This is a genomic window from Wolbachia endosymbiont (group A) of Aleiodes leptofemur, from assembly GCF_964028465.1.
In the GTDB taxonomy this organism is placed as follows: Bacteria; Pseudomonadota; Alphaproteobacteria; order Rickettsiales; family Anaplasmataceae; genus Wolbachia; species Wolbachia pipientis.
On the sequence record NZ_OZ034782.1, the window covers coordinates 977522 to 1035192 of the forward strand.

At 34.7% G+C, this 57671-nt stretch carries 51 protein-coding genes, 4 tRNA genes, 1 other RNA gene and 8 pseudogenes (2 of these 64 running past the window's edge); 37 read left to right on the forward strand and 27 right to left on the reverse strand.

The features are described 5' to 3' along the window. Positions 1-292 carry the end of an acyl-CoA carboxylase subunit beta gene (locus ABWU67_RS05260; protein WP_353281854.1) on the forward strand. 1235 nt of this gene lie to the left of the window's left edge, so 292 of the gene's 1527 nt are visible here — the last part of the coding sequence; the start codon falls outside the window, past its left edge; the stop codon is at positions 290-292. A 53-nt stretch (positions 293-345) separates the two neighbouring features. Here ABWU67_RS05260 and ABWU67_RS05265 read toward each other — a convergent pair. Continuing rightward, a tRNA-Thr gene (locus ABWU67_RS05265) sits at positions 346-418 on the reverse strand. 247 nt (positions 419-665) lie between these two features. Here ABWU67_RS05265 and mutM point away from each other — a divergent pair. Both mutM and pdxH read left to right on the forward strand, forming a co-directional pair. Next, on the forward strand, positions 666-1481 hold the full coding sequence (gene mutM / locus ABWU67_RS05270; RefSeq protein WP_010963068.1) for a bifunctional DNA-formamidopyrimidine glycosylase/DNA-(apurinic or apyrimidinic site) lyase: 816 nt from the start codon (positions 666-668) through the stop codon (positions 1479-1481). 16 nt (positions 1482-1497) lie between these two features. Next, complete coding sequence (pdxH, locus tag ABWU67_RS05275; RefSeq protein ID WP_022626142.1) at positions 1498-2091, forward strand: pyridoxamine 5'-phosphate oxidase; 594 nt, start codon at positions 1498-1500, stop codon at positions 2089-2091. 3 nt (positions 2092-2094) lie between these two features. Here pdxH and ABWU67_RS05280 read toward each other — a convergent pair. Further along, positions 2095-2171 (reverse strand) — tRNA-Met (locus ABWU67_RS05280). Between the two features lie 62 nt (positions 2172-2233). Between ABWU67_RS05280 and ABWU67_RS05285 the strand changes: the two are divergent. The 6 genes and pseudogenes from ABWU67_RS05285 to ABWU67_RS05310 form a co-directional block, all read left to right on the forward strand. Then, positions 2234-2701 (forward strand): annotated as a pseudogene (locus ABWU67_RS05285) (competence protein ComEC); the annotation flags it as partial. Between the two features lie 341 nt (positions 2702-3042). After that, positions 3043-4722, forward strand: a pseudogene (locus ABWU67_RS05290) (ComEC/Rec2 family competence protein). Between the two features lie 61 nt (positions 4723-4783). Continuing rightward, entirely contained in the window at positions 4784-6469 is a 1686-nt protein-coding gene (locus ABWU67_RS05295) for a hypothetical protein (RefSeq protein WP_353281858.1), read from the forward strand. A 71-nt stretch (positions 6470-6540) separates the two neighbouring features. Then, positions 6541-7164, forward strand: a pseudogene (locus ABWU67_RS05300) (RluA family pseudouridine synthase); the annotation flags it as partial. Positions 7165-7217: 53 nt separating this feature from the next. Then, positions 7218-7340 (forward strand): annotated as a pseudogene (locus tag ABWU67_RS05305) (IS481 family transposase); the annotation flags it as partial. Between the two features lie 68 nt (positions 7341-7408). Beyond that, on the forward strand, positions 7409-8341 hold the full coding sequence (locus tag ABWU67_RS05310; protein ID WP_353282237.1) for an IS481 family transposase: 933 nt from the start codon (positions 7409-7411) through the stop codon (positions 8339-8341). Positions 8342-8605: 264 nt separating this feature from the next. Here the strand turns inward: ABWU67_RS05310 and ispG are convergent, their stop codons facing one another. From ispG to ABWU67_RS05370, 12 genes and pseudogenes are all read right to left on the reverse strand, one after another. Continuing rightward, on the reverse strand, positions 8606-9886 hold the full coding sequence (gene ispG / locus ABWU67_RS05315) for a flavodoxin-dependent (E)-4-hydroxy-3-methylbut-2-enyl-diphosphate synthase (RefSeq protein ID WP_353281860.1): 1281 nt from the start codon (positions 9884-9886) through the stop codon (positions 8606-8608). A 25-nt stretch (positions 9887-9911) separates the two neighbouring features. Further along, positions 9912-10532, reverse strand: coding sequence for a TRP75-related protein (locus tag ABWU67_RS05320; RefSeq protein WP_070356736.1), 621 nt, complete (start codon positions 10530-10532; stop codon positions 9912-9914). A 197-nt stretch (positions 10533-10729) separates the two neighbouring features. Further along, positions 10730-11239: a hypothetical protein gene (locus ABWU67_RS05325; protein ID WP_209472690.1), complete on the reverse strand. Its 510-nt coding sequence runs from the start codon at positions 11237-11239 to the stop codon at positions 10730-10732. Positions 11240-11498: 259 nt separating this feature from the next. Further along, on the reverse strand, positions 11499-13613 hold the full coding sequence (locus ABWU67_RS05330) for an FtsK/SpoIIIE family DNA translocase (protein ID WP_264329772.1): 2115 nt from the start codon (positions 13611-13613) through the stop codon (positions 11499-11501). Further along, positions 13614-13892 (reverse strand): YggT family protein, encoded by a 279-nt coding sequence (locus ABWU67_RS05335; protein ID WP_006279515.1) that lies wholly within the window; start codon positions 13890-13892, stop codon positions 13614-13616. A 171-nt stretch (positions 13893-14063) separates the two neighbouring features. After that, positions 14064-14339, reverse strand: a complete 276-nt coding sequence (locus ABWU67_RS05340) for a type II toxin-antitoxin system RelE family toxin (protein ID WP_209472686.1) — start codon at positions 14337-14339, stop codon at positions 14064-14066. Further along, the gene (locus ABWU67_RS05345; RefSeq protein ID WP_006279415.1) at positions 14330-14551 is read right to left on the reverse strand and encodes a hypothetical protein; all 222 of its coding nucleotides are present in this window, start codon (positions 14549-14551) and stop codon (positions 14330-14332) included. The genes ABWU67_RS05340 and ABWU67_RS05345 overlap by 10 nt, the downstream gene beginning before the upstream one ends. 205 nt (positions 14552-14756) lie before the next feature. Continuing rightward, complete coding sequence (locus tag ABWU67_RS05350) at positions 14757-15194, reverse strand: ClpXP protease specificity-enhancing factor SspB (protein WP_006279412.1); 438 nt, start codon at positions 15192-15194, stop codon at positions 14757-14759. A 21-nt stretch (positions 15195-15215) separates the two neighbouring features. Continuing rightward, positions 15216-15546, reverse strand: a transfer-messenger RNA (tmRNA) gene (gene ssrA / locus ABWU67_RS05355). Between the two features lie 124 nt (positions 15547-15670). Then, positions 15671-16261, reverse strand: a complete 591-nt coding sequence (locus ABWU67_RS05360) for a CvpA family protein (protein WP_010962383.1) — start codon at positions 16259-16261, stop codon at positions 15671-15673. Positions 16262-16318: 57 nt separating this feature from the next. Beyond that, positions 16319-16915: a riboflavin synthase gene (locus ABWU67_RS05365; RefSeq protein ID WP_010082169.1), complete on the reverse strand. Its 597-nt coding sequence runs from the start codon at positions 16913-16915 to the stop codon at positions 16319-16321. Positions 16916-17096: 181 nt separating this feature from the next. After that, positions 17097-18826: pseudogene (locus ABWU67_RS05370) on the reverse strand (hypothetical protein). Between the two features lie 146 nt (positions 18827-18972). Between ABWU67_RS05370 and pheS the strand changes: the two are divergent. The 6 genes from pheS (at position 18973) to metK (ending at position 24228) form a co-directional block, all read left to right on the forward strand. Then, positions 18973-20016, forward strand: a complete 1044-nt coding sequence (gene pheS, locus ABWU67_RS05375; protein ID WP_209472684.1) for a phenylalanine--tRNA ligase subunit alpha — start codon at positions 18973-18975, stop codon at positions 20014-20016. After that, complete coding sequence (glmU, locus tag ABWU67_RS05380; RefSeq protein ID WP_264705776.1) at positions 20017-21309, forward strand: bifunctional UDP-N-acetylglucosamine diphosphorylase/glucosamine-1-phosphate N-acetyltransferase GlmU; 1293 nt, start codon at positions 20017-20019, stop codon at positions 21307-21309. Positions 21310-22329: 1020 nt separating this feature from the next. Next, positions 22330-22632 (forward strand): 50S ribosomal protein L21, encoded by a 303-nt coding sequence (rplU, locus tag ABWU67_RS05385; RefSeq protein WP_006279565.1) that lies wholly within the window; start codon positions 22330-22332, stop codon positions 22630-22632. 10 nt (positions 22633-22642) lie between these two features. Further along, the gene (rpmA, locus tag ABWU67_RS05390; RefSeq protein ID WP_006279564.1) at positions 22643-22912 is read left to right on the forward strand and encodes a 50S ribosomal protein L27; all 270 of its coding nucleotides are present in this window, start codon (positions 22643-22645) and stop codon (positions 22910-22912) included. A 9-nt stretch (positions 22913-22921) separates the two neighbouring features. Beyond that, positions 22922-22998, forward strand: a tRNA-Ile gene (locus ABWU67_RS05395). Between the two features lie 57 nt (positions 22999-23055). Further along, positions 23056-24228 carry a methionine adenosyltransferase gene (metK, locus tag ABWU67_RS05400; RefSeq protein ID WP_182282475.1) on the forward strand — a complete coding sequence of 391 codons (1173 nt, stop codon included), beginning with the start codon at positions 23056-23058 and terminating at the stop codon, positions 24226-24228. 193 nt (positions 24229-24421) lie between these two features. Here metK and ABWU67_RS05405 read toward each other — a convergent pair. The 3 genes from ABWU67_RS05405 to ABWU67_RS05415 all read right to left on the reverse strand — a co-directional run bounded on the left by ABWU67_RS05405 (position 24422) and on the right by ABWU67_RS05415 (position 27986). Then, a protein-coding gene (locus ABWU67_RS05405) for an IS5-like element ISWpi1 family transposase (RefSeq protein WP_353281801.1) occupies positions 24422-25254 on the reverse strand; the annotation gives its coding sequence in 2 pieces (ribosomal slippage) (positions 24422-24885 and positions 24885-25254; 834 coding nt in all). Continuing rightward, positions 25151-26200, reverse strand: coding sequence for an IS481 family transposase (locus tag ABWU67_RS05410; RefSeq protein ID WP_410541763.1), 1050 nt, complete (start codon positions 26198-26200; stop codon positions 25151-25153). The genes ABWU67_RS05405 and ABWU67_RS05410 overlap by 104 nt, the downstream gene beginning before the upstream one ends. 961 nt (positions 26201-27161) lie before the next feature. Beyond that, positions 27162-27986: a hypothetical protein gene (locus ABWU67_RS05415; RefSeq protein ID WP_022626161.1), complete on the reverse strand. Its 825-nt coding sequence runs from the start codon at positions 27984-27986 to the stop codon at positions 27162-27164. 167 nt (positions 27987-28153) lie between these two features. On the opposite strand from ABWU67_RS05415, the gene ABWU67_RS05420 reads away from it, so the two are divergent. Genes ABWU67_RS05420 through ABWU67_RS05435 form a run of 4 tightly spaced genes read left to right on the forward strand, consistent with a single transcriptional unit; the run spans position 28154 to position 30444 of the window. Further along, the gene (locus ABWU67_RS05420; RefSeq protein WP_010081930.1) at positions 28154-28792 is read left to right on the forward strand and encodes an HAD family hydrolase; all 639 of its coding nucleotides are present in this window, start codon (positions 28154-28156) and stop codon (positions 28790-28792) included. Continuing rightward, positions 28792-29289: an RDD family protein gene (locus ABWU67_RS05425; protein WP_010081931.1), complete on the forward strand. Its 498-nt coding sequence runs from the start codon at positions 28792-28794 to the stop codon at positions 29287-29289. Before ABWU67_RS05420 ends, ABWU67_RS05425 begins: the two co-directional genes overlap by 1 nt. A gap of 59 nt (positions 29290-29348) precedes the next feature. Further along, positions 29349-29825: a bacterioferritin gene (gene bfr / locus ABWU67_RS05430; RefSeq protein WP_010081932.1), complete on the forward strand. Its 477-nt coding sequence runs from the start codon at positions 29349-29351 to the stop codon at positions 29823-29825. A 1-nt stretch (position 29826) separates the two neighbouring features. Next, entirely contained in the window at positions 29827-30444 is a 618-nt protein-coding gene (locus ABWU67_RS05435; RefSeq protein WP_353281864.1) for an SURF1 family protein, read from the forward strand. 30 nt (positions 30445-30474) lie between these two features. Here ABWU67_RS05435 and ABWU67_RS05440 read toward each other — a convergent pair whose 3' ends face one another. Together ABWU67_RS05440 and ABWU67_RS05445 are read right to left on the reverse strand one after the other, a co-directional pair. After that, positions 30475-32193 carry a monovalent cation:proton antiporter-2 (CPA2) family protein gene (locus ABWU67_RS05440; RefSeq protein WP_353281866.1) on the reverse strand — a complete coding sequence of 573 codons (1719 nt, stop codon included), beginning with the start codon at positions 32191-32193 and terminating at the stop codon, positions 30475-30477. 5 nt (positions 32194-32198) lie between these two features. Beyond that, entirely contained in the window at positions 32199-32771 is a 573-nt protein-coding gene (locus tag ABWU67_RS05445) for a thioredoxin family protein (protein ID WP_010081997.1), read from the reverse strand. Between the two features lie 108 nt (positions 32772-32879). Between ABWU67_RS05445 and tmk the strand changes: the two genes are divergently transcribed. Further along, on the forward strand, positions 32880-33470 hold the full coding sequence (gene tmk, locus ABWU67_RS05450; RefSeq protein WP_010081998.1) for a dTMP kinase: 591 nt from the start codon (positions 32880-32882) through the stop codon (positions 33468-33470). On the opposite strand, the gene ABWU67_RS05455 is transcribed toward tmk, so the two are convergent. The 3 genes and pseudogenes from ABWU67_RS05455 to ABWU67_RS05465 form a co-directional block, all read right to left on the reverse strand. Then, positions 33463-33831, reverse strand: a complete 369-nt coding sequence (locus ABWU67_RS05455; protein WP_353281867.1) for a hypothetical protein — start codon at positions 33829-33831, stop codon at positions 33463-33465. The genes tmk and ABWU67_RS05455 overlap by 8 nt on opposite strands. Next, positions 33828-34686: pseudogene (locus tag ABWU67_RS05460) on the reverse strand (IS630 family transposase). Before ABWU67_RS05460 ends, ABWU67_RS05455 begins: the two are co-directional and overlap by 4 nt. Before the next feature lie 34 nt (positions 34687-34720). Further along, complete coding sequence (locus tag ABWU67_RS05465) at positions 34721-34879, reverse strand: hypothetical protein (protein WP_353281869.1); 159 nt, start codon at positions 34877-34879, stop codon at positions 34721-34723. 232 nt (positions 34880-35111) lie between these two features. Here ABWU67_RS05465 and ABWU67_RS05470 point away from each other — a divergent pair. Then, a pseudogene (locus ABWU67_RS05470) lies at positions 35112-35970 on the forward strand (IS630 family transposase). Positions 35971-36189: 219 nt separating this feature from the next. Here ABWU67_RS05470 and ftsH read toward each other — a convergent pair. The 3 genes from ftsH to ABWU67_RS05485 all read right to left on the reverse strand — a co-directional run bounded on the left by ftsH (position 36190) and on the right by ABWU67_RS05485 (position 40003). Then, positions 36190-38031, reverse strand: a complete 1842-nt coding sequence (gene ftsH, locus ABWU67_RS05475; RefSeq protein WP_353281870.1) for an ATP-dependent zinc metalloprotease FtsH — start codon at positions 38029-38031, stop codon at positions 36190-36192. Between the two features lie 12 nt (positions 38032-38043). Then, on the reverse strand, positions 38044-39339 hold the full coding sequence (gene tilS, locus ABWU67_RS05480) for a tRNA lysidine(34) synthetase TilS (protein ID WP_208571594.1): 1296 nt from the start codon (positions 39337-39339) through the stop codon (positions 38044-38046). Between the two features lie 184 nt (positions 39340-39523). Beyond that, entirely contained in the window at positions 39524-40003 is a 480-nt protein-coding gene (locus tag ABWU67_RS05485; protein WP_010081889.1) for an OmpA family protein, read from the reverse strand. Between the two features lie 275 nt (positions 40004-40278). On the opposite strand from ABWU67_RS05485, the gene ABWU67_RS05490 reads away from it, so the two are divergent. The 10 genes from ABWU67_RS05490 to ABWU67_RS05535 all read left to right on the forward strand — a co-directional run bounded on the left by ABWU67_RS05490 (position 40279) and on the right by ABWU67_RS05535 (position 50243). Next, on the forward strand, positions 40279-41706 hold the full coding sequence (locus tag ABWU67_RS05490; RefSeq protein ID WP_353281872.1) for a carboxypeptidase: 1428 nt from the start codon (positions 40279-40281) through the stop codon (positions 41704-41706). A 23-nt stretch (positions 41707-41729) separates the two neighbouring features. After that, entirely contained in the window at positions 41730-42806 is a 1077-nt protein-coding gene (locus ABWU67_RS05495) for a rod shape-determining protein (RefSeq protein ID WP_209473299.1), read from the forward strand. A 202-nt stretch (positions 42807-43008) separates the two neighbouring features. Further along, positions 43009-44121 (forward strand): tRNA 2-thiouridine(34) synthase MnmA, encoded by a 1113-nt coding sequence (gene mnmA / locus ABWU67_RS05500; protein WP_209473297.1) that lies wholly within the window; start codon positions 43009-43011, stop codon positions 44119-44121. A 934-nt stretch (positions 44122-45055) separates the two neighbouring features. Continuing rightward, complete coding sequence (locus ABWU67_RS05505) at positions 45056-46321, forward strand: hypothetical protein (RefSeq protein WP_341820370.1); 1266 nt, start codon at positions 45056-45058, stop codon at positions 46319-46321. 59 nt (positions 46322-46380) lie between these two features. Then, positions 46381-46887: an inorganic diphosphatase gene (ppa, locus tag ABWU67_RS05510; RefSeq protein WP_151807542.1), complete on the forward strand. Its 507-nt coding sequence runs from the start codon at positions 46381-46383 to the stop codon at positions 46885-46887. A gap of 399 nt (positions 46888-47286) precedes the next feature. Then, positions 47287-47377: transfer RNA gene (locus ABWU67_RS05515), tRNA-Ser, on the forward strand. Between the two features lie 176 nt (positions 47378-47553). Continuing rightward, entirely contained in the window at positions 47554-48699 is a 1146-nt protein-coding gene (locus tag ABWU67_RS05520; RefSeq protein WP_095742874.1) for a SurA N-terminal domain-containing protein, read from the forward strand. Positions 48700-48796: 97 nt separating this feature from the next. Further along, positions 48797-49417: a hypothetical protein gene (locus tag ABWU67_RS05525; protein ID WP_006279429.1), complete on the forward strand. Its 621-nt coding sequence runs from the start codon at positions 48797-48799 to the stop codon at positions 49415-49417. Next, complete coding sequence (locus ABWU67_RS05530) at positions 49401-49952, forward strand: 5-formyltetrahydrofolate cyclo-ligase (protein ID WP_353281875.1); 552 nt, start codon at positions 49401-49403, stop codon at positions 49950-49952. The genes ABWU67_RS05525 and ABWU67_RS05530 overlap by 17 nt, the downstream gene beginning before the upstream one ends. 111 nt (positions 49953-50063) lie before the next feature. Continuing rightward, positions 50064-50243, forward strand: a complete 180-nt coding sequence (locus ABWU67_RS05535; RefSeq protein ID WP_353281877.1) for a hypothetical protein — start codon at positions 50064-50066, stop codon at positions 50241-50243. On the opposite strand, the gene ABWU67_RS05540 is transcribed toward ABWU67_RS05535, so the two are convergent. Further along, positions 50204-51127: a hypothetical protein gene (locus tag ABWU67_RS05540; protein WP_353281878.1), complete on the reverse strand. Its 924-nt coding sequence runs from the start codon at positions 51125-51127 to the stop codon at positions 50204-50206. The genes ABWU67_RS05535 and ABWU67_RS05540 overlap by 40 nt on opposite strands. Before the next feature lie 136 nt (positions 51128-51263). Here ABWU67_RS05540 and elbB point away from each other — a divergent pair, with 136 nt between their 5' ends. Next, complete coding sequence (elbB, locus tag ABWU67_RS05545) at positions 51264-51971, forward strand: isoprenoid biosynthesis glyoxalase ElbB (protein ID WP_022626165.1); 708 nt, start codon at positions 51264-51266, stop codon at positions 51969-51971. 175 nt (positions 51972-52146) lie between these two features. Beyond that, positions 52147-52455: a hypothetical protein gene (locus tag ABWU67_RS05550; protein WP_010081942.1), complete on the forward strand. Its 309-nt coding sequence runs from the start codon at positions 52147-52149 to the stop codon at positions 52453-52455. A gap of 2 nt (positions 52456-52457) precedes the next feature. Here the strand turns inward: ABWU67_RS05550 and ABWU67_RS05555 are convergent, their stop codons facing one another. After that, entirely contained in the window at positions 52458-54005 is a 1548-nt protein-coding gene (locus ABWU67_RS05555) for a peptidoglycan D,D-transpeptidase FtsI family protein (protein ID WP_151807547.1), read from the reverse strand. A 20-nt stretch (positions 54006-54025) separates the two neighbouring features. Here ABWU67_RS05555 and ispH point away from each other — a divergent pair, with 20 nt between their 5' ends. From ispH to htpG, 4 genes and pseudogenes are all read left to right on the forward strand, one after another. Beyond that, positions 54026-54955, forward strand: a complete 930-nt coding sequence (ispH, locus tag ABWU67_RS05560) for a 4-hydroxy-3-methylbut-2-enyl diphosphate reductase (protein WP_341822166.1) — start codon at positions 54026-54028, stop codon at positions 54953-54955. 661 nt (positions 54956-55616) lie between these two features. Next, on the forward strand, positions 55617-55886 hold the full coding sequence (locus ABWU67_RS07280; protein WP_244663114.1) for a hypothetical protein: 270 nt from the start codon (positions 55617-55619) through the stop codon (positions 55884-55886). A 134-nt stretch (positions 55887-56020) separates the two neighbouring features. Continuing rightward, a pseudogene (locus ABWU67_RS05570) lies at positions 56021-56879 on the forward strand (IS630 family transposase). 567 nt (positions 56880-57446) lie between these two features. Next, positions 57447-57671, forward strand: the 5' end (the start) of a protein-coding gene (gene htpG / locus ABWU67_RS05575) for a molecular chaperone HtpG (RefSeq protein ID WP_353281880.1). The gene runs 1671 nt beyond the window's last position; 225 of the gene's 1896 nt are visible here — the first part of the coding sequence; the start codon lies at positions 57447-57449; the stop codon falls past the right edge of the window.

Sequence of the window (57671 nt, forward strand, 5' to 3'; positions counted from 1 at the left end):
TTCGAAACATCTAAAAGGTGATATAAATTATGCCTGGCCAACTGCTGAAATAGCTGTGATGGGCCCTGAAAGTGCAGTTGAGATTATATTTCGACACGAAAAAGATCAGCAAACGTTAATTAAAGAATATAAAGAAAAATTTGCTAACCCATTTTTTGCTGCATCATATGGATACATTGATGACATTATAGTGCCAAGTAAAACAAGGTATCACTTTTGTAAAGCATTAGAGCTACTCAAAAACAAGAAGGTAGAAAGGATATGGAAAAAGCATGACAACTTACCTCTGTAACTTTCTTCTAAGCCTTGCTTACAAGTTATGCAATATTATAAGTATAATCAGTGTGCCGTTACCAAGATTCGAACTTGGGACCTCGTCATTACCAATGACGTACTCTACCACCTGAGCTACAACGGCAAGTTTATATATTATGATAATGAATAACACAAAAAAGAATAAGGAAAAAGAAGAGGAGAAAAAAAGATTAGCGAAAGCTTTAAAGCAAAATATTTTGAAAAGAAAAAAGCAGCAACAGAGTAGACAGAGAACCCTTTCAAAACTCGTTTGTGGTGAGGAATTTTTAGGAGAAAGCACCGCAGAATACTCGAATGTATTTGAGAACGACAAAATTACCATCAGAAACTTAAGTTTTGAAGGAGGTATCATGCCAGAACTACCGGAAGTGGAAGTAATCTCTAATTTTTTGCTTGATAAAATTAAAAACAAGCAAATCAGTAATGTTATAGTGAATAATTGGAATTTACGTGCCCCAATAACAAAAAATATTGATGATATGCTAAAGGGCAAAGTCATACGCAACATCAAGCGTAGAGGTAAGTATACCATCTGGAATACAGATGGTAGTGTGGCTGTAATCATACATCTTGGCATGAGCGGAAAGCTTATATATGCTGACCACGATCAAATGCGGAATAAGCATGATCACGTGGTATTTTTATTTTCTGACAATACTTCAATAATTTTTAATGACCCAAGAAGATTTGGATTAGTTATCGTTTTAAATAAAGAACAAGAAACGGATTTTTTTAGCGATTTTGGAATAGAGCCCCTCACGGATGAATTCAGTGGAGACTATTTACAGGAGTTGCTGAAAAACAAAAAAGTGAATATCAAATCAGCGTTAATGGACAATAAATCAATAGTTGGCGTAGGCAACATATATGCTTCTGAGAGCTTGTTTAGAGCCCGTATATCACCACTCAGGTCAGCAAAAAACTTGACCTATAGAGAGTGCGAAAAACTTGCTGCTGAAATAAAAAATACTCTGAGTGATGCAATTGCTGCAGGTGGTTCAACACTGAAAGATTATGCACAGCCATCTGGATCTGCTGGATACTTTCAAAATAACTTTTACGTATATGGTAAAGTTCAAAAACCTTGCAAGATTTGCAATAATATCATAACACTTATACGACAAAATGGCCGTAGCACTTATTTTTGCAACGCGTGCCAGAATTAAGATTTTATTTTTTGATATGATATTTTCACTTGAAAAAGATCCATTTGATTTGTTTTCAAAGTGGTACAAAGCAGTACTTAATTCTCCGTGTGAACAACCAACTGCAATGACGCTAGCAACTTGTAGCAAAGACTGTATTCCATCTGCAAGAGTGGTATTACTAAAGGAATATAGCAAAGAAGGTTTTGTGTTTTTCACTAACGTAAACAGTAAAAAAGGGAAAGAATTGACTGAGAACCCCAAAGCTGCGTTAGTGTTTCATTGGATAGAATTTGCTAGGCAAGTGCGAATTGAAGGAGAGGTTAAACTTCTAAACGATGAAAGAACTGACAAATACTTCTCTTCTCGAGCGCTGGGTAGTCAAATTAGCGCATGGTGCTCAAAACAATCGAGCATTCTGAAAGATTGGCAAGATTTTGAGCAAGCTATAAAATTGAAGGAAAAAGAATTTCACAATACACAAGTTTCTCGTCCTGATTTTTGGGTGGGATTTTGCGTAATCCCAAAAGTAATTGAATTTTGGCAAGAAGGTGAATATAGGAAGCATATTAGATTTAGATACACTCTTGTTGAGGGAAGCGATTGGAAAGTGGAACAACTATATCCTTAAAAATGGTTGCGGGAGTAGGATTTGAACCTACGACCTTCAGGTTATGAGCCTGACGAGCTACCGAGCTGCTCCATCCCGCGTCGTTGCTTATTTAGTTATTATATATACAAATAATGAAAAAAGAAAAATAAAATTTCACCACATGCAAATATCGACACACTTATTAACTTTTCTTGACATAATAGTTAGTTATATACGTAACAATCTGCGCAATGAACAATATAACTTGATACTGTGGTTTCCTGTTCTTCAGTGTGCAGGAATTTTAACATATTTTTCCCTAAGTTTTGAACCAAGCTGCATATCTATTTTTCTTTTGCTTTTACCCACACTAATTTTGATTGCAATATTATACAGAAAGTACGCAATATTATGCATTGCTTTAATTGCAGTGCTCATAGGATTTACAGCCAGTAAATTAAGAACAGCTTTAGTTGATACTCAAATTCTTGATAAAGAGAGGTATGTAAAAAATATCGTTGCCACAGTGAAGGATATTAACGACAGGGGCTCATATAAACAATTTCTGCTTTCTGTTGAAAAATCCCCTACTATCTCAAAATCCTCTCCTGTCATCCCAGCGCCCCCTTTTGTCATCCCAGTACTTGATACTGGGATGGCTTTGTTGCATCGCTAGCTATGATGGATTAAAGATAAAAAAGGTGGAGAATATCAGTAGCTTATTATTCTGGTATTTATAACAAGAACGGTCAGTGAATACCTAAATTTGAGTAAAAGAAATTTCACTACCACTCACTAATCTGGCTAAAATTCAAGAATTTCAATGCTTTAGCTATTTTCAATAGAATTAAATTTATTAATATAAATAACAAATTACTATTCTTAAATTTGATCAGATTGATTGCAAAAAAACAAGATTTTCAATAAGTTGCTTATAATCCTAATTATAGTTAGCCTTTCATAAGTAGCGATGCAACAAAGCCTACTGGGATCCAGAAAAAAAAGATATGGATTCCAGCGTCACGCGCTGGAATGACACCGGATAGAGCTCTAGATAACATCAGAATATCAGTTAGAACCAAAGTGGAAAAAGGCATTAAAATAGGCGATCAAGTAAAATTATCAGCAAAACTCTTCCCTCTAAAGATTGCACCTTAGGAGTATGCATACGATTTTGCAAGAATAGCATATTACCAGAAAATAAGTGCAACAGGTTTTGCAACAAGCAAAATAGCCCTACACAAAAAGGCTGAAGCAAGGCAATTTCTAGAGTATATAGAATCTTTCCGTCAATACATTTATGAAAACCTGCAGCAAAATATCAAAAAACCACATGCGGATATAATCTCTGCATTACTGATCGGTAAAAAAGATGGCATAGATCAAAAAACTATGGACGCGATACGAGATTCAGGTATAGCACATTTGTTTGCCATATCTGGTTTGCATTTATCATTTGTTGCTGGTCTGTTTTTTGTAGTGTTTCGTAATTTATTCGCAATATCTGAAACTTTGACTCTTAAGTATAACACCAAGAAAATATCTGCATTCCTTACTATCTTGCCAACCACGTTTTATTTATTGATTACCGGTATGCAAATTTCTGCTCAGCGTGCCTACATTATGGTGATTTTAGTACTCGTTGCAATAATGATAGAGAGAAAATATCGAGGGTTAATAGCAATTGCGTTTGCTGCTGCAGTGATACTTATCATAGAACCTGAAGCAATTTTAAAGCCAGGCTTTCAGATGTCATTTTCTGCTGTTTTGGCACTGGTTGCCAGTTATCAAATTAATGCTAATAAATTATTCAAAATAAAAATAATGAAATATTTTGTGTCGATAATGATCAGCTCAGTAATAGCAAGTTTAGCAACTGTTCCGTATACGATATATAATTTTAATTATTTTTCAATTAGTGGCATTATCACAAATTTAGTTGCTATACCAATAGTTACATTAATTATTATTCCACTTGGAATAATTTATGTCTTATTGATTCCTTTAGGTATTGAATGGATTATAGCGCCATTTATAGAGCGCCCAATTGACAGCATTTTGTATATAACAAACGCTATCGCTAGTCTTCAGTATTTGGTTATTCCCATTCGTACTTTTCCTGCCTCATCAATTATTATAATAACATTTGGGTTATTGTGGCTGTGCTTGTGGGAAAGAAATTGGCGTTTTTTGGGATTTTTTTTTATTGTACTAGGTATTTGCTTTAGCGCTGCATATAAAACCCCCGACATCCTAATAAATGCTGATAATGTTGCTGCAAAGGAGAGTGATAACTTACTATATTCTCTCACTAGAAAAAGCAGAAATTTTGTTATCAAAACGTGGGCAAAGCAAAACGGACAGAACCAAATTTTGAATCATACAAAATATAGCAATCCAGATAAAAGACTAAAGTATGGCTGTATATATAATAAAGGAAATAATAAATCAGTACTGCTTGCTTATAAAAAAGAAGATATCTTGAGAAACTGTAATAGTGTTGATCTGATAATTCAATTAAGTGAATTCGACTATTCAGCTTGCAACGCTAAAATTATTAAACATGCTGATCTAGAAACGTATGGCACACATTCTGTTTGGTTAACAAATCGTTACGTAAAGATTAATACAGTGCGCTCCAATAGGCCTTGGCACATGTTGAAAAATTAAGAAACTTGATTTTAAGGTTTGGTTAATGTATACCTAAATAAGTTTAAACTAGAAAAATGTTATGGTTACAGACACTCAAGATCCTTTCAAAGACTATTTTGATTTTTTAGGATTTAGAAAACTTTCTGACCAGCCCAGTAGAATTTTGAGCTCTATAAGAAAGTATTCTGGTACTATATCGATAGCAAGTACCATTGCTACTCTTATAGCATTTACTGCCTTTTCTATTCAGCCTGTTACAGTAAGTATTGCTGGGTTTGCGTTCACGCCAGCACTTCTTGCCTTTATTCCTCTTATAGTTCTCTTATTTACTGCTGTTATAAACTTTATAAATACACAAAAAATAAAAGAGAATGAAATAGATAAAAAAATAGGAAACTATCAAGTTGATGAACAGTACAGCCAGATTGCTCAAGAAGCTAAAAAAATTGAAATTGTAACAAATTTAGATAAAAAGGGGGAAAAGCTTTCAATAGTTTTACCAATTTCTAAGACGCAGAGAGAAATACTAGAAGATATAGAAGCAGAAAATAGAAATAGGATTCTCTTGTTTACTGGATCATATGTATTTGGTACTATTATAGTAGTTTCAGCAATATCACAATCCATTAATGCTCCAATAATATTAATAGCTTTATTAGTCGCTATTCTTTTATGCATCATATCAACACTTAGCAATCTAATAAGTAATAGCGTGGATCATGAAAATCATACTATTAGAAAACACAGTTCTTTAGGTCTTCTATTTCCATACTGGTCTGGAAAGGGCATGGTTGTATCAGTAGTAGAAAATAAGCTTGGTAAAAGGGAAAATGAACTAATATCTCTAATGAAAAAACTACTTAGTCCGCTTTGCAACTCATTTGACAGTAACCTTAAAAAAGCTTGCGATTTACTTGATAATAGTCTTTTAAAGCCTGCAAATATTAACATTAAAGAAACGCTTGATCACCTAAAAAAAATCAGAGAAGACATCAAAAAAGATTTAGATTGGCTACATGCAGAAATTTCAGAAGTTTTAAACAACACTAAAGAATTGACAAAAAAAGCACATTCACTAGATATTGAAGGTACTTTTTCTAGGTTAGAGAATGCTATTAAAATTGCTGAAGATAAGATTGAACGATTTGAACCAAGCCGCTTTGTAGGCTGGCTTCAATCAACTACGCAGTCTAATAATAACGAGTTCCTTAGCATGCTAAAAAAGTTAAAAGAGGATACAGAAAAGGAAAAAACGGAATTGAAGAAGCAATTAAACGTAGTAAGGAATGAATTAGAAGAAATAAAAAAGAAGCAAGCTCAACCAAGTACGCCTGATTTAGAAGCTAACAATGGAAATAATACTAATAAATTATTAGTGTTAGAAAATAAAGTCAAAGAACTACGTGACACAGTTAGAAAGTTAGAGCTGGAAGCAGAACAAAATAAGCTGCAGCAAAAGAAGGAAAAGTTAGAGCAAAAAAAATCTGAACAAGAAAAAACAGATGAATGGAAAGAAAAAATCAACGGCAAACCAAGTGACTTTCTATATTATTTATTAGAATCTATTAAGCTGGAAGAAAAAGATAATAAAGAAAAAAAGGTTGAGGCAACATTACGGGATTTTGATAACAAAATAATAATTCACTGGAAAGATGGCTCTCAAACAATTTGCCATATTAAAAAACAAGATGATCTTCCTAGTACAAAAGTTGATTTTGTAGATCAAAATATTCAAGCAGCATTTGCAGTAGCTCGCGCGGGGTAGTTGTTATAGACCACTTAGAAGTAACCTTAAGTGTTAATAATGATAAAGAGAAATTAAGGTTAGACACCTATATAGCTGAAAAATGCAACATATCACGCAGCAAAGCGCAAAGATTGATACAAAATGAGCAGGTGAAATTACTTGGCACACCGATAATTAATAATGACCACATAGTAAAACCAGATGAAGAGTATGTGGTGCATCTCGTTCAACCTGACATATCCACATCGATTGAGCCTAATTATGACATAAAACTTGATATCGTCTATGAAGATGAGGACATTATAGTTCTGAGTAAACAAAGTGGATTAACAGTGCACCCAGGTGCTGGGACAAACAATGATACGCTTTTGAACGCAGTTATCGCTCACCTTGATGTAAGACCAGGAATTGTTCATAGACTCGATAAAGATACTAGTGGGCTAATGGTAATTGCAAAAAATGAAGCAGCCCATAGTTTTTTGTCTGAATTGTTATCAAATCGTAAAGTAAAGCGAGAATATTTAGCAATAGTTTGGGGAATATTATCTTCTCAGCAAGGCACGATAAAAACTAACATTGCTCCCAAACGCGGTAATAAAGAAATGATGTGTGTAACAAAAATCACAGGCAAATTAGCAATCACTCACTATTTAGTGCAAAAAGTTATAGGACAAGTAAGCCTCGTTAAATGCACTTTAGAGACAGGCAGAACATGTATGGTCCCAGAGAGTGATGGTATACTATCATCATCATTTAAGGAGTCATTATGGGACAGATATTACATGGGTGCGCCAAAACAACACAGACGATTCGTAGAGCAATACAAAATAGAAAAGAGAGCATAGCAAAACTCTCCAAGCATTATAACCTTAATCCAAAAACTATTATTATAGCCTTTCTTATAATAGTCCGAATGCGATAAGATATGTGTTTATGGCTATAGCAGGCCAGTAGCATATTACGGTCTGTTCTGATTATTGTAAAAAGAGCTATAAGTGGAGAAAACGTTCATTTACGAAAGATGCTGATATGGGTCGAAAGCATCCAAGATCAACTGTTTTAACGCTAGAAGAGGAAGCTATAATAGTTACATTTCGCAAGTATACACTACTGCCACTAGATGATTGCCTTTACGCTCTGCAGTCTACAATTCCGCATTTGACTCGCTCTAGCTTGCATCGTTGTTTACAAAGACACAACATTAGCAGATTACCAACTGTTGATGGAGAAGTTAAGTCAAAAAAGAAATTCAAACAATATCCTATCGGTTACTTTCATATTGATATTGCTGAAGTTAGAACTGAGGAGGGCAAATTACATTTGTTTGTTGCTATTGATAGGACATCCAAATTTACCTATGTTGAGTTGTGTAACAGTGCTACAAAACCCATAGCTGCTGAGTTCTTACGTAATTTGATTAGAATTTTACCGTATAAAATCCATACTATTTTGACAGATAACGGTATACAATTTACAAACCAGAAGCGTCATAAGTATGCTTTCCAACATATATTTGATAGAGTTTGCGAAGAGAATGTTATTGAACATCGTTTGACAAAAGTTAGCCATCCTTGGACGAATGGGCAAGTCGAGCGTATGAATAAAACTTTAAAGGATGCTACAGTTAAGAAGTATTACTATCAATCGCACCAGCAACTTAAAGAACACCTTTATAACTTTGTTATGGCTTATAATTATGCAAAGAGACTCAAAACTCTTAAGGGTCTTACTCCTTATGAATTTATAGCTCTTTTTACAATAATCCGAACAGACCGTAATATGCTACTGGCCTGCTATAGCCATAAACACATATCTTATCGCATTCGGACTATTATAAGAAAGGCTATATATGTTATCAGTGGACACAGTCTCCAGAATTATTTATACTAAATCCACACCATCACACTCTGGGACCATACATCTAACTATTGCATTCCTGAGCATTTTGATTCATCATTCTCTTTGTGAAAAACATTCCAAACTTTCTCTCCACTTTTTCTGGGTAAGGTCAGTCAAACCTCCATTTTTTTTATATCAATTTATTACTTTTTTTTCGGTTTGACACACTTTTTTGAACATTCCCAACGAAAAAAGAAAAACAAGGTTTAATTTTCTTTTTTATTTGCGATTTATCTATTAATTAACCGTGAAAGGTTACATGTAATGCTTCTTCACATAATTATCAATAATTGCCTTAAATTCTTCAGAGACATTATCACCTTGTAAAGTTTTGAAATATTTGCCGTTTTTGTAGACTGCTGAAACAGGTTTTTCTCCATATCCAGGTAAGCTGATTCCCAAATTTGCGTGTTTGCTTTCTCCAGGACCATTTACTATGCATCCCATAACAGCAATGTTCATATGCTCTACACCTGGATTTTTTTTCTTCCACATCGGCATATGAGTTTTTATATAGCCATTCACCTCTTCAGTTAATATACGAAAACGATCGCTACTCGTGCGCCCACAACCAGGACATGAATTAACCTGAGGGTTAAAGTGTCGCAAGCCTATAGACTGCAATATTTCCTGACACACCACCACTTCATTAGTACGCGATTCACCAGGACGTTGAGTCAAAGAAGCCCGTATTGTATCTCCAATGCCATTTTGCAATAAATAAGTAAGCCCTGCTGCGGTATTTACCACACCTTTATTGCCCATACCAGCCTCAGTTAAACCCAAATGCAGCGCATAATTGGAAGATTTTGCAAGTGCCATATAAACTAAAATTAAATCTTGTACTTTGCTAACTTTACATGAAATGATTATTTTGTTTGAATTTAGACCAATTTCTTCAGCTTTTTTTGCACTATCAAGAGCAGACATTACAAGTGCTTTGCGCAGTATAACATCAGAAGGCCTTGAATTACTAAGCGAAGAGTTTTCATCCATCAATTTTTGCAAAAGGTATTTATCAAGACTACCCCAATTTACCCCAATTCTAACCGGAAGATCGTGCATTATTGCATACTCTATCACCCTTTCAAACTTCTCATCACGTTTGTCGCCAAAGCCTATATTGCCTGGATTGATTCTAATTTTACCCAGCATTTTGATGTTGTCTGGATAATCTTGAACTAATTTATCTAGCTCATATTGACCGCAGCCTACCAATATTTTACCGTCAAAACCTTCTTTATTTATCTCTTCTACTATATAAGGTATTGCTCTTGCTACCTCCTCTGAGTTCAAGGCAATTCGCACCAATTCTGAACCTGTACGCGCTAGTTCTGTTATCTCTTTTGCATAATGTTTTGCGCTACTTTTTATATTATCAGCATCTATATGCACGCCAAGCGCCATAGATTGTACAACTACAGGATTATTTCCGCCTATCTTTACTTTTCCAACTTCTACAACATGAGTTTTGTGCCTGGAAATCTGCGATAATTCATATGTATTATTATTCAATATCAGGTCTTTATCTAGCATATTATTAATGGCCAATATTGTGATACTATTTTACTGTGTCAGCTACACTGCCAAATGAACTTGAACCATTCAAACTATAAGCATCTACGTTATCCAAATTAGCAATAGAATCATGTGAGCACGTTCTTCTTGATGGAGTTTCTTTTATAGTGACATTTATAGGAGAAACTTTCTTTTCTCGTGTTGAAGTAACTTTCTTCTCTTCTTGTTGTTCACTTTCATGCTGCTTATTTTCATACTGGAAAACTGACTCTTGATCTATAAATACAGCACCCCTTAAACGTGCGATATTAATACCATGCTGATTTATCATAGTGCTCTCTTCATCGTCGACTATGCAAGCTTCCATGTCATTTGGCTCATTATCAAGACTAGCAATTTTTTTCTCTTTTAATTTTTTGATTAGATCTTCTTTATTTATAGCTCGATCTTGTAATTTTTTTTTCTTGAGCAATTCCCTACGCTTCTCATACAGTTTATATGACTCAGCAAAATCCTCATCTGTATGAAAGTTTGCACCACCAGGGTTACCAGGAGGTATGTATCTCTTACTGAGCTTAGATTTAGCTTCAGCACTATGCACAGTAAAAAAGCTAGAAACCAAAAACATTAATATAAATAAAATTTTAGAAAAAACCCTAAGCATATGGTGCTATAGTAAATATCGTGTTTTAAAAGATAGCAATTAACAAACTTTAAGTAAACCAGAATCTTTACTAACTTTACAATACAAATATTTTTCTAAAAAGTGATATGTTTGCTATCAAAAAAACCTACGCAGACTAAGAGAAGAGTAAGGTGTTACAAGTTGCGTAACACCTTTTCAAGAAAAGTGTTATGCAGCTATATGTTTGCAACTTTTAAGTTATTCTGTAGTTTTTCAGTACCATCGGTAGTATCTACATTACTAAGTTTTGCGTCTGGCGTATCTTTAGATAAGTCGTTTTTCTTCTCTTTATCAAGCTTAACTCCCTGATAGATACAGAATGCAACAAAAGAAGCGACCGCTATTGCGGCAACAGCACTGACTATGATACAAGTTGCCATTATTTTTTCTTGATCTGCTACTGCTTCTGTAAGTGTTTTCACTTTTTCTTCTAAACCTGTGAAGTTTTCTTGCAAGCCTGTAAGCTTTTCTTGCAAACCATCGAATTTATCGTTCAAACCGTCGAATTTACCTAATAGCTCTTTAAAATTTCCCGTGAATTCACCCGACAGTTTGATTACTTCTTGTTCCAAACCTGCGAAGTTCCCTGATACCTTCTCTAGTTCTCCCACTCTTTTTTGCAATTCTTCTATTGCTAACTTATCAAGACCCTTAAAATTATACATAATACGTTCCCACAAAGACATTTTTAACCTCCTAGCTAATTAATATATTATAATTTTACATTCCAAATGTTTAAATTATTATTAAATTATAGCTCTTTTTACAATAATCCGAACAGACCGTAATATGCTACTGGCCTGCTATAGCCATAAACACATATCTTATCGCATTCGGACTATTATAAGAAAGGCTATAACTGTCATTATGTATTGACCTTTTAATAATTTTGTTTGACTTGCTTTTTGAAAGTGCAGAAACTTAAATTAAGGTATTACAAGATTGTTATTCAACCAATATCTCTCTTTTCCCTGAGTAATTTGGAGCGCTGACAATACCTTCCTTTTCCATTCTTTCAACGATGTTTGCTGCTCTGTTATAGCCTATTCTAAGCTGCCTTTGAATGTAACTGGTTGAAACTTTTTGATCTCTTTGAATGATGGCCACTGCTTGGTTATAGAGGTCATTTTCTTCATCCTCCGTTTCATCGTGTGACTCTGTAGAAGAATTTTCATCTTCTTTAGTGATTTCCTCCATGTAGTTTGGCTCACCTTGCATTTTCAGATGATCAACTATATCTTGCACCTCATTATCACTTACAAATGGGCCGTGAACTCGAATGATCTTACCACCAGAGGCCATATAGAGCATGTCACCCATGCCGAGCAATTGTTCAGCCCCTTGTTCGCCAAGTATTGTACGGCTATCTATCTTAGAAGTAACAGCAAAACTGATTCTCGTTGGAAAGTTCGCCTTTATCACACCTGTGATCACATCCACAGATGGGCGTTGTGTTGCCATTATGATGTGTATTCCTGCAGCACGAGCCATCTGAGCTAAGCGTTGAATAGAGCACTCTATTTCTTTGCCGGCAACAAGCATCAAATCTGCCATTTCATCCACGATCACTACAATATATGGAAATGTTTCCATCTTGATTGGTATTTTTTCAAACAGAGGTTTGCCTGTTGTTGAGTTAAAGCCAATCTGCACAACGCGCTCCAATTCTATTCCACTATTCATCGCTTCTGTGATTTTTTGATTATAGTTTATAACATTGCGTACATTCAAATACGACATCATGCGATAGCGGTTTTCCATTTCTTTCACGATCCACTTAAGAGCGACTACAGCCTTTTTTGGCTCTGTTACTACTGGCGTTATTAGATGTGGTATTGCATCATATATTGAAAGCTCAAGCATTTTGGGGTCGATCATTATCATCTTGCATTCGTCAGGACTTAATCGATAAACGAGTGAAAGAATCATAGTGTTAATCGCAACTGATTTACCAGACCCTGTGGTTCCAGCAACGAGCAAGTGAGGCATTTTAGTTAGATCTGCAATAACTGGTTTTCCACTTATTTCTTTGCCAAGCGCAATTGGAAGATTTAAGTTTGCATTTTGGTATTCTGGTGATTCAAGCAAATCACGCAGCATTACAATTTCCCGTTCCTTGTTCGGCAACTCTATTCCCATAGCATTTTGCCCACGAATTATTGAAATACGTGCAGAGAGTGCACTCATCGAACGTGCAATGTCATCTGCAAGGCCAATTACTCTTGCAGATTTCGTACCAGCTTGTGGTTCAAGTTTGTATAAAGTCACAACCGGCCCATAGCATACACTGATAATTTTTCCTTGCACGCCAAAATCACTCAGGACTTGTTCCAGCAGAGATAAATTTTTATTGCTCTCCATTTCATTCAGCTGTTTTCTCTGCAAAGACTCCTCTGCTTTGGAAAGTAAATGAATGCTTGGAAATTCGAACTCACTGAAAATTTCTTTGGTGGCTTTTTTCTGTCTTTCTTTTGGTTGTTGTTTAGTAGTGATTTTAGTTTTATGTTTTTCTTCTACTACTAATGGTGCAATTGAATACTCAGTAGTTTTATGTGATCTGAAGAATGGAACATTTACAAATAAGCAAGCTATTTTTTTACATAAGAAGAATAGAGAGTAAATTGCTCTCTTCCAACCAACAGATCCTACAAGACCTATTAATGTTACTATCACAAATACATAAAACGGGCAGTTATTAACGAGTGCATTCCCTATTATTCCACTGTGTCTGTACCTTGCTGTGATGCCTAGCGAAAGTTGTGGTAATATAGCACATACCCCTAAATTGATTAATATTAAATAGAGAATTTTCAGCAGTATTTTTGCTGACCTGAAGATCAACAAGTAAACTATGGTTGTAGCTATTGTAACACTAGTTAATCCAAGAAATTGAACCAATATATCAGCTAAATATGAACCTACTATTCCACCTAAATTTGTCACTTCCTCATTTGTAGCCGTGTTTAAGGAAGGATCTTTATAGTTATAGCTAAAAACTGATATATATATATATATTAAAAGGGATAGATATATTGCTGATTTTAGATATTTTTTTAACATCTACCTAAAGTAGTAAGCTACTGTATATTTTACAAAGTGAATTGTTATTAGCAATATCATTATAGATAAATCTAATCCGTTGAACGGTGGTATATATCTTCTAATAATCTTTAGTGGTGGATATGTCAATTGGTTCAAGATGTGCATTATGCTACTGACAGTTTCATTATATATGTTCACCATATTAAGTTTAACCAGCCAGTTTAGGACAACCCAACATATTAGAATGAAGCTATAAAGATCAAGTAACGTATTGAGTAGATATATGATTGGATGCATACATATCTATTACACGAAAGTTATATAAAAGACAAGTATTTAGCCTTTTCAAACTCAAAATGTTGTTTTTGCTGAACCAAAAAAAACTTCATTTTTTGAGCTGCGCAAAGCCACCTAAAGTAGAGAATGGACAAGGAAGGAGGGGTGTATAATATATATTAATGTTGATATTTATTTCTTATAAATATCATCTCTATGTCCTATCTCTGTGATAGTTACTATATGATCTAATTGATTTACTCTGTAAATTACACGATAGTCACTAACTCTTAGCCTTCTACATCCTTTTAAGTTATGATGTAGTGGTTCACCAAAATTTATTGGGTCAACTGTAAGACGTTCTTTTATAGCCTTTTGAACTCTTAGCCTTATTATCTTTGGAAGGTTTGGTAAATCTTTTTCAACAACACTCTTTAGAGACTTAACCTTGTAACGCTCTAATCCCACTTAATATCTTCAAAATCAACTGTTTCTGCACCTTCAACATCACGCTCATCAGAAATTTTAGATACTAAAAAATCCTCCATTTCAAGCTCAACTGCTTCTCTAAATAGTTTTCCTGCTAATTCTTGAACGGGCTGTTTAGTAAATTCAGATAATTCAGCAAGATGCTTTAAAGTTTCTTCGCTAAGAGCTATGTTAATGCCTGAATTTGCCATATGTTTTACCGAACTCTACTACTGTAACAAGTATACAACATTTTTTTTAATTTTTCAATAAAGAAAGTTGATGATACGTAAGAAAAATTTTGCCACCTGCGTTAATAAATAATTAAAAATTTAGCATATTTATCTACCCTCTATTCTATTACTTAAGTTAGACCGCTTTTTTCTATTAATATTTTTTGTTTATAAAGATGAGCAGTTACTCATCACGCAGTTGATCTATGGATATAATACTACCGTTTGATAGTTTTTCAGTACATTTTTCACTTTTGTATTCTTTATCAGAGTCGATACTGATTTTGTCAAATATTAAAACATCTCCTGAAATTTTATCACGAAACTCACTAATAGCAAAAAACGGTATAGTAATTCGCTCTTGTTTTCCTTGAAAACTCAAACTGACGCTAAATTTATCCTCAGAAACTTTTAAATCATAGAATTGATGCTGTAATATAATAAGCATTTGAGTAGGGTATGACTTTTTCAAACGATCTGGCATGGTCACACCATTAAAATATGTGAAAAATAATATTTCTAAGTGAGGGATAAAACCATTACCTGATATAACATCTAAAGTCTTTTTGATAACTTGAAACTTAGCAGAATTAAGCAGTTTTTTGTAATCTGTTTGCTCCATATAACTTTCACATACGTAAATTTTGGGGAACTTCTGTTACCCGGCGTTCCCTAAACCGTGCTTTAGTAATAAACCGGTTGTGCTAAATTAAGCAGCAACACGATATTCTTCAGCAGCAAAATTATCGTTTGCATTTAAATTATGAACTCTTAGCGGTGGTGTCTAACCGAGCAAAGCTACCATCTTTACTATGCATGTCGATCCTTAATCGCCCCCGTATAATTAAAAAACATGGTGGAGGCGCCGAGTACTGCCCTCGGGTCCAATACACCTATTACAAGGTAATTTTATTGCTATAGTACACAAAATGTACATAGCTATTATATAGCAACATTAAATAAATGTCAAGATATTATGACCTTAAGTTGATTTATTGCTAAAACAAAATTAATATTTCCAGTAAAAAATTCTGTGCTCTTAACCTGACACATATGGCTTTTTGAATACTCCCAATGAAAATATTTATAAATAAATATTTACTCTTCTTTTTTATTGTTTTTAGGTTTTTCTTGATCAACCATTTCTCCACCGATCTCTTTTATTTTTAGTATCAACGACTCTGGTACATACATGTCAATTACTTCTTCTGCTGTCACAAATAAAGCCTGATAAGAGTGTGAATTTATTATCCAATTAGGCAATATGTCTTCTGCTTCTATTTTATACTCTCCCTCTTTTTTGTCATATACTGTGTAGCAATATAAGTGCACAGCAAAAAATAATACATAAGAGAGCAATATTCCTTTAAGCACTCCGAGAAAGATTCCAGTAACTCTATCGATAAACCCCAACCTTATGGGTGATAATATGTACATTAGCCAGTTATTTATTATCATGAATATAAGATTAAGTATAATAAATACAGAGATTGTAGAAAGTATGTTTAGTGTAACTTTAGAATCAAAATATTTACTATAATTTGGAGCGAAAAAATCATAGTGATTAGCTGTCAGAAAGACCGATAAAAATAGAAACATTAGTGCGCATAGCTCTTTTATAAAGCCTCTAGTTACCGAGATTATTACGCATAGAACAACAATGAAGATAATTAGGCTATCGAAAAGCATGTTTTATATCTATATGGTTTTCAAGATATAATAGTTGTAAATAACAAGGTTGTAAAATTAATTGTATTTATGCTGCATCAATTGATCTAAATACCTAGCGATCATGTCAATTTCTAAATTCAAATAATCATTTACTTTGTTGTACTGAAAAGTTGTATTTTCCCATGTATAGGGAGTGATATTTACTGTAAATTCCTGATTAATAACTGAATTCACTGTGAGGGAAACCCCATCTAGTGTAACGGAGCTTTTTTTTGCAACAAATTTAATTAATTCTTGTGGGCACGATAGTTTGATTTCATGAGAATCTAAATTTTGATTAATTGTTAAAAATTTTACTATCCCATCAACATGACCCTGAACCAGGTGGCCATCGATCTTATCGCTTAATCTCATTGCTTGTTCGAGATTTATTTTTTTTCCTATTCTCCACGTATTTAAGTTAGCAACCTTCATAGTTTCTTGAGATGCTTGGACTGTAAATGTATCGCTCATTATATCAACAACAGTTAAACACACACCAGAGCAAGCTATTGAATCTCCTTTATTTATAGAGGATAAATTTTGTGTCTTGATATGGAAAATTTGATCAGAGTTGGAGTGAGTGGTAGTATCAGTTATAGTCCCGATATCCGTGATAATTCCTTTAAACATATGGTGAAAATAAATAATTTTACCATGAAAAATTTTTTACAACAACTTATTTCTATTTTGTTATAGTTAAAGTAATTCTGGTTTACCGACAATTTAAAAAACGACAAATTCGTCATCCCGCTACGTGTTAGCGGGATCTAGAGATACCGTGACGGTATGACGTAGGAAAACTGAGCCTTCACTAGCTATAGGCGCGAGAAAGGGGATCGTTTTCACTTACTTGTTCAATAGATTCTATAGAATATTCAGAATATATGAAATAAGCCAAACTCAGAACACATAATGCAGTTAATATTGGTAACCCTATGTTCAATGCTAGCCCAATACTTTCTCTTTTTTCTGGTGGCACTAATCCTTTTAACATTGACACTTTTCCTAACGGAAAATGCCATAAGCAAAGTGTTGATGCAGATGCTACTATTATAAATAGACAAAAATAAGCCTTTTTTGAGGAAAATACAGTTTTTAATGATGATTTGAGTGTAATGTTAGTAGGTGGTAGAGTTTTAGCTTCATTTGTTGCTGGTGAAAGATCTTTAATTGGTAAGGGTTTGTAGATTTATGAGGAGTATTTTCATGTTGTGGAGAAGGTTGTTGTATATAAACACCTGAAACTAATTTAAGCAATTGCTCTTTTTTTCTATATACTTGTTTTTGTAAATATTCTTTACCTAAAAGTGAGTTACTAAGAGGTTGTGGCCTTTCGAGTATCTGTAATACTTCTGATATCTCGCCTGGCTCTAATATTGCATGTAATTGTTTATCTTGAAAGTAAACAATATTGAATACTGAGCTGAAAATATTGCAAAATGTTTCTGGATCTTGATTTTTGTATCCACTCATCACTTCAATAAATATTTTATCGAGTTTTTTCCCCCTGTGCTCAATTTGGTTATCTATCATAGCTACTCTAGCATCATTTTGTGCTTGTTTTATGGCTAATGGTTTTTCTTTCTCTGATAGTTCTTTGGTCTGCTTTTTTGACTTCTTTTTTCTGTTAGCCTTAAAATACTCTGTGTGCGAAGTAGTTTGACCTACATTCTGTTCTGCTTCTTGAGGTATTGGATTTTCTATACTACCCCCTGTCATCCGAGTAGCTTGACTACTTGGATCCATGTTTCTTTTTTCCTGGTCAAACGCTGGAATAACACCAAATGGTATATTGTTGCTCTGTATAGAAAATTTTGGCAATTGTTGGGAAAAGAATTGTGACGTATTAAAAAAATTGGGTAGACAGAAAAAAGATCTAAACCAGAAAACGTTTTCATGCATTGCAGCAACTACTATCGAAACACGTGTAACTTGTTTTCCATTATTTGTTACATCTAAGCCAAATGAGCCTGTAACTGGTACGATTTGTTTATTTTGTGCATTTTTTTGGTTAGTTTCACTCTGTTCTTTTTTGTCTTCATTTTCAGTTTTTTCTGCATGTTGTAGCTTTTCATTTAGAAATAACTCGATTTGGTACAAGTTGTCCAGGTTAATGTTTTCAACGTCTGTTTGTAGCGTTATCGTTGTGCCCTGCAGAAGGATTTGAGGCGGAGCACTATTTACGAATTCTTCTACAGTTTTATAACTGTTAGTTTTACAGTAGTTATTATATAGTTCACTGCTTTCTTTGGGCACTTTTATGTTGGCTGTAAAATTTTTTTCCCGGGAAAGGCAGATTTTGAAAAAATTAATTAAAGAGTTTATTCGAAATAATCTTATATTAAAGGTGTCTTTATCTGTTGCTGTTAGCTCAAATGAAAATTCTTGTATATTACTTTCAATACTTCTCGAGCGAATAGTACTGATCTTAATTGTTTCGCTAGAAAATGCTTTACTTATGTTTCTGGATTTTTCCTTAAAGAGCTTAGGTAAATCCTCTATTTTATACTTATTCTTAGTTTCAGTATTACTGTTGTGCATAGTTGATACAGCAAATTCATCAACGCAAAGGTAAATAAAAAAGATTAATCAGTCAATAAATTAATAATCAGAATAGGGCAATTTTTCGGATTGTTGATGATATTTAAAATTTCACTATAATGAAAGTTTAAGCCAGCGTTTTTAAGATGAATAAAGAGTTATTAGATGACATACTTTCACTTGAAGATAAAGCAGTTTCCGAAATTGAGAATGCTTCTTCTTTACAAGATTTAGAAAAAGTTAGGCTATCATATTTGGGAAAAAAGGGTGTAATTAAAGCTTATTTTGACAACTTAAAAGAGATAGAAGACGCAGGAAAAAAGCGCAATTTAGGCGAAGTTATCAACGTTTTACGTAATAAGCTAGATCAGCTTATAATGAATAAGGAGAATATACTAAAAGCCGAAGAAGTTAACTTTAAATTGCAGAACGAGGCAGTTGATATCACGTTGCCTGCGAGGCCAGAAAAAATTGGCAAGGTCCATCCACTCAGTAAGGTTCTAAATGAAGTAAAGCTTATTTTTGCACATATGGGTTTTAAGGCAGTTGATGGCCCTGACATTGAAGATGAATTTCATGTATTTGATGCACTGAATACTCCAAGTCATCATCCTGCACGAGAGGAGCAAGATACCTTCTACTTAAAGAATAAAATAGATGATAAAAGAATGGTACTGCGCACTCACACCTCATCTGTACAGATTAGAACCATGGAAAAAACAAAAAAATTCCCAATTAAAATAGTAGCCGCAGGTAGAGTATACAGAAACGACTTTGATGCAACTCACACCCCTATGTTCCATCAAATAGAGGGGTTATATGTCGATGAGAATGTCAATATGGGCCAGTTAAAATTTACTATTCATCACTTCCTTAATAAGTTCTTTGGCGATAAAGGGCTGAAGATACGTTTTCGTAATAGTTTTTTCCCTTTTACCGAGCCTTCTGCGGAAGTGGACATAAGTTATAAAGGTAGTAAATGGATAGAAGTACTGGGATGCGGTATGACGCATCCAAATGTATTTCAAAATGTTGGAATAGACCATACTAAATACAACGGTTTTGCGTTTGGCATTGGTATAGAAAGGCTTGCAATGCTAAAATATCAAATTAGCGACTTGAGGAGCTTTTATGACAACAAAATCAGCTGGCTTGATCATTACGGTTTTCATTTTTCATCTTTAAGATAAGTGATAAGTAAAACTCATACGTTCGTTATACTTGCTGCAGGGCATGGCAGGCGGATGAATTCAGATTTGCCTAAGGTCCTACACAAAATAGGCAGTTTTTCCATGCTCCAGCATGTCATTTACAATGCAAAACAGTTAAATCCTGAAAATATTGCTGTTGTAGTTGATCAGCCTTTAATTGAAAGACTAAAGTGTTTTAAGGATATACAGTTAATTACACAAGAATTAACACTTGGCACGGGAGATGCGGTCAAAACTGCGATGAGAAACCTAAGAGAATTGCCAGATTCAAGCATAGTTGTTGTGCAGTATGGGGATACTCCGCTCATAAAAAGCAGCACAATAACTAAAATGATTAGTTATTTAGAAGGCAAGGCTCTAGTTTGCCTAGGTTTTAGGGCAAGCAATAAAGAATATGGTAGGTTAATCATTGAGAATGGTTCCTTAAGAGAAATCGTAGAAGCAAAGAGTGATAAAAATAATCATGAAGAGTTTCTTGCCAATGCTGGAATAATGGTTGCATATGCAAAGAATTTACGTGAATTGGTGGAGAAAATAGAGTGCAATAGCTCAACTCATGAATATTATTTGACCGATATAGTTTCCATTGCAGTGAAGAGTAATTTAAATGTCGGTTACGTTATTACCGGTGGAGAAGAAGCAACGGGAATAAATAACAGAAATGACCTTATAAAAGCTGAGTTTTACTTTCAAGAAAATAAAAGAAAAATTTTTACCGACTCCGGAGTAACGCTTGTTGCACCAGAGACTGTTTTCTTTTCTCTTGATACGCAAATTGCCAGAGATTCAGTTATTTACCCATATGTTTTTTTCGGTACTGGAGTGAAAATAGAGTCTGGTGCGAAAATACTGCCATTTTCGCATTTAGAAAACTGCTTAATTAAAAGTAATGCTGAGGTCGGTCCATTTACCAGAATACGCGGAAACACAACAATTGGTAATAAGGCAAAAATAGGAAATTTTGTGGAAGTGAAAACAAGTGAAGTTGGTCAAAACACTAGAATAAAACACTTAAGTTATATAGGAAATGCTAAAGTAGGGCAGGAGAGTAATATAGGAGCAGGCACTATTGTTTGTAATTATGATGGGAAAAATAAACATGAAACGAATATAGGGAGCAATTGCTTTGTTGGCGCCAATAGCTCACTAATTGCGCCGCTTAATATTCATGATGAATCTGTAATTGCAGCAGGTAGTGTTATAGTTGAGGATGTACCAGAAAAAAGCCTTGCAATAGCAAGAGAAAAGCAAGTAACTAAGAGAATAAAGTAGTCTAATTTAATTATGTTGTTGTGTCATTTTTAATATTAGACTTCTTGCATAACCATATAACAAACTTTTATTGGGAATAGAAACAAAAAAACTTCCTTGACAAACTCCGCCAGCCCCCTTATCATAACAGTGAAGCTATTGTATTTGCTTTCGCCAATCTGCAGATTAAAAGGTAAGGATTACTTAATGTATCGGCGTCTTATGTTTAATTTTTTGCAGTATATAGATACTGTATATCTTTACAAAACTTCATCTACATCTAGATTTTTATCTAAATAAGCTGAACGCGCTTATAAAGCGTTACAAGACATCAAAAAATGCCAATACTCGACAGAGATAGTAAAAGACTAGCTAACTCGGGGGTCCTTTGTCTTTTTTTCTGCTTAGTAAATTTCTTAAACATTTGCAGCGTAGGTTAGTTGCAATTAAAAGCAGCTAAATTGCAGTGTTTAAGACTTAAAAAACGCCAATACTGAAAATAGACAATGACTAGGGTTTCTTTTGCCTTTTTTTTCATTTGGTAAATTCCTTAATGTTTATGGCTAAACGACAATCGTCATCCCGCTGCTTGTTAGCGGGATCTATTGCTGAGATACCGCGAATGAATCGCGGTATGACGGTTCGCGGCGGTATGACGTAGGACTGCTGTCATCCCAGTACGTGACACTGGAATCCCAAAAAAGGATGATGTCATCCTAGTGCTCCTTTTTTTGTCATCCGAGTAGCTGACACTTGGATGACATCGTCATAAAGGAACCAGTGTCAAGCTACTCGGATGACAGGAGAAGGGGCTACTTGCATGACGGTGTCGGTAAACTTAGAGCTATAATAACTATTTGCCTTTTTTCTGCTTAGGTTATGCAAGAAGTCTACTGTCTGAGAAAAGGTAGATAAAAGATGAAAACAGATAGAAGTATTTTAGTAGCTCAAAAAGAACGTTAAGTCATGCTTTTTATTTATATTGACAGCGTATATGACATCGTTTACGATTAAAGTTAATAACAATAATTTATATTTATCATGTTTGCAGTAATTGAGACTGGTGGAAAGCAATATTTAGTAAAAGAAGGTAGTATAATAAAGGTAGAGAAGTTAGAAGCTGAAGAAAAAAAAGAGGTGGAAATCAATAAGGTGATTTGTATTTCAAATAATGGCTTATCTTATTCATCTAATGCTACTGTTAAAGCTGAAGTGTTGGAGCAGTGCAGGGGGGAAAAAATTATAATCTTTAAGAAGAAAAGAAGAAAAAATTACCGTAGGAAAACTGGTCATAGGCAGTATATAACTGTTCTTCGTATAAATGAAATTAGTCTTCAAAAGTAAGAGGTAAGATATGGCAACTAAAAAATCAGGTGGTAGTTCCTGTAATGGTAGAGATTCAGCGGGTCGTAGGTTAGGAATAAAGAAGAATGGGAAGGTTATTCCTGGTAACATAATTGTGCGCCAAAGAGGCACAAAATTCCATCCTGGGAAGAATGTTGGTATAGGTAAAGATCATACGATTTTTGCTAAAATAGAAGGCTGGGTCAGCTTTAGAAGATCAGCAAATAAAAAGACTTTTATTGATATCGTGCCTACAGATAATATGAAAGCTTCAGCTTGAATAAATCATGGGTCTGTAGCTCAGGTGGTTAGAGCGCACGCCTGATAAGCGTGAGGTCGGAGGTTCAACTCTTCCCAGACCCACCATTTAGTAGTTACTAACTGTGTTTTCTATAGCGGTTTTGATATTGTATAAGCAAAAACATGAGTTTATATAAAAATTTAGTAACCAGTGAATCAGTGGCGGCTGGTCATCCAGATAAAGTAGCAGATCAAATTTCAGATGCAATACTTGATGAGTACCTTTTTACTGATCCTTTTGCGCGAGCTGCAATAGAGACTTTAGTCACCAAAGATAACGTTATTATAGCTGGGGAAGTGTTTGGGCCTAACATCAAAAATAGCAGGATTGAAAGTATTGTACGGAATACAATAAAAGATATTGGTTACAAGCACGATGGGTTCCACTGGAGAAAAGTGAAAGTAAATATATTGCTGCATGAGCAATCAAATGACATTGCAATAGGGTTGGATCAAGGTGCTGGAGATCAGGGCATAATGTATGGCTATGCAACAACAGAGACAGAAAACCTTATGCCGGCACCCATTTTTTATGCACACTCGATTCTGAAAAATATCATGAGCGCAGTTAAAGAAGCAAAACTTGGTCCAGATGCAAAGTCACAAATCACTTTGGCATATGAGAATAACCTCCCGGTACGTGCTGAAAGTATTATTGTCTCAATACAGCACCCTGAGGATTTGGATCAATCAAAAGTAAAAGAAATAATTTACCCTTACATAGTTTCATCTTTACCTGAAGGATGGATGTGTCCTGAGGAAAATCTCTTAGTCAATCCAACTGGTAGATTTGTTATTGGTGGACCGGTTAGTGATTGTGGATTAACCGGACGAAAAATTATGGTTGATACTTATGGAGGTTATATTCCACACGGTGGAGGAGCGTTTTCCGGAAAAGATGCAACCAAAGTTGATAGATCTGCGGCTTATATGGCAAGATATCTTGCTAAAAATATTGTCTTTGCAGGTTTGGCTGAACGTTGTCTTGTGCAGCTTTCTTATGCAATTGGTGTATCAAAACCTACTTCATTCTATATTGATACATTTGGTGCGAATAAGGTAGAGGAAAGAGTAATTAAAAAGTTTATCGAGAATAATATAGATTTATCAACAAAAGGCATAATCAAGCATTTATCGCTTAATCATCCTATATATAAACGTACAGCCTGTTATGGACATTTTGGTAAAGAGTCAGAAAGTGACGGTGGATTTTCTTGGGAAAGCATAAACTTGTCTGCTGATCTTCGTAGAGAATTCAATATAGAAGGTAATAGTAAAATTTCTTTAGATTGCTAAAATTTTTGATTTACAGCCCCATATTTATATACTAGCTTATTGTTAAAGCATAGCACGCTTTTTCATAATAATTATACCACATTAGTAATAATTTTTATATTCAATTTTTATTGTGAGGCTTATAAAGTGTATAACGAAATAGAAGGAGAACTGTACAACGTAATTGTAAGAGGTTGTCCGGAAACTAGTAAATTCAAGCATATTCCCTCTTTAACATAACCCTACTCATAGCTAGGTATATGAAATTCTCAGTGGATGTTGTGAGTAAATCATACTCCTTCGATAGCCTTCTATTCCTATTAACCCAAGCAAAAGTCCTTTCTACAACCCATCTTCTTGGCTGTACTTTAAACCCTTGTTCTCTTGTTGGTAGTAGCTCAGGTGGAGTATCTTTGTGCACCCAAAATCTACATGGAGGCCTTTTAACAATTTCAATATCTATGTCATATTCTTCCTTTATGTGATTCTTTAAATTTCTTCCTTGGTATCCCATTTCAGCCCACATTTTTTTAACTTTAGTATATTTTGTTCTCATATTGTTTAATGCTATTTTAATACCATCTCTATCATTTTCGTTAGCAGCGCCTACGTAACAACCTAGTATAAAACCCTGAGTGTCTGTAATTATATGCCTTTTTCTACCCTTTACTTTTTTACTTCCATCATAGCCTTTGATCCCCCCTTTTCTGTAGTCTTTACAGATTGACTATCTACTATACAGGCACTCGGCTGCTCATTCATTCCTATTTTTCTTCTACTATATTTTGTAATTTCATAATTCATTTTCTCAAAAATTCCCTGCTTCTTCCATTGCCTGAACTGCTCATACACAGTCTTCCATAGCGGAAAATCATTTGGTAAATACCGCCATTGACACCCTGTACGCAATACATAGAAAATTGCTTCTAATATTTCTTTTTTGCTATACTTTGGCGGCCTTCCTCCTTTCTTGTATGATACTCTGAAGTGTTTTTCTATTCTTGCCCATTCCCTTTCGCTTAGATCTGTTGGATACTTTTTTCTCATTGTATGGTCCCAGAGTGTGATGGTGTGGATTTAGTATAAATAATTCTGGAGACTGTGTCCACTGATAACATATAAATTCATAAGGAGTAAGACCCTTAAGAGTTTTGAGTCTCTTTGCATAATTATAAGCCATAACAAAGTTATAAAGGTGTTCTTTAAGTTGCTGGTGCGATTGATAGTAATACTTCTTAACTGTAGCATCCTTTAAAGTTTTATTCATACGCTCGACTTGCCCATTCGTCCAAGGATGGCTAACTTTTGTCAAACGATGTTCAATAACATTCTCTTCGCAAACTCTATCAAATATATGTTGGAAAGCATACTTATGACGCTTCTGGTTTGTAAATTGTATACCGTTATCTGTCAAAATAGTATGGATTTTATACGGTAAAATTCTAATCAAATTACGTAAGAACTCAGCAGCTATGGGTTTTGTAGCACTGTTACACAACTCAACATAGGTAAATTTGGATGTCCTATCAATAGCAACAAACAAATGTAATTTGCCCTCCTCAGTTCTAACTTCAGCAATATCAATATGAAAGTAACCGATAGGATATTGTTTGAATTTCTTTTTTGACTTAACTTCTCCATCAACAGTTGGTAATCTGCTAATGTTGTGTCTTTGTAAACAACGATGCAAGCTAGAGCGAGTCAAATGCGGAATTGTAGACTGCAGAGCGTAAAGGCAATCATCTAGTGGCAGTAGTGTATACTTGCGAAATGTAACTATTATAGCTTCCTCTTCTAGCGTTAAAACAGTTGATCTTGGATGCTTTCGACCCATATCAGCATCTTTCGTAAATGAACGTTTTCTCCACTTAATAATAGTTTTTGGATTAAGGTTATAATGCTTGGAGAGTTTTGCTATGCTCTCTTTTCTATTTTGTATTGCTCTACGAATCGTCTGTGTTGTTTTGGCGCACCCATGTAATATCTGTCCCATAATGACTCCTTAAATGATGATGATAGTATACCATCACTCTCTGGGACCATACATCTAATACAGAGAAAAACACATTAACAAGAATAAAAAGTGAAAAAGCCTCACAACAACCCACCCCCGGATATACGGCGATAGGCTACATTATAATTTAATCACCTGTCAATAGACTTCTTGCATAGTTTTTGGCAACAACCGTTAGAAACGAAAAAACTTCCTTGACAAACTCCGCCAGCCCCCTTATCATGAAACTGAAGGTATTCAGTTATCTTCATCTGTGCAGATTAAACAGCAAGAAAACAACGTAGTTGGCGTCTTATTTTTAATTTTTTGCACTATGTGTACCCTATGTCTTCACAATATTTCTAGGTTTTTACCTACACAAGCTGAAACGCGCTTATAAGTCGTTTAAGACAGTATAGTACGCCAATTTGCAGGATTAGGGAGTGACAACTAGCTAACACGGGGTTTCTTTTGCCTTTTTTTCTGCTTAGTAAATTTCTTAAACATTTAAACTAAGGTGAGTTGCATTTAAAAGCAGCTAAATTGCAGTGTTTAAGACTTAAAAAACGCCAATGTTCTAAAATAGATATTAGCTGGGGCTTCTTTTGCCTTTTTTTCGTTTGGTAAATTTCTTAATGTTTATAGCTAACATGAAGCTAAGTACGAACTTTGTTAAATACAACAAATGGTGTCATCCCAGTGCTCCTTTTTTTGTCATCCGAGTAGCTGACACTGGGATCTATTTTGCATGTAACTCCAATTGTGTTTTGGCATAAAACGCGACGCGTATTAGACTTATTTGCAAGCAAAGCTTGCTAGATCCAAGTAGTCAGGGCACTGGGATAACATCATAGGGACACTGGGATGACACCCTGACAATCGTCATCCCGCTACTTGTTAGCGGATGAGATACCGCGGCGGTATGACGGTTCGTGGCGGTATAATGAAGCTTGAAAGCGGATCACCTTTCACGACCCGTGTTTACTTCATTCACTTTAGGAGTATTAACAGGCGTTATTGCCGGGTTTTCAAGCTTTGTTGCCTGCTTCAAACCCTCGCTTACACTTTTGTCCTTTAAAATTTCATCAAGCTGCTTACTCTTTTGTTGCTCTTCGTTATTTGACGTATCTCTTTGAGCATCTTCTTTCATGCCACGAGCATTCTCTACATCCTTTTCACCTTCACCTAAAAATTTTTCTAATATTTTCTTAACAAAGCGCTTCAGAAGACTCAAAAACCCTTCTTCTTTTTGATTTTCTTGTGGTTGAGGCGTGTTATCTTTTTTGTCCGGCTCAGTGTTGAGCTTCTCTTTTACAGAACTCTTGCTTACTGAGGGATTAACGGTTTGTGAATCGTGCTCTGATGCTGTTTGCACAGAAGCTTCAGTAGTCTTTTTTTGTGTATTATGTTCAAGGTCTTTAACTGCTGTTGTAGTTTTTCTCGGAGTGTCTTGGAGTTTTTTGTCACTTTTTGGCTCTGCAACTTTTTCACTTGTGAAGATGCCCTTCCCTTTATATTGTTGGTCAAGCTCAGCAATTCTTTCAAAATCTTGACGTACTTTTTCATCTGCACGTCCTTTTTGACTTTCAAATTTCTGACTCAATTCTGCAACGTTTTTCATTTTGTTCTCAAGCTCCTTACTTTTCACAGCTTTTAGAGCCTCTGTTCCTTTTGCGATATAATTAACCTTCTTTTCTAATGAGGTACCTTCTGGAAAAGCACCTGGAGAACGTTCAAAAACATCTTTAAACTTTTTTTCAACACTTTCTTTAGATGTCTGGGCCATACCTGTTACCTATTAAAACATATCATATAATCAGTATATTAGCTAATTATATAAAAAACAGTTAACATAACTTGTGGTAAAAAGTGTTTATCAAGGGCGTCCTATTTATATCTTTTTCATTAAAATGCTATTTACTTATTAAGTTAAAATGTATAATTATATAAGAGATGAAAGATAGCTCATTAGCAGTAGTATTCGATTGGGATAATACCTTAGTTGACACTCAAGATAATATTTTTAATGCTATTAAGCATACCATAAACTCAATGGGGTATAGTAATAAAGCTGCTGATAGAAATTCCCATGAGTCGAGAAAGAGCTATATGGTCAATTTATTTGGCGATCAGTGGAAAAAAGCGAATCAGATATATCAACAATATTTAGATGATGCACTATTGCAAAACATTGCTTTGAATCAAGGAGTAGAGAAAATGTTGCAGACACTGAAAAGCCACAATATTTATCTAGCAATAGTAAGTAATAAGAAAAATACTAATTTACGTAAAGAAGTTGCCTATTTTAAACTAGATTCCTACTTTGAAAGAGTGGTTGGGTCATGCGATACTGCAGAAGATAAACCATCTGCAACCCCACTGCTATTTGCACTAGAAGAGAGTACGTTGCCTATAAATAGAGAAAATGTGTTTTTCGTTGGTGATAGCATCACAGATGTTCTGTGTGCACAAAATGCCAATTGTTTACCTATTATATACGGTCAATCAATAAGCGGTTATGAAGATTTGTTATGTTTTCAACATTTTGATAAACTTACAGATTTTATAATAAAGTATTTAGAAGATAGGTAATGACCACTGTTACAGAGATTGCCAGTATAATAAGACGCTTTTGCGCATATTTGATAGATAGAGCAATTTTATTAATTCCAAACTTATTAATCAGACTATTGTTAAAGAATTTTCCGTTAATTTCATCTATGTGTATAGATTGCAGTTACTTCACATATTTTATATCTTCAAAAGCCCAAGCAACTCCTGGTCAGCAATTAATGAACATACATACCATAAGCTTGGACGGTTCTAAAATAGATTTGAGTTTAGCATTTGATAGAAGCATTTCTCAGTTTTTTCTTTCTCTATTATATAACATAATAGTTATCCTCATCGAGCTTTTCCAAGAACAGGACGTGTTAATAAACGCTTTCGATATATTAATAGTGCTACTCACTATATTAACGGTGCTGCTCACTCTTTGCTGGTATCTAGTTGCTTGCTTCTCTAAGAAAAAACAGACATACCACGACATGCTATTTAATACGGTTGTTATCAAAGGAAATATTAAATGAGTTGCTATAACTATCGTTATCATATAAATTATGCTGATGAATTGAACTAAGGGAAGATTATGAATGAAGAGATAGTAAAACATTTGAACAAATTATTGACCAATGAGCTAACTTCTGTACGCCAGTATCTTTTGCATTTTGCGATTCTCAAAAACAATGGAATTAATAGATTTGCAGAAAAGGTAAAAAATGAGCTTAACGAAGAACTTGAACATGCAAACAAGTTGGCAGAAAGAATTTTGTTATTCAAAGGAGTTCCAAATTTTCAGGATACAAACGAAATATCAAAGCATGATGGAAAGTTTACAAAAGACACAATACGGAAAATCTTAGAAGCTAATTTGAAATTAGAGGGAAAAGGTATTAAGGATATCAAAGAAACGATTTCTATCGCTGAGAAAGAAAAAGATTTTGTTAGTGTAATGTTATTAGAAGAGATGTTAAAAAATGAAGAAGAGCACTTCCATTGGATTGAAAAACAGATTGACCTTATTGAACTAATGGGTGTTGAAAACTATTTAAGAACACAAATATAGAGTGTTAAAAAAAATAGTATTTATTTTAATTGTACCTTGCTTGCTCCTTTTTTTATTAGGATTATGGCAAGTATTCAGATTGAACTGGAAGAATAATATTATCAAAAATATGAGTCTTCCTGTTGTTCATCTGTTGCCCAATAACGACCTTGAAAAATTTAACTATAGGCATGTCAAGATTGATGGGATTCTAAGTGACATAGAACTATATGTTTTTGCAGGGCAACACGGCTATCACGTGCTGTCTCCTATGTTGCTCACCACTGGACGTTACATGTTGGTGAATAAAGGAATAGTCGGAGAAAAAAAGGAGAAAAAAGTAAAAATTGAAAAAGTAGTTGCAGATGGAATTTTATATTGCGATAGCAATAAAAGTAAAAATTGGTTTATCAAGAACGATACTGCTTCGAATACATGGTTTACCCTGAGTACAGAAGAAATTTCCAATGAGTTAGGTATTAAGCTAGAGAAGTGTGTATTGTGGCCGAACAATTTTGTCAGCAAAGTAGCTATACAGCCAATGAAGCATTTGGAATATGCAATCACTTGGTTTGCACTTTCCTTAATTTGGTTGATTATGTGCGTAATTTACTATAGGCAAAACCTCAATAAAGCTTGAAGCTTTCTGTACATAAAATTAGAGAAGTAGTTATTCATCTTTATCACTACCAAGGTCTTTTAACATACTGTAATTGCCTTTTCTGAATCTACTTTTTAAAGACGTAACTCCACTTTCGCTAATACCACTAAGGCTCAGTGCAGCTCCACCTAGCTGCAATCCTATCTCAGATGTTTCAGGAATAATTTTACTAGCTCCTAGATCTCTATAAACCTCCACATTACTCAGATCTGGTAAGCGTATTACAATATTTACATGCGGAAAATTTGCTGCAACTAAAGAAACAACTTTTTTTATAGTAACTTCATTCTTCATTGAAATAACGAGAGCTTGAGCTCTTTCTATTCCTACCGATTTTAAAATTTCACATCTTGTAACATCTCCAAGATATATAGGAAAACTATCACTTTTTCCTTCTTTGACTATTTTCGATTGAATATCTACAACAACGTAACTTAAATGCTCTGCCGTAAGCATTTTTGTTACCATATATCCCACTCTACCAAATCCAGCAACTATCACATGGTTATAAAGATCTTGTGTATCTGTTTCAACAGCTTCATCATCTAATATTGTTTTCTCAGTGCTAAATGAGTTTGCTATCCAATCTCCAAGCCCCGATAAAAGAGGAGTGAAAGCCATGGTTACTGTAGTTACCATCATAAGTACTTGAGCGATTTCACTTGGTAGCACATTTAGCTCATCTGCTAAGCGAAACAAAATAAACGCAAATTCACCGCCTTGTGAAAGCAGTAACCCAGCTTGTATAGCAGGTGCACTCTTAAACCCAAAAAATCTACACAATATATATATAATAGATGTTTTTAAAACGATAAGGATAATCGATAATAAAGTAATTAGTGGTAACTTATTGAGTAAAAGTTCGGTATTGATGGACATACCAACAGTCATGAAAAATAAGCCAAGAAACAAATCTTTAAATGGCAATACTGCGTGTTCTACTGAGTGTCTATATTCTGTTTCTGCAACTAACAATCCAGCAACAAATGCACCTAATGCTAACGATAAATGGAATTGCTCAGTAATAAATGCTGCTCCTAATACTATTAAAAGCGTTGTTGATATAAAGATCTCATTACTTTCCATTTTAGCAATAACCGAAAATAAAGGTCTAAGCAATAATCTACCAGTTATAAATATCAGCACTAATGCAATAGCTGCTTGCACCAATGAACCTGCCAATGAGCTTATCAGGCTGTGCTCAGAATTGCCAGTAAGTAAAGGTACCAATACTATTAATGGTACCACTGCAAAATCTTGCATTAATAGCACTGCTATCGACAACCTACCAACCTGACTTGCTTGAGAACCTTTTTCTTGCAGAACCTGCAACACTATTGCTGTTGAGGATAGCGCAAGCCCACCACCAATAACTGTTGCTATATTCGTATTCACTCCGAAAGCAAGAGCGATGCACCATATTGCTACCATGGTAACTATAACTTGAAGAGAACCGAACCCAAATACATGAATACGCATAGCGATCAGGCGTTCAAATGTCAATTCAAGGCCTATAATGAATAATAGAAAAACTACACCAAATTCTGCAAGATTATCCATTGCTTCAGCTGAGTGTATCAGATTAAATCCGTGAGAACCAATAACTGCACCTGCAACGAAGTAACCAAGCACTGGACTAATATTCATTTTCCAAAATGCTATGACTATAAACACAGCAGCAGAAAGCAAAATTATAATATCAAACAAATGCTGAGAGCCACTGTGCATGATATTTAACCTGTAGAATTAGACCATTTAATTGAGCAGCCAATACTTGATTTTTGGTCAATTGGAGAATTACCAGTTTCTGCAATAAATTTCATAGCTTGAAATAAGTCACTACTTCCTACTTCATAGCTTTGAACCTTTTCTTTTTTTGTGTCGTTAAAACGTCCACGATAGCAAAGGTTTAAATTGGAATTAAAGCCGAAAAAGTCAGGAGTGCAAACAGCCCCGTATTCTTTAGCTATTTTCTGTGTACTATCAATTAAATATGGAAATATAAACTTATTTTCCTTGGCAAAATTAATCATATTTTCAAAGGAATCTTCTGGATATTCATTTACATCATTTGGCATTATTGCAATGGTGTTTACCTGATAATCTTTTTTCAATTGATCAACATCGCTTACCAGATTGCTAATAATTGACTGAACGTAAGGACAGTGATTGCATATAAACATTATAATAAGACCATTTTTTCCACAACAGTCACTTAATGCATAATATTTATTGTCTACTCCCAAAAGATTAAAATCTTTTGCAGTAAAACTAAAATCGACTTTAGGAGTATTCAGAGCAACCATAGACTATTATTATACCACATGTAATTTACGGTCTTATTATTTAAATGTCAAACGGTTTCTATGTATACTGTTTGCATATTCTTTTTTAGTATTATAATTATAAAACTTATGTTCATAACTTTCGAAGGAATAGACGGCTCTGGTAAAACAACACAATCTAAGCTACTTGCAAATCATTTTAAGCAAATTCGCGGCGAAAATAATGTGGTATTGACTCGAGAACCAGGTGGCACTAACTTTGCAGAGAAGGTAAGAGGAGTATTGTTAACGAATAATATTGATTCTATTTCTGAACTCTTGCTACTTATCTCGATGAGGCGCGAACATATGAAAAAATTAATATTACCAGCTCTTGCAGAAGGAAAAATAGTGATTTGTGATCGGTTTATTGATTCAACTATTGCATATCAAGGATATGGGTTTGGAGTTGACTTAGGGCTAATAAGGGACTTACATAAGCTAGTGGAAATTAAATATCCAGATATTACATTCATTCTAGATATTGATGTTAAAGTTGGGTTAAATAGAGCAAAAGACAAGAATAAATATGAAGAAATGGATGTTAATTTTTACAATAAGGTCAGAAAAGGATTTCAGGAAATAGCCATAAAAGAGCCCGTTAGGTGCAGTGTTATCACTGGAATTGAAACAAAAAATGATAATCACGTACACAATGAAATTATTGATAAAATCACCTAGCTTGTGATAGAAAATTATCAATTTCAGGTAACATTATTTCATATGAATAACTTTTTGTTTGAGTAGCTAAAAAATCCTGTATTTTGTCTTGATCTTCTTCACTTATCATCTTATATGCCCTTGCGAGGTTCATTAATTCACTTCTATTTTTTTTATTGCTTACTTCAGTAATAGTAAAAAATTGATCAAAATGGTCTAAGAGGTCTTTATTTTTTATTGAAGACACAATATCGTCAATTTCTTTCACATATAATGCAAGTTTGTGTGCTTTACTACGATCTTCAAAACAAAGATTAACAAGCACGTTACGAAACCTATCTTTCGTAGTATAGCATTTCTCATAATAGTCCGAATAGGTCATAGGAAGGCAGAATCAACAGCACGACGAAAGGATTCGAATAGAGGAATGTTTTTCCTGGCTCTGTTTTTTATAGCAAACCAATGATGCTCAATTTTGTTAAAATCTGGAGAATAAGGCGGCAGATACAAAATTTCTGCACCGACTCCTTTAGCGAGCTTGATAAGCTTATCAGACTTATGAAAAGTAGCATTATCAAGAATGACAGTTTGTCCAGGTTCTAAGATCGGTGCCAAAAATTGCTCAAACCATCCATTAAAAATATCCATATTACAGTGGCCTTCAAATGTTAATGGAGCAACTATCTTTCTTCTACTTAAGGCTGCAACCATGCTGATTCGTTGAGTTTTTTTTCCAGATTTTAGGGCATAAAATCGCTGTCCTTTCTGGCAATACCCATATGGATAGTCCTCCGTGTTATCAATCCCAGACTCATCTATATACACTAAGTTTTCTGGTTCTTTTGTTGCTATAATTTTTAAGAATTCAGCACGTTTTTCTTCGTTCCTTTCCTTGTATCCATATGTCTTTTTTTGCGCGTAAATCCAATTTTTCTGAGAGCTCGGTGGATCGTTTCGATACTAACGTTGCCCCAAAGTTTAGCCATTTCCGACAGAGTTTTTCTACCGTGTTTTTTAGCAAATTCGATAAACTTATTCCAGTCGATAATTTTCTGATTGTAACCTCCATTACCGAGTTTTTTGACTGAAAGTCGCCTGTTTCTTTTTTTCTTTGCTTCCACTCCCACAAAGTAGTTCGTCCAATTTTAAATCTTGCTGCCACTGCTTCTCTGCTTTCCCCTTCGTCTAGTGCTTCCATTGCTTTTTTTCTTAAATCATAACTATATGCTGCCGGCATCCAACCTCCTTATCGCCATCTATCCTTAATCTTATCATATCCGGACTTCTGTGGAAAGAGCTATACTTCTCACTTCTGCTAATAAGGACTTAATATTTTCTTGGCAATGCACTCTCTTTACCGATTCAGCCGGTTCAACCATACCAAGAACATTCTTTACCAAAGATTTTTCTTCACAACTAAATATGAACATGTAATAACCCATCGATAAAGTGAAGAGCAAGAACATAGCCGGAAGTAAAAACGGAGCTAATACATTTTGTGACGCAGGGAAAATAAACCAGGTAACAGTTGCTATTGACACAGTTACAAATAATCCTGATAAACATAATTGTGCTTTTCTTCTATAATTCTGATCAATATAGCTCTTTCCACAGAAGTCCGGATATGATAAGATTAAGGATAGATGGCGATAAGGAGGTTGGATGCCGGCAGCATATAGTTATGATTTAAGAAAAAAAGCAATGGAAGCACTAGACGAAGGGGAAAGCAGAGAAGCAGTGGCAGCAAGATTTAAAATTGGACGAACTACTTTGTGGGAGTGGAAGCAAAGAAAAAAAGAAACAGGCGACTTTCAGTCAAAAAACTCGGTAATGGAGGTTACAATCAGAAAATTATCGACTGGAATAAGTTTATCGAATTTGCTAAAAAACACGGTAGAAAAACTCTGTCGGAAATGGCTAAACTTTGGGGCAACGTTAGTATCGAAACGATCCACCGAGCTCTCAGAAAAATTGGATTTACGCGCAAAAAAAGACATATGGATACAAGGAAAGGAACGAAGAAAAACGTGCTGAATTCTTAAAAATTATAGCAACAAAAGAACCAGAAAACTTAGTGTATATAGATGAGTCTGGGATTGATAACACGGAGGACTATCCATATGGGTATTGCCAGAAAGGACAGCGATTTTATGCCCTAAAATCTGGAAAAAAAACTCAACGAATCAGCATGGTTGCAGCCTTAAGTAGAAGAAAGATAGTTGCTCCATTAACATTTGAAGGCCACTGTAATATGGATATTTTTAATGGATGGTTTGAGCAATTTTTGGCACCGATCTTAGAACCTGGACAAACTGTCATTCTTGATAATGCTACTTTTCATAAGTCTGATAAGCTTATCAAGCTCGCTAAAGGAGTCGGTGCAGAAATTTTGTATCTGCCGCCTTATTCTCCAGATTTTAACAAAATTGAGCATCATTGGTTTGCTATAAAAAACAGAGCCAGGAAAAACATTCCTCTATTCGAATCCTTTCGTCGTGCTGTTGATTCTGCCTTCCTATGACCTATTCGGACTATTATGAGAAATGCTATAACTGTACTTACACCAATAGAAGCTATATCAATCATTACTCACACCTCATTAAACATTAATACTAACTGAATGATAGCATTATTGTGATGAAAATGCAATATTATGAATATTTTAATACAATTTATATTGACAGTTACAATTCTGAATGTTTTATTGCAGCGTTAGCTGATTAGCATTTTTAAGATGAGGTCAACTCTCATAGAGAGAGGATTTTTTTACTTTCTCATTCTTCTCATTTTCTTCTCTAACAATTTTTTTTCCGTTTAGTATATCCTTTATTTCATCTCCTGTTAAAGTTTCAAACTCCAGTAGATTTTCAGCAATAAGCTCTAAGCCTTTCTTATGCTTGGTCAAAATGTCTTTTGCTTTTTCATAGCAAGAAGATATGATTTTTTTCACTTCTTCATCTATGAGCTTTAGCGTATCTTCAGATGTCATATGAGGATGTTGTGGATCTTGCTCCTCACGATTGTGATACACTAGCCCTATCTCATCATTCATTCCACATTTTTTTACCATAGCACGTGCTATGTTAGATGCTTGTCGTATATCAGAAGACGCGCCACTTGTAACTTTATCGTAGCCAAAAATTAACTCTTCTGCTGCCCTGCCACCCATGGCAACAGTTATATCTGCTATCAGCTTTTCTCTTGTGTTGGACACTCTATCTGTTTCCGGTAGTCTCATAACTAAACCTAAGGCCATACCTCTTGGAATGATTGTTGCCTTGTGTATAGGATCAGAAGCAGGCATATTAACCGCAATTATCGCATGACCAGCTTCATGGTATGCAGTCAGTCTCTTTTCCTCTTCTGTCATAATTAGGGATCGTCTTTCTACGCCCATCATTACTTTATCACGTGCATATTCAAAATCATCCATGGTAACAATTTTCTTGTTTCTTCTTGCAGCGATAAGTGCAGATTCATTCACCAAATTTGCTAGATCAGCCCCTGAAAAACCTGGTGTTCCTCTTGCAACTGTTTTCACGTTTACATCTGGTGCTATTGATATTTTCTTTATATGAGTATTTAATATCTTTTCACGCCCATTTATATCGGGTAAAGAAATAGTAATCTGTCGGTCAAAACGACCAGGTCTAAGCAGTGCTGGATCTAAGACATCCGGACGGTTAGTCGCAGCAATTATTATTACACCTTCATTAGACTCAAAGCCATCCATCTCAACTAATAACTGATTTAATGTTTGTTCTCTTTCATCATTGCCGCCACCAAGACCAATGCCACGATGTCTACCCACCGCATCTATCTCATCTATAAAAATTATACAAGGAGTATTTTTCTTGCCTTGATCAAACATATCACGAACACGGCTCGCACCAACACCAACAAACATTTCAACAAAATCAGATCCAGAAATGCTAAAGAATGGCACATTAGCTTCTCCTGCAATTGCACGAGCAAGTAAAGTTTTACCAGTTCCAGGAGAGCCAATTAAAAGGCACCCTTTTGGTATTTTTCCACCTAATATTTGAAATTTTTGCCTTTGTTTAAGGAAATCAACGATCTCTACTAGCTCTTCTTTTGCTTCATCAATTCCAGCAACATCATCAAATGTTACTTTTTTTCCACTAGTCATGAGTCTAGCCCTTGACTTGCCAAAGCTTATAGTTCTGTTGCCTCCCGCTTGTGTTTGTTTAAGCAAGAATAGCAAAAAGCCAATAAAGATAAATGTTGGGACCCATGAGATAAGTAATCCACCAATTACGTTCATGGCAGAATCTCCAGTTGAAAAGGAGAATCTCACTTTTCTATCATGTAAATTTTTTATTAGGTCGCTATATATGACACCGCTTGAATTGAAACTTGAACCGTCCCTGAACTTGCCTTCAATGCTCTGGTTTTTTATGACAATATTTTCTACATCATTGTCTTCTAGTCTAGTTAAAAATTCCGAAAAAGATATAATTGTTTTACTTTTACCTACATTTCCGCTGAATTGAATATAAGCAACTGAAATAAGAACAATAATTACTAACCAGATCAATAAGCCTTCTAAAAATTTTTTCATTTCTATTTCTAACTAAATACTAATCAAGCTTACCAAATTTTGTTTTATCGTGCTATTAATAATGCATTGAACCTTATCGTCATTGGTATTTTTTCCGTTATAATTTACATCAGGATAAGCAAGCACCTTGCTATCTTTTTGTACTGTAGGCAAAGAGTAGAAAACTTCAGGGCAGCAGTTGTAATCCTTCAGAAATTCAGGAACTTTTTGTGTTTTTTTTAATGGAGCGATGATAACTGAACACCCTTGATTTCCGAGTATTGTGCAGCTAAATCTGTTATCCCATTGGGTAGGTTCATTTAAAGGTAGGTTTACGGTAATTTCTTGTATCCTTGACGATTCTCTAATTATTAAGATATTTTCTCCATACTTTCTTATTTTACACCCAGAAAGTGTACAGTTAACATTACTATCCTTTTGCAATATTCTATTAAATATTGCAATGAGGCTGCTGTACCTTGGTTTATAATGTTTACTGGCAATTGCCATTATAGAGTAAAGAAGAAGCCTCAAGGCTATTTCCTCTGGCAATTGATAAAATTCACTTAGTTTAATTTCAATATAACCAAGATCATGCACATTAACGCAGTCATTAAACGCAAGGCGTGTGTAGTGCATCAACGCTTTTGCAGCTCTTTTCATATGAAGGGCTGTGAGGCATATTCGCTCTGTTAAAATCTCTTGATTATCACTTGCTTTAAGTAAGTTACGGTATAAAGTTCGTCTGTATTTTAAGTCATGATTGCTTCTATCTTCGATCCATTTTAACCGATGAAGCTTAGCGTACTTTTCTATTTCACTACGACTAAAATTTAACAATGGCCTAAATATATAAATACCATTTAGGAAAGACTTGTAGTCCATTGATGATAATCCATCTACGCCACTACCTCGCTCTAATCTTAACAAGAACGTTTCTGCTTGATCATCTTTGTGATGAGCAACAAGTAAATATTTAACATTATTATTTTTACACCACTCTGCTAGTAACTTATACCGTGCTTTTCGTGCCTGTAACTGAATATTGCCTTTAATATTTTGCTTCTCCCAATTTAATATGAACGATTCCTTTGCTCCAAGTTCCTTTGCATAACTTACAACAAAATCAGCTTCTTTTTGAGACTCTGGACGTAATCCATGATTTACTGTTAATGCTATAGGAAGTGAAAGCTTGTTTTTTTTTGCCCAGTTAGTCATTAAGTGCAGTAAGACTATACTATCTACACCACCTGATACTGCAACTGCAACTTGATTGTTATAGAAAGCAAAACTATTAACCACATTTTGAAATAATAACTCTAATTCCATTATGTCTCTTGATGGCCAGACAGGTCAGATCTCTTACGTCATACCGCGACTTATTTGTGGTATATATAGATCCCGCTAACAAGCAACGAAATATGACAAGTTTGTCCTTTTTTGTCTACCCCAGTGCCCTTTCTTTATGTCATCCCAGTGTTTGACACTGGGATCCAGGTTTTAATGCAAGAAACTATTTCTTTATTCCAGAAAATGAAAATTCCACTCTACGATTTTTAGCATGCTCTTTTTCATATTTAGAATTTCTAGAATCATCTTTTACATTAACCAAAGGCTCAGTTTCACCTTTAGAAGCAGTTTTTATTCTGTTTTCTATGTAGGGTGTACAACTAACCATAAATTTTTTAGCTGCATCAGCCCTTCTAGCGCCTAGCGCAAGATTATATTCATGAGAACCACGGTTGTCAGTGTGACCAGTTAAAGTAACCTTCGCGTCAGGGTTATCTTGTAACACCTCCATTACGTCAAGTAATGCATCTGCACTTACTTCAGCAATACTAGATTCATCATAACCAAAGAAAACTCTTTTATCACCTATCTGCTTAACAACAGAATTTATTTTATTTGTTGTATTTGCTCCTTTTTTTGGGCAAGAACTTACACCAGTAAGTAATAAACAAAAACAGCACATTATAACCAGTCTACTCCACATTACTAAACCTCCATAAATTTTAAATAGTGCGTAACTTTAATTTCAGTAGCTAATATCTCTCCATATTGTAATATAGTCAAGAGAAATAAAATACTAAATACTTTTTCTACAACCTTACAATTAATTTTCCTATAATATGCTGGACTCTGAATAGAAAAATCCAATAAAAGAATAAAAAGTACAATTTTTTATTGTACTTTAAGCAAATATACTTTTAACTTTATTATTAATCTATTACGGTATTAAACAGATGTTTTCTAAAATAATGAACAAATATGCAATCTTATAAGTTTTTAGAGGAAGTATTATATAGGGTAGAGAATATCGAAAATACGCTAAAAGTACTAAACCAAAGCCAATTGAATATAGAGGACAAAGTTGAACAAATGAGTCTTCTAGAAGAAATCAGACATGAAATTATCTCTCATGACGCAATAAAGGAATCATTAGCAGATGCTCTTGGTAACAAAAAAAGTGCAAATACTCAGCAGCTAAAGTTAATAGAGAGAATACATAAAAGCAACAGTGCTGTTCCTATTGATTTAGTAAAGTCTTTATCCAAAGCTAAGGTTGAATGCCAAAATTTATGGAAGCTATCTCATTCTGAAACCAGTAACTTAGAAAAACTAAAAGAACGTTTTACTGATTTAATCACACTCATTCGCGAAGTAGCTTCTATAAAATCGCAGCAATTAAAATGCTCAAAATACGACTCACTGCTTGCTGACTATGACTCTGATATCACAGAAAAGAATATAAGGGAAGTATTCCCCAAGGTAGGCAAATTTTTTAGCGAAAATGTAGATAAAATAATTGAAAAGCAGAAAAAGGATAAGGATAAGGTTACTAATATACAAAAAGTTGCTACTCAGAAACAGATTGAACTTGGCTCATTATGTTTACAGCAAATGGGTATTGCACTAAATGAGATTCGTACTTCTTATTACTACCCTATAGATTATGATGAATCTGATTTTTGTTATGGTTTATTTTCACTTTTACGGCATAGTGGTTATGCAATTTATCAAAAATGTTTAGCGCAAAATTCTATAAGTAGTCCAATTACGAGACATGTTATGTATGAAACTCAAGGGTTATTCATGGAAAGGATGATTGGAACATCCAGAGAATTTATTGAGTTTATTCAACCACACATAAAAGAGAAATTTGCTATAAAAGGCAAAACTAACGAGAAAGTTAGCAGTGTTGAAAATTTGTACTTGATTTTCAATGAAATAAACCTTTCTTCTTTTTTAAAAAATGCAGATGAATTTAGTCTGTTAGCTCATATTATGTTGAGAACTAGGTTAGAACAAGATATAATAAATGGTACATTGGAAGTCAAAGACCTGCATGATGCGTGGCTGGAAGGTATGAAGCACTATAAAATTCCAGTAAAAGCTGAAAATGAGCTAAACACTTATTTTCAAGATGAATATTGGGCAAGCGGTGTTATGGGCTACTTTCCTATAAAAATTATTGCTTTAATTGCTGCTGTGCAGATTTTCTCTTGCGTTAAAAAGAATCATTACGAATCATTAAGTGCTATAATAAAAGGAGATTTTAGTTTACTTATCAGTTGGTTATCTCAAAATATATACAGTGCAAAGTGTGGCCTGGAACTGCTAAAAAAAGTAACAGGTAAGGGTTTAGACGTTGAGTGTGTTACTTACTACTTATCTGAAAAGTATAATTTGTCTTAATAAATGGTTTTCTTGAGTTATGTATGAATTTTGTTCGAAAATTAACCGGAAAGTTTTATAGCCTTTTTACTTTCAAAGGTTTGTTTGCTAGCGATATTGCTATAGACCTTGGTACTGCAAACACTTTAGTTTATCAGAAAAATCAGGGAATAGTGCTTGATGAGCCTTCAGTTGTAGCAAGAATAAAAGAAAAAGGAAGTTACGTTCCTTATGCTTTTGGTAAAAAAGCTAAAATGATGCTTGGGAAAACGCCTGGAGAAATAGAGGCGATAAGGCCCTTAAAGGATGGAGTTATTGCTGATTTTAAAAGTGCGGAAGAAATGCTAAAATATTTCATACGCAGTGCAAACACAAAATTCACTGTTAATAAACCTAATATTATCATATGCGTTCCATCTGGATCCACGCCAGTTGAAAGGCGTGCTATACAAGATGCAGCAGAAAGTGCTGGTGCAAATGAAGTATTTTTAATTGAAGAACCAATGGCTGCAGCAATCGGAGCTGGGCTCCCGGTTACTGAACCTGAGGGTTCTATGATTGTTGATATAGGAGGCGGTACAACTGAAGTTGCAATTATTTCTTTAGGCGGAATTGTTTATTCACGTTCTGCCAGAGTAGGTGGCGATATTATGGATGAAGCAATAAAATCATATATTCGTGAAAATCATAAGTTATTAATCGGTGAAACAACCGCTGAGAAAATTAAGAAAAGCATAGGTTCAGCCAGTCTGCCAGGTGAAAATAACAAAGAGGGAATGATAATTAAAGGCAGGGATTTAGTGAGTGGCATGCCAAAAGAAATGCTTTTATCAGAATACCAAGTTGCAGAGAGTTTAATAGAGCCTGTACATCAGATAATTTCTGCTATTAGGACTGCACTGGAGAGCACTCCACCTGAACTTTCTTCTGATATAGTCGATAAAGGAATAATTTTATCCGGTGGCGGCGGATTATTGCGTAACTTGGGCAAAGTTATCAGTGAAACAACAAAACTACCAGTTCGTGTTGCAGATGACCCACTTTGTTGTGTTGCTCTGGGTAGCGGAAAAGTGCTTGAAAACATGGATTATTTTGGCCATGTTTTATTTAAGCAGGATTAAATTATTTTTAAAGGTAGTTCATCGAATTTTATAGCAAATTTTACCTCAAGCATAAAGATGTCATCCAAGTAGCCAACACTGGGATCCAGAAAAATTGACTATAAACAAGTATGCTGTTTCGATGAAATTGTGTAATAGAAACTAGATTCCAGTGTCAGCTACTTGCATGACACCAAGTTTGTGTTTATAAATTAAGGCGATTATGCTAAAAGAATTTGAAATAGAACCTCTGCTAAAAGATAAAGCTCCGCACCAGACCAAGGCTGTTGTTGCAATGTCCGGGGGAGTTGATAGCTCCGTTGCTGCAGCACTGCTACATAACCTTGGGTACAAAGTGGTAGGTGTGACTCTTCAACTCTATGGCACCGACGGTAATGCTAACGCAAGAAAGGGCGCATGCTGCGCTGGACAGGATATTTATGACGCTAAGCGTGTAGCTGAAAGTGTTGGCTTTCCTCACTATATTTTAAACTATGAGGAAATATTCAAAAAGGAAGTAATAGAGGATTTTGCGAGTACCTATATGCGTGGGGAAACTCCCATACCATGCGTGAGATGTAACCAAACGGTAAAATTTCGTGATCTATTGCAAGTTACAAAAAATCTTGGTGCGGATGTGCTCGTAACAGGACATTACGTGAGAAGGTTAGAAAAAAATGGTGAGGTAAAGTTGTGCAGAAGCATTGATAAAAGTAAAGATCAAAGTTATTTTTTGTTTGCTACAACTCAAGAGCAATTGAAGCTTTTGCGATTTCCACTAGGTGGGTTCTATAAAAGTGATATAAGAAAATTAGCAAAGTATTTCAGCTTACAAATTTCTGAAAAGCCGGACAGTCAAGATATATGCTTTGTTTCCGAAAGCTATAGTAAAACAATAGCTAAATTAGCTCCACAATCTGTACAGAAAGGTAAAATAGTGGATGTTAATGGAAAAGTGCTAGGCGAGCACAGTGGCATAGTAAATTTTACAGTGGGGCAAAGAAAGGGCTTGGGTATCGCACACAATGAACCTCTTTATGTGATAAAAATTAATACAGAAAATAATGAGGTTATAGTAGGTCCGATCAACGTATTAATGCAAAAAAAAATATTGATCAAGGAGTTAAATTGGTTAGAACAACCAAAGGAAGGTATGGAAGTAACTGTGAAGCTGAGATCATCACATGCGGGAAGTTTAGCAACAATACATTCAACTGACGAAAAAAATAAAGCCTGTGTCATTTTAAACGACGATTACTTTGGCATCAGTCCAGGTCAAGCCTGTGTAGCGTATAAAGATGAGCAAGTTATCGGCGGTGGATGGATATGCTCTTAACTAAAAGCTTTAATGCAGAGTGTAAACATACAATAGACTTCTTGCATAACCATATAACATTGGGAATAGAAACAAAAAAACTTGCTTGACAAACTCCGCCAGCCCCCTTATCATGAAACTGAAGCTATTTATTTATCTTCTCTGTACAGATTAAATGACAAAAAAACTCACGTATCTGGCGTCTCATGTTTAATTTTTTGCACTATGTGCACCTTATGTCTTTATAAAATTTCTAGGTTTTGACCTAACATAAGCTGAAACGCGCTTATAAAGCGTTTAAAACATAAAAAAACGCCAACTTAAAAAATGGATAGTGAATAACTAGCTACCCTAGGGTTTCTTTTGCCTTTTTTTCTGTTTAGTAAATTTCTTAACGTTTATAATTTAGATTAGTTGCGGCTTAAAAGCAGCTAAATCGCGGTTATTAAGTGTTTAGAATAAAAAAACGCCATACTTGAAAGTATAATGTAAGTAATTAGCCAACCACGGGGCTTCTTTTGCCTTTTTTTTCGTTTGGTAAATTTCTTAATGTTTGTAGCTAAACGACAACCGTCATCCCAGCGGGATCTAGAGATACCGCGGCGGTATGACGGTTCGCGGCGGCATAAAGATAAGTCTCGTCATCCCGCTGCGTGTTAGCGGAATCTCTTGTTAGCGCTGCGGCGGTATGACGGTTCGCGGTGGCATGACGATAAGCCTTGTCATCCCGCTACGTGTTAGCGGGATCTATGTTGAGAGATACCGCGAATGAATCGCGGTATGACGGTGTAGATAGTATCCCGCTGCGTGTTAGCGGGATCTCTTGTTAGTGCCGCGGCGGTATAGCTATACCTTTTTCTACTTAGTTTGGGTTATGCAAGAAGTCTAATAACATTTATTGCTATTTTGCCATGTATCCCTTATACTATAAAGTAGAACATTATAGGTTTCAGCAATGATAAAAGAAATTGAAGAACTAATAAAAATTGTTGGTAAGGGTAATTTATTAGAGACGTTATTTATTTTTTTAGGTAGCTTTCAACATGCTGACTTAGGTCGTTTTATGGATCACAGAAATCATTTTGGTTTGTCTGAATTCATACAGAAGCAAGATGAACAATTAGATTACTATTTTAACTTAAAATTTAGTCTACAAGGGTTGTTTTTAATTTATGCTCTAGCTTATCGAATTCTAAGTGAAAACAATAACCTGAATACTAAAGATGTCATAGATAAAATATATGAAGTTATTAAAGGATCTGAGTTAAATGAATATATAAATGAAGTAGTAGATGGAAGAAAATTAGATTTACTTAACATTTTAGCAAATCCAAAGAGAGAACCAATATTTAAAACAGAAAAAGATTTTGAAAGTAAAGTACTCATTGGTGTTAGAAAGTTGCTAGATGAAGAAACTACATTAAATAAATACGATAGAGAATTTGCATTAAATAAGTGCGTTATCAGCAGCTATTATTCTATTCATCAAGACATAAAAGTAGACAAGGATGTAGTGTTGTTATTTTCTATACTTGTCGACTATCATAAGCTTTCTGAACATCACAAAGAGTCGATAAAAAAAGAAAATTTACCAATAATAGATAACGTGGTCTTTCTCACATATATAACGAATTTAGCTGGATTACTGCAAAGTATTAATCTGAAAGATCAAAATAGAGCCACTAAATATACGCTGAATCGCGAAAAGATAGGTAGCCTAAACAGAACATTTAATATGTTGGCAGATCAAAATAATCAAAATTTTCCAACCTTTAAAAGCATTGGACCAACCTTGAAGCAATTGCTAAAAAACCAGAATAGTGATGAATTTGAACAATTAGTAACAAACCCTAAAAATATATACTACTCAGTGCCACAAAAAGAGAATAAATGTAGGTCAAATTTCATTGTCAGCAAGAAAAAAGAAAAGAACCATAAAAATACAGCCTGTAAACTTATTTTGGGTATGTTTGTATTATCTGTTGGGTTATCTGTTGCTGATTATTTCCTTATGGAGCAAAAATTGCTCAACTCAATAAAAAATGTTTTGCCACAAGACAACCTTACTAACCTGATAGTTGGTGCGGTGCTTACTATTGTAATAGTATATGCCTTATTTCAATTATTGGAACCACCACAGGAACCACCACTTTCAACAGTCGATGATGTGCAGAATAAAAAATTAGACTGCTCCATGCAAAACAAGCTTAGAACTACATAAATGTAGCAACTTAAAAGTACATATTGTATAATGCTTATTCTTAAGTTAAGAGGTAATTTATGGATTTAAGTAAAATAACAGCAGGACCAAATGCGGTGAATGTGGTAATTGAAATAAGTGCAAATGCTGAGCCTGTAAAGTATGAATTTAATAAAGAGCTTGGGTTGTTACAAGTTGACAGATTTTTATCTACCTCAATGACTTATCCTTGCAATTATGGATTTATACCAAATACCTGCGCAGGTGATGGTGACCCTGTGGATGTTTTGGTGCTAACTCAATTTCCCTTAGCATCTAGTGTTTTAATATCGGTGCGTCCAATAGGCGCATTACTCACTAAAGATGAAAAAGGAGAAGATGAGAAAATATTAGCAGTGCCTGTTTCCAGTGTTGATAGCTATTATGACAATATAAAGGACTATTCTGACTTATCTAAAAGCCTACTAGATAAAATTACTCATTTCTTTTCTCATTATAAAGATCTGGAAAAGGGAAAAACGGTAGCAGTTGGAGAATGGGTTGGTGTGGAAGAAGCAAAGAAAATCATTGAAAAAAGCAGAAATTAGTTTTTATTGATTTATAGCTAAAGTGGCTTAGGTTTGCCCACAATTTGAAAAACAACAAATTCGTCATTCCGCTACTTGTTAGCGGAATCTATACCGCGCACAACTGTACGAACATTGCAATATGGCACATAGTAAACGATGTCATTCCAGTGCGTGGCACTGGGATCCAGACTTTCCGTAAAAACGTTATATTTTAACATAACACTTATATGCTCACCAACTTAGTGCTAATCAAAATCCTGGATCCCAGTGTCTGGGCACTGGGATGACAAGAAAGGGAGCACTGGAATTTTTGTTTCAGCATTAGCCATGCATCTGAACAGATACAAATATTGCAATTAAAAGCATTAGACAGGCGGTAGAGGTCTTGGTATTATATAATCTTTAGGTTCTAAATTTGGAAGGGTGGCCGAGCGGCTGAAGGCGGCGGTTTGCTAAACCGTTATACGACCCAAAAGTCGTATCGAGGGTTCGAATCCCTCTCCTTCCGTATACTGTTTTTAGCACGGTTTAAATTCGCTATATTAGCATGTTTTTAGCCTATTTACCAGCGTACCTGATTTTGTTGCAATGGTTTTTATTTCCATTGTCACTGAGATCACTATTAAAAAGTTGGCTAGCATTGACTCAGTATTTATTATAGAATTGGTTATTAACTTTACTTGTATGTATAAAATACTAATTTTACTGTTGATAGTGTTGCCACTTAGGTTGCTTGCAACCGAGATTGAAATTGTTGCAGATGTAAATGGTGAACCAATTTCAAATTTAGATATCGAAAAACGCATCAACTTTATAAATTCATTGTTTGGCACTCAAAGTGTTAATCAAAAAGAAGCAAAGCCTCAAGTGCTTAGGGAGCTAATAGACGAAATTATCATTATCAATGAAGCACAGAGGCTGAATATAAAATTGAGCAACGAGGAGTTAGATAATGCTATTATGTTATTTTTAACCCAAAGTTTTAAACTTAAGGCTAATGAAGTTGATCAATACATAGAGAAGCATAATATAGATCTTGGTATTTTAAGAAAACAAATAAAATGTCAGTTACTGTGGAGCAAAATTATTGAAGTAAGAATTGTGCCATTTATTAATATAAGCGATAAAGAAGTAGATGATGTAAAAAGGCAAACAGAAAAGCCGGATTATCTTATCACGTTCCAAGAGTTTATAATTCCTGATCAAAAAGACAAGGACGTTTATGGTATAGCTGAAGATTTAGTAAAAAAATTACGCAACAGTGATAACCCAGAATCTCCAATAAAGATGCGTAAAGCAACAGTTAATTTAAGTCAGCTAAAAGGAAAACTCAAGAGCGTTTTAGAAGGATTAGAAACCAGCGACATAGCAGGTCCATTCAGTTTCAGTGAAGGTTACTCCGTTATAAAAGTAATAGATAAAGTACAACTTAATCATGCACTGCTGGAAAGCACTTTAAAATTAAAACAGATTGTGGTTGAAGGTTCAGAAAGTTTATTAGATAATCTCAAGGAGCAAAAGGTCAGTTGTTTAAATTTTGATAAATTGGCAGATAATTTTAAGCTGCCAAACGCAAAAGAATTTGAAATAAAAATGCGAGATTTAAATCCTGATTTACAGATTTTATTTAGTAAAACAAGTGTGAATGAAATAGTAGAATTGAGAGAAAATGGCACTGCAAAGTTGATGATGTTGTGTGATATCAAGAGTAATGTAGCGGGTATAGAAGCAATCAAACAGAAAATGTACCAACAAAAGATTATGATACAAAGCAACTTGTTATTAGATGATATGCGTAAAAATGCAGCTATCAGTTATCGGTATAGTTGAAGTCAGAGAGTGTTCTTGTCTTTGTGTATAGAACTATATAAATTACTTTGTTCTATAAAATTTCAAAAAATTTGAACAAATGCAGTTAAAATAGCACATGAAGAATATAATGCTAATTGGTGGTGGAGTTGGAAATGCAGTGTTATTTTCGATAGGGAAGGCATGTCTTGAAAATAATAACAAGGTTTTGTACTTTGCTGGCTATAAGAAGTTAAGTGATGTATTTAAACGAGCACTGATAGAGCGTGCATCAAATGCAGTAGTTTGGGCATGTGAAGAAGGATTGATAGAAACAAGCAGAGATCAAGATAAATCCTTTCATGGTAATATAGTTGATGCAATAGTCTCTTATCAACAAGGAAGATTAGGTATTAATTTGAACGTTATAGATAAAATTATCACTATTGGTTCTGACAAAATGATGAAAGCTGTGAATGAAGCTAGAAAAACAATTTTAAAGCCATATCTGAAATCAGGCCACATAGCGATATCATCAGTTAATTCTCCTATGCAGTGTATGATGAAAGAAATCTGCGCTCAGTGTGTGCAGCAACATATAAATGCGAAAACAGGAGAAAGGAGTTTTGTTTATAGTTGCAGTAATCAAGACCAGGATATGGGGTGTGTTGACTTTGACTTTTTAAGTGAGCGCTTGAAGCAAAATAGTTTACAAGAAAAACTTACTGCAAAATGGATAGATCATGTTCAAAGATATTAAACAGCACAAAAAGGAAATAAGAGAGCAATATAGAGCTATAAGAAAAGATATTGATGAAAGTTATTCCAGTTATGCAGCAAATTCCCTTATTAATCTCTTTAATCAGAACTTAAGCTACGTTAAAGGCAAAACAATTGCGGCTTACATTCCAATGGATGGGGAAATAGATGTTGTGCCTTTGATGCATAGTTTACTCGATTTAGATTATAAAGTAGCAATTCCTAATAAAAATAAGTTACTAAAATTTGAGAAATGGAACGAAATAAATGAAGATGTAATTCCCGACACAATCATTACTCCTGTTATTGCTTTTGATGATCATTTTAATAGATTGGGTTTTGGCGGTGGTTGGTATGATACAATGATAGAAAAACTGCGGCCACTTGGAAAAATATTTATAGGTGTAGCCTATGAGAAACAATATTGTAAAGATTTACCTGTAGAAAAACATGATCAAAAATTGGATATTATAATCACTGAGATGTGTGTTAGATGTGGAAGTGGATTGGTCAAAAAAGTGGATAAAAAAGAATAGATCTCTACCTTTTCCATTCCCTCCCTCTCCAAGCCATCAGAGGGTTTTGGTTTCTCCTGTACTCGCTTGTTCAGAACTTGGACTATCTAATTGAGGAACTGGTGACTTCATTTGGTTAACTTTATCATTAACCATTTTTTCTACCTCCTCTATTTTACCCTCACCAATGGCCATAATTTTATAGCTCTTTTTACAATAATCCGAACAGACCGTAATATGCTACTGGCCTGCTATAGCCATAAACACATATCTTATCGCATTCGGACTATTATAAGAAAGGCTATAGATTGAAATTTCTCCATAAGTTCCTCAAGTGCTTCCTTATCACTTTCATAAGTACTAGTACCTTTTTCTCTAAGCTTTTTCATGTCATCTTCTGAAAAATTTTGAATAGTTCCATTCTTTACTAACTCTTGTATAGCAGATCGCTGCCCTTCATTTTGAAGCATGCCTATGACCTTTGCTTTACTCTGGGCGTTTTTTATTTTTTCACCTTCTTCGGACATATTATAGCCTATAATCTCTTGAGCCAAACTGTTGTATAATTTACTAAAGTTATCTTTTTTTGGCCCAACCTCAGGCAATTTATCCCCTAAATTTTTAGATAAACTTTTCACTGCTTTTCCTGCATCAATCGCACCTTCTTTTATTTTTTCCCCTTCCTTTACTATACCTATTCCTGCATAACGTGCTCCAATACCTACAAGTGCTATTAATGTAGCAAGCACAATAAGTGGAGAAAATGCTGCTCCTAATACCATTACGGCAGAAGCTATTCCAATTTTTTTATTTGCAGATGCTGATTTAAAATAATTGACTAGATTGTCCAGTGGACCTTTATTATTATTTATAACATTACTTATTGCTTGCTGATTAACAGATTTTAACGCCTCTTCTATTATTTTTGAGTCAACATTTTCAGAAGTTAAACCTTCAAGCGCTTCTTCAATGAATTTTATAAATAATTCTTTGTTGACCTCCTTTTGCAAGCCTTGGTCATTAATCGCTAAACCTAAATCTTTGAGGTTCATCCCTTTAACTTGTTCTGATAGGGTTGTAAATAACTCTTTTTTCCCCTCTTGTGAGGATTGTGCAATACTTTCTATTATATCTGAAATAGCTTTTCTTAGTTCTGGATAGTCAGTGTCAAAAAACATACTATTGCTAGATTCCATATTCAGCTTCGTTGATTATAAATATGCCTAATTATACATACTAATCATTAATTATATTATAATTGATATAACATACCCCTTTCCAAATATAGAATTTGTATTAAAATATCTAGATTATATGAAATCAAGGTACTTTATGGGTGAAAAAAAATTAAAAGCTGCTGTGGTCTTATCAGGGTGTGGTCACCTTGACGGTGCAGAGGTAAGAGAAGCGGTTTTAAGTTTGCTTGTGCTTGATCAGCAGGAAGTGGATGTTAAATGCTTTGCACCTGATATCAATATCACACAAGTTATGAATCATAGAACAAAAGAGGCAACAAAAGAAAAAAGGAATGTACTTGTAGAAGCAGCAAGAATCGCAAGAGGCGAAATATATGACTTAAAAGAAGCCAAAGCTGAAAATTTTGACATGCTAGTTGTACCTGGTGGATACGGGGTTGCGAAAAATTTATCTGACTTAGCTGAAAGTAAAGACATGGTGACAGTAATGCCTGAATTTGAAAGATTAGTTTCAGAATTTTTTGTTACAAAAAAGCCAATAGGAGCGATATGCATATCTCCAGCCATCATTGTTTCAATTTTAAGTAGCAAGATAGGTAAAGAAGAAAGTAAGGTTAAGGTAACTATAGGAGATGACAGAGAACAGTTGATAGAAAGGCTTGGCGGCGAGCACATAAAATGCGATACAGAGTTATCAATAGAAGACGAAGAACATAATGTATTTTCCTGTTCTGCTTATATGCGTAGCGACGAAAGTACATACTCTGTATATCAAGGGATAAAGCATATGATTGACAGCATGGTAAAAAAGATTAACAAAAAAACTAAACAGCCATTCCTATAAGGTGTACTAAATAAGACTTCTCTATTAATCACACAATTAACTGTTGAATTTTACATTTCTAGCTGTATTATGGCTACGTAGCTAAAGTAACTTAGGTTTATCGACGCTTTACTACTTGTTAGCGGTGTGGTGTAGTGGCCATATATGTTTAGTTCTTTTTTTTAAGGTATTTTGTATGTCAGATCTTTTCTATATTGAAACTACGTGTTGTGTGGACGGTCAGTGTGATGTCTATACAGGGGAAGTGAGTTTTAATGATGTCATGTTAGGCAAGTTCAGTCTAAATTCGTGTAGCGGGAAAGAAGCTATGATAAATCTAGACATTATTACATTCGATATTAATATCGCTATTGATGGTCAAAATGGAAAGACAATAAAAAAAGACCTTAAAGGTCTTGAATTTGTAACTAAAGATGATGGTTCTTGGTATATTAATAAGGATTTTGGTGATGATAAATTTGAAGTTGTAGTAAAGCAATCATAATTTTACATCTCAGGTGTAACATTTAGTATAGGCGCTATTCTATTTATAATGTTCTTTACTATAGGCGCAGCAATTATTCCCCCGGTATGGTGCATCCCTTGAGGCTCATCAATAGCAATTAGCACTATGTACCTTGGGTCAAGCATAGTTAGCACTCCTATAAATGATGCTATGTTTGCATCTTTGCTATATTTACCATCTACAACTTTTTCCGCCGATCCAGTTTTTCCTCCTATTGAATATGCCTTTATTTTTGCTTTTCTGCCAGTGCCATCTGTTACTGCTGCACGTAATAATTTTCTCATTTCCCTGGAAGTTCTTCTTGAGATAATTTGCTCTCCTATACTTCTTTTATTCAACATCAAGGTTGCGTTATGAAATATCCCATTGTTGATTAATGCTGCTGCAGTTTGTGCAAGATGTATAGGAGTTACAGCTATGCCATAACCATAAGATGCTGTTATTAAAGTGTTTTCACTCCATTTATCCGGGATTATCGGTGTGGATTTTTCTGGTATTTCTATTTTCAAAGGAGAAAATAGCTTCATAGCTTTAAAGTATTCTACCTGTTTTTCAATACCTAGTTTGACTGCAATTTTTGCTGCACCAATGTTGGATGATTTTACAAATATATCTTGCACAGTAATTTTTGGAATTTTAGATTTATGAAAATCCTGAATTTTATACTTTCCAATGGTGATTGGTGTTGATACGTCATATAAATCGCTAGTTTTTGTAGCGTTCGCATCAAGCGCTGCGGCTATTGTAAAGTATTTTAATACCGACCCCATCTCATATACCCCAAGACTGGCGCGATTAAACTTTTGTACGTCTTCTGCCTTATTCTGTAAGTTGGGATTAAAATCAGGTAGGCTGACCATCGAGATAACTTCACTATTTCTCACATTTAAAACAATTCCTACTCCGCCAAGTGCCTGATATCTGCTTACAGCTTTAGTTAGCTCTTCATGCACTATGCTTTGCACTCGTGTATCTAAGGATAGTATTATGGGCTTTTCTTGCTCATTATTTTTACTTATATATGCCTCAACTCCTGCAATACCGTTGCCATCTATGTCAGTGTAACCAAGCACGTGTGAAAATAAATTACTGTGAGGATATATACGCTTTATGTCGTCATAAAAATTTACTCCTGGTACACCAGCGTTTTTGATCGCTAGTAATTCTTTTGGAGTCAAGTGCCGCTTTATCCAAGCAAATTTCTTTTCTGAAGTAAGTACTCTATATAAGTTCTTGTATTCGAGGTCATGCAAAGTAGAACACAGTTGTGCTGCTATACTTTCCGGATTCTTTACTTTGGTTGCATCTATATATAGTGATGTTGTGGGCACATTTGTTGCTATTACCACTCCATTTCTATCTAAAATATCAGGTTGTTTATGTACTATATTATCTTTTCTAAAATTTTCTGAAGTAGTAAGTTGATCAAATGTTAAAGAGAATATGCGAAAAATAATTATTATATAAAATATAAATAATGGTACTATAAAACACAGTGAGCGGAGCTTATTTTTAAGTAATGCTTGCATATTTACTTGATTTGACAAAAATGGAAATCATCTTAGCTGAACCACGAGGTTTTTGTGCCGGGGTAAAAAGAGCTGTGGACATATTAGCTATTACTTTAGAAAAATACAAAAACGAGCGCCAAGTTTATGTGCTACACGAAATTGTTCACAATAAATATATAGTAGAGGACTTTAAGAAACAAGGAGTGGTTTTTGTAAGCAGTATCGAGGAAATTGAAGATAATGAAGGAATACTGATCTTCAGCGCGCACGGAGTATCAAAAAATATAGAAGATGAGGCAAAAAGAAAGGGTATTCAAGTGATTGATGCAACATGTCCTTTAGTCAGCAAAGTGCATAAAGAAGCAAAAAGGTATGAAAACAGTGGTAAAGAATTAATTCTCATTGGGCATGAAAACCATCCAGAAGTTAAGGGAATTAGAGGAAGAGTAAACAATCCTATCATTTTAGTGCAAACTTTGCAGGATGTATATGATTTAAAGGTTAAAGATCCAGATAATTTGTCTTATGTTACACAAACTACGTTAAGCATCGACGATACTCGCGACATTATTGCTGCCCTGAAATTAAGGTTTCCAGGCATAACAGGTTCATATTTAAAGGACATATGCTATGCAACACAAAACAGACAAAATGCTGTTAAAAAGCTGGCTGAAATTGTAGACATGGTGTTAGTTGTAGGAAGTAAAAATAGCTCAAATTCAAACCGCTTATTAGATCTGTGCACTGCCAGAGGAAAAAGAGCCTACTTGATTGATAATTACAGCTGTGTGAATAAAAGCTGGTTTCAGGGCGTAGAAAAGATAGGGATCACTGCAGGTGCTTCCGCTCCTGACATATTAGTTGATGAATTAATAGACTACCTAAAAGTAAACCTGAGTGTAAAAATTTCAGTTATGCCAGGTGGTATTACTGAAAATGTTCAGTTTAAAATACCGAATCTGGTTTAAAACACAACTTATCTACTAAACTTCTCTTGAAATCACACAAACCAGCATCTATAGCTAAGACGTCATACCGCGATTCATTAAACTTCTTGCATAACCATATAACAAACTTTTATTGGGAATAGAAACGAAAAAACTTACTTGACACCCTTCGCCAGCGCCCTTATCATGATAGTGAAGCTATTGTATTTGCTTTCGCCAATCTGCAGATTAAAAGGTAAGGATTACTTAATGTATCGGCGTCTTATGTTCAATTTTTTGCAGTATATAGATACTGTATGTCTTTACAAAACTTCATCTACATCTAGATTTTTATCTAAATAAGCTGAACGCGCTTATAAAGCGTTACAAGACATCAAAAAATGCCAATACTCGACAGAGATAGTAAAAGACTAGCTAACTCGGGGATTCTTTGTCTTTTTTTCTGCTTAGTAAATTTCTTAAACATTTGCAGCGTAAGTTAGTTGCAATTAAAAGCGGCTGAATCTCGCTTGTCAAGCGTTTAAAACATAAAAAACGCCAATATTTTAAAGCGGATAATAACCCCAGGGCTTCTTTTGCCTTTTTTTTCGTTTGGTAAATTTCTTAATGTTTGTGGCTGAACGACAACCGTCATCCCGCTACTTGTTAGCGGGATCTCTTGTTAGCGGCTGAGATACCGCGAATGAATCGCGGTATGACGGTTCGCGGCGGCATGACGATAAGGTTTATACCTTGTCATCCCAGTGCCCAAACACTGGGATCCAGTTTTCTTTACAAATTCACCAAAAGTGTTTCATTCTATAACATAAAACCCATACTCACCAAATCCAATGCATTACTTGCAATTAAGTTTCCTGGATCCCAGTGTCTGGGCACTGGGATAACAAAGGAGGACGTTATTCCAGTGCCAAGCACTGACCATTTCTGGTCTCTTAAATTGCAACTAATCTAAGTATTAAAAAATTTACCAAGCGAAAAAAAAGGCAAAAAAAGCCCGATGGTTGGCTAGTTACTTACATTATATAGCTCTTTCCACAGAAGTCCGGATATGATAAGATTAAGGATAGATGGCGATAAGGAGGTTGGATGCCGGCAGCATATAGTTATGATTTAAGAAAAAAAGCAATGGAAGCACTAGACGAAGGGGAAAGCAGAGAAGCAGTGGCAGCAAGATTTAAAATTGGACGAACTACTTTGTGGGAGTGGAAGCAAAGAAAAAAAGAAACAGGCGACTTTCAGTCAAAAAACTCGGTAATGGAGGTTACAATCAGAAAATTATCGACTGGAATAAGTTTATCGAATTTGCTAAAAAACACGGTAGAAAAACTCTGTCGGAAATGGCTAAACTTTGGGGCAACGTTAGTATCGAAACGATCCACCGAGCTCTCAGAAAAATTGGATTTACGCGCAAAAAAAGACATATGGATACAAGGAAAGGAACGAAGAAAAACGTGCTGAATTCTTAAAAATTATAGCAACAAAAGAACCAGAAAACTTAGTGTATATAGATGAGTCTGGGATTGATAACACGGAGGACTATCCATATGGGTATTGCCAGAAAGGACAGCGATTTTATGCCCTAAAATCTGGAAAAAAAACTCAACGAATCAGCATGGTTGCAGCCTTAAGTAGAAGAAAGATAGTTGCTCCATTAACATTTGAAGGCCACTGTAATATGGATATTTTTAATGGATGGTTTGAGCAATTTTTGGCACCGATCTTAGAACCTGGACAAACTGTCATTCTTGATAATGCTACTTTTCATAAGTCTGATAAGCTTATCAAGCTCGCTAAAGGAGTCGGTGCAGAAATTTTGTATCTGCCGCCTTATTCTCCAGATTTTAACAAAATTGAGCATCATTGGTTTGCTATAAAAAACAGAGCCAGGAAAAACATTCCTCTATTCGAATCCTTTCGTCGTGCTGTTGATTCTGCCTTCCTATGACCTATTCGGACTATTATGAGAAATGCTATACTTTCAAGTATGGCGTTTTTTTATTCTAAACGCTTAATAACCGTGACTCAGCCGCTTTTAAGCCGCAACTAATCTAAATTATAAACGTTAAGAAATTTACTAAACAGAAAAAAAGGCAAAGAAACCCTAGGGTAGCTAATTATTCACTATCCATTTTTTAAGTTGGCGTTTTTTGATGTTTTAAATAGCGTATTTCAGCTTGTGTAGCTAGAAATTTGATAAAGACATGAGGTGCACATAGTGCAAAAAATTAAGCATGATTTACGCCAAATACATTAAGTTTTTTTGTCATTAATCCACTGCAGAGATTGCGAAGATAAATAAATAGCTTCAGTTTCATGATAAGGGGGCTGGCGAAGGGTGTCAAGGAAGTTTTTCGTTTCATCCAATGCGCTGCCAAAAGTTTGTTATGCAAGAGATCCCATAAATTGGGTGTCATAATAACTACACCCACATTAATTTTGGTGTACGTGACCTTGAAAGATCGTGATTCAATACTTAAATTATTAGGGTAGTAGGCAAATAATGGAGCTCAAAATGCATAATGTACAAGAAACTGAAAATTTAAAATTTGACGCTGAGGTAGGGAAAGTACTGAATATAGTGATTCATTCACTTTACACCAATAAAGACATTTTTCTGCGTGAATTAATATCAAATGCATCAGATGCATGTGATAAGTTGCGCTATGAATCTCAACTAAACCCTAATTTGCTAGATTTGAGTGACGAATTAAAAATCACTATCAGCTCCAATAAAGAT

Excerpts from the sequence above, each read along its gene's own strand:
- mutM (WP_010963068.1), top strand. The coding sequence starts at position 666 with ATGCCAGAACTACCGGAAGTGGAAGTAATCTCTAATTTTTTGCTTGAT.
- pdxH (WP_022626142.1), top strand. The coding sequence starts at position 1,498 with ATGATATTTTCACTTGAAAAAGATCCATTTGATTTGTTTTCAAAGTGG.
- ABWU67_RS05295 (WP_353281858.1), top strand. The coding sequence starts at position 4,784 with ATGGTTACAGACACTCAAGATCCTTTCAAAGACTATTTTGATTTTTTA.
- ispG (WP_353281860.1), bottom strand. The coding sequence starts at position 9,886 with ATGCTAGATAAAGACCTGATATTGAATAATAATACATATGAATTATCG.
- ABWU67_RS05320 (WP_070356736.1), bottom strand. The coding sequence starts at position 10,532 with ATGCTTAGGGTTTTTTCTAAAATTTTATTTATATTAATGTTTTTGGTT.
- ABWU67_RS05325 (WP_209472690.1), bottom strand. The coding sequence starts at position 11,239 with ATGTCTTTGTGGGAACGTATTATGTATAATTTTAAGGGTCTTGATAAG.
- ABWU67_RS05330 (WP_264329772.1), bottom strand. The coding sequence starts at position 13,613 with ATGTTAAAAAAATATCTAAAATCAGCAATATATCTATCCCTTTTAATA.
- ABWU67_RS05335 (WP_006279515.1), bottom strand. The coding sequence starts at position 13,892 with ATGCATCCAATCATATATCTACTCAATACGTTACTTGATCTTTATAGC.
- ABWU67_RS05345 (WP_006279415.1), bottom strand. The coding sequence starts at position 14,551 with ATGGCAAATTCAGGCATTAACATAGCTCTTAGCGAAGAAACTTTAAAG.
- ABWU67_RS05350 (WP_006279412.1), bottom strand. The coding sequence starts at position 15,194 with ATGGAGCAAACAGATTACAAAAAACTGCTTAATTCTGCTAAGTTTCAA.
- ABWU67_RS05360 (WP_010962383.1), bottom strand. The coding sequence starts at position 16,261 with ATGCTTTTCGATAGCCTAATTATCTTCATTGTTGTTCTATGCGTAATA.
- ABWU67_RS05365 (WP_010082169.1), bottom strand. The coding sequence starts at position 16,915 with ATGTTTAAAGGAATTATCACGGATATCGGGACTATAACTGATACTACC.
- pheS (WP_209472684.1), top strand. The coding sequence starts at position 18,973 with ATGAATAAAGAGTTATTAGATGACATACTTTCACTTGAAGATAAAGCA.
- rplU (WP_006279565.1), top strand. The coding sequence starts at position 22,330 with ATGTTTGCAGTAATTGAGACTGGTGGAAAGCAATATTTAGTAAAAGAA.
- rpmA (WP_006279564.1), top strand. The coding sequence starts at position 22,643 with ATGGCAACTAAAAAATCAGGTGGTAGTTCCTGTAATGGTAGAGATTCA.
- metK (WP_182282475.1), top strand. The coding sequence starts at position 23,056 with ATGAGTTTATATAAAAATTTAGTAACCAGTGAATCAGTGGCGGCTGGT.
- ABWU67_RS05410 (WP_410541763.1), bottom strand. The coding sequence starts at position 26,200 with ATGGGACAGATATTACATGGGTGCGCCAAAACAACACAGACGATTCGT.
- ABWU67_RS05415 (WP_022626161.1), bottom strand. The coding sequence starts at position 27,986 with ATGGCCCAGACATCTAAAGAAAGTGTTGAAAAAAAGTTTAAAGATGTT.
- ABWU67_RS05420 (WP_010081930.1), top strand. The coding sequence starts at position 28,154 with ATGAAAGATAGCTCATTAGCAGTAGTATTCGATTGGGATAATACCTTA.
- ABWU67_RS05425 (WP_010081931.1), top strand. The coding sequence starts at position 28,792 with ATGACCACTGTTACAGAGATTGCCAGTATAATAAGACGCTTTTGCGCA.
- bfr (WP_010081932.1), top strand. The coding sequence starts at position 29,349 with ATGAATGAAGAGATAGTAAAACATTTGAACAAATTATTGACCAATGAG.
- ABWU67_RS05440 (WP_353281866.1), bottom strand. The coding sequence starts at position 32,193 with ATGCACAGTGGCTCTCAGCATTTGTTTGATATTATAATTTTGCTTTCT.
- ABWU67_RS05445 (WP_010081997.1), bottom strand. The coding sequence starts at position 32,771 with ATGGTTGCTCTGAATACTCCTAAAGTCGATTTTAGTTTTACTGCAAAA.
- tmk (WP_010081998.1), top strand. The coding sequence starts at position 32,880 with ATGTTCATAACTTTCGAAGGAATAGACGGCTCTGGTAAAACAACACAA.
- ABWU67_RS05455 (WP_353281867.1), bottom strand. The coding sequence starts at position 33,831 with ATGACCTATTCGGACTATTATGAGAAATGCTATACTACGAAAGATAGG.
- ABWU67_RS05465 (WP_353281869.1), bottom strand. The coding sequence starts at position 34,879 with ATGTTCATATTTAGTTGTGAAGAAAAATCTTTGGTAAAGAATGTTCTT.
- ftsH (WP_353281870.1), bottom strand. The coding sequence starts at position 38,031 with ATGAAAAAATTTTTAGAAGGCTTATTGATCTGGTTAGTAATTATTGTT.
- tilS (WP_208571594.1), bottom strand. The coding sequence starts at position 39,339 with ATGGAATTAGAGTTATTATTTCAAAATGTGGTTAATAGTTTTGCTTTC.
- ABWU67_RS05485 (WP_010081889.1), bottom strand. The coding sequence starts at position 40,003 with ATGTGGAGTAGACTGGTTATAATGTGCTGTTTTTGTTTATTACTTACT.
- ABWU67_RS05490 (WP_353281872.1), top strand. The coding sequence starts at position 40,279 with ATGCAATCTTATAAGTTTTTAGAGGAAGTATTATATAGGGTAGAGAAT.
- ABWU67_RS05495 (WP_209473299.1), top strand. The coding sequence starts at position 41,730 with ATGAATTTTGTTCGAAAATTAACCGGAAAGTTTTATAGCCTTTTTACT.
- mnmA (WP_209473297.1), top strand. The coding sequence starts at position 43,009 with ATGCTAAAAGAATTTGAAATAGAACCTCTGCTAAAAGATAAAGCTCCG.
- ABWU67_RS05505 (WP_341820370.1), top strand. The coding sequence starts at position 45,056 with ATGATAAAAGAAATTGAAGAACTAATAAAAATTGTTGGTAAGGGTAAT.
- ppa (WP_151807542.1), top strand. The coding sequence starts at position 46,381 with ATGGATTTAAGTAAAATAACAGCAGGACCAAATGCGGTGAATGTGGTA.
- ABWU67_RS05520 (WP_095742874.1), top strand. The coding sequence starts at position 47,554 with ATGTATAAAATACTAATTTTACTGTTGATAGTGTTGCCACTTAGGTTG.
- ABWU67_RS05525 (WP_006279429.1), top strand. The coding sequence starts at position 48,797 with ATGAAGAATATAATGCTAATTGGTGGTGGAGTTGGAAATGCAGTGTTA.
- ABWU67_RS05530 (WP_353281875.1), top strand. The coding sequence starts at position 49,401 with ATGTTCAAAGATATTAAACAGCACAAAAAGGAAATAAGAGAGCAATAT.
- ABWU67_RS05540 (WP_353281878.1), bottom strand. The coding sequence starts at position 51,127 with ATGGAATCTAGCAATAGTATGTTTTTTGACACTGACTATCCAGAACTA.
- elbB (WP_022626165.1), top strand. The coding sequence starts at position 51,264 with ATGGGTGAAAAAAAATTAAAAGCTGCTGTGGTCTTATCAGGGTGTGGT.
- ABWU67_RS05550 (WP_010081942.1), top strand. The coding sequence starts at position 52,147 with ATGTCAGATCTTTTCTATATTGAAACTACGTGTTGTGTGGACGGTCAG.
- ABWU67_RS05555 (WP_151807547.1), bottom strand. The coding sequence starts at position 54,005 with ATGCAAGCATTACTTAAAAATAAGCTCCGCTCACTGTGTTTTATAGTA.
- ispH (WP_341822166.1), top strand. The coding sequence starts at position 54,026 with ATGGAAATCATCTTAGCTGAACCACGAGGTTTTTGTGCCGGGGTAAAA.
- ABWU67_RS07280 (WP_244663114.1), top strand. The coding sequence starts at position 55,617 with ATGAATCGCGGTATGACGGTTCGCGGCGGCATGACGATAAGGTTTATA.